This is a genomic window from Polyangium jinanense (genome assembly GCF_028435365.1).
In genome coordinates this window covers 1-57671 of record NZ_JAGTJJ010000033.1, presented here as the reverse complement: position 1 = coordinate 57671, position 57671 = coordinate 1, and the positions used below count along the sequence as shown (strand labels likewise).

Here is a 57671-nt window from a genome sequence, read left to right as displayed (position 1 = left end):
CGTCCCGGCGTGGTGTTCGTGTTCTCGCCGCTCGGCGCGCAGTGGGCGGGCATGGGCCGGCAGCTGTTCGCGAGCGAGCCGGTGTTCCGCGCGTCGGTGCTGCGGAGCGATCGCGCGCTCGGTCCGCTGCTCGGCCGGTCGATCGTCGAGGATCTCGTGCAGCCGGCGGCGTCGTCGCGGTTCGACGACACGGTGTTCGTGCAGCCGCTGCTCTTCGCGGTGCAGGTGGCCTTGGCCGAGACCCTGCGCGCGTACGGCGTCGAGCCGGACGCGATCGTCGGCCACAGCGCTGGCGAGGTGGCCGCGGCCTACGTCGCGGGGGCGCTCGATCTGGCGGACGCCGCGCGGGTCATCCATCACTACAGCCGCGTGCAGGCCGGGGCGGCGGGGCCGGGCGCGATGGCGGTGGTCGAGCTGCCGGCGGCCGAGGTGGCGGCGATGCTCGCGCCGTACGCCGGCCAGGTCGAGCTCGCGGCGGTGAACAGCCGGCGCCAGGCGGTGATCTCCGGCGCAGCGGAGCCCGTGCACGCGCTCGTGGAGGCGTGGCGTGCGCGCGGCACCGCGAGCCACGTGATCCGCGTCGACGTGGCGGGCCACAGCCCGCGGATGACCGCGCCGCTCCTCGAGGAGCTCGAGGCGTCGCTGCAGGATCTAAAGCCGCGGCGGCCGCGGATCCCGATGTGGTCCACGGTCACGGGCGGCCGGGTCGACGGCGCCGATCTGGGCGGGGGGTACTGGTCCGGTAACCTGCGCCGTCCGGTGCAGCTCGGCGCGGTCATCGAGCTGCTCGCGGAGGATCACGGTGTGTTCGTCGAGCTCGGGCCGCACCCGGTGCTCGCGTTCGCGCTCGCCGAGAGCGTCGCGGCACGTGGTGCGCCGGCGGAGGTGCTGGCGGCGCTCCGCCGCCCGATGGACGCCACCCGCGGGGGGGACGACGAGCGGCGGTCGCTCGCCGAGGCCCGCGCGAGGTTGTTCGTGCTCGGGGCGACGCGGGCCTCCGGCGAGGAGGCGCCGGCCGAGCCAGTGCCGGTGGTGCTGTCGGCCCGGAGCGCGACCGCGCTGCGCGGTCAGGCCGAGCGGCTGCGCGAGCACCTGGTTGGTCGCCCCGAGCTTGCGCTGGTCGACGTTGCCTTCTCGCTCGCCACCACCCGCTCGTGCCTCGAGCACCGCGCCGCGATCGTGGCGCATGATCGGCGGGAGCTGCTCGATGCGCTCGATGCGCTCGCCGCGGGACGGCCCGCGCCACACGCGGTCGTCGGCCGGCGCACCGGCGGCGGCAAGGTGGTGTTCGTCTTTCCCGGCCAGGGCTCGCAGTGGCAGGGCATGGGGCGGGCGCTCCTCGACAGCGCGCCGGTGTTTCGCGAGCAGCTCCTCGCCTGCGAGCGCGCGTTGGCGCGCCATGTCGACTGGTCGCTGCTCGACGTGTTGCGTGGCGACGGCGCTTTCGCGGCCGCGCCCGCGCTCGACCGCGTCGATGTCGTGCAGCCGGCGTTGTTCGCCGTCATGGTCTCGCTCGCCGCGCTGTGGCGCTCGATGGGCATCGAGCCCGACGCGGTCGTCGGCCATAGCCAGGGCGAGATTGCCGCGGCCTGCGTCGCGGGTGCGCTGTCGCTCGAAGATGCCGCCGCGGTGATCGCCCTGCGCAGCCGCGCGCTCACCCGGCTTGCCGGCCACGGCGCGATGGCCGCCGTCGAGCTCGGCGCTGACGCCCTCGCGCCTCACGCGGCGCCGTTCGGCGATCGCCTGGCCATCGCCGCGATCAACAGTCCGCGCGCCACGGTGGTCTCGGGGGACGCGAACGCCGTGGACACGTTGCTCGGCGCGCTGTCGGCGGCGGGGGTGTTCGCGCGGAAGGTCCGCGTCGACTACGCCTCGCACGGCGCGCAGGTCGAGGCCGTCCGGGCGGAGCTCGTGGCGGGACTCGCCGGCATCGTGCCGCGCGCCGCCCGGATCCCGCTCTACTCCACCGTCACCGGCACACCGCTTGCGGGCGACGAGCTCGACGCCGGGTACTGGTATTCCAACCTCCGGCAGACCGTCCGGTTTGCGGACGCGATCGAGCGCCTCGCCGCTGACGGACATCGCTCGTTCGTCGAGGTGAGCCCGCACCCGGTGCTCGGGCTCGCGCTCGGCGAGACGCTCGAGCACGCCGGCGTGCCGGCTGCTGTCGTCGGCTCGCTCCGGCGCGACGACGGCGATCTTTCGCGCTTCCTCTGCTCGCTTGGCGAGCTGCACTGTCTCGGGCAGCCGGTCGACTGGAGCGCGTACTACCAGCCGCGGCGGCCGCGGCGGGTCGAGCTGCCGACGTACGCGTTTCAGCGACAGCGGTTCTGGCGCGCGGCGCCGGGGAGGCCTCGCGCCGAGGCCGCGCCCACCGAGCCCGCGCCGGTGCCCTCGTCGTGGTCGGAGGCCGGGGACCCGGCGCTGCTCGGCCGGCTGCGCGCACTGTCCGATCCGGATCGACTGCGCCACCTGCTTGCGATCGTGCGCGCCGAGACCGCCGCCGTGCTCGGCCACTCCGACACGTCGTCGATCGATTCGCACACGGGGTTCTTCGATCAGGGCCTCGATTCGTGGACGGTGACCCAGCTCCGGCTCCGGCTGGAGCACGCCACGGGCGTCGCGCTCTCCTCCAGCGTCGCGTTCGATCATCCGACGCCCCACCACCTCGCGGCGTTCCTCCGCGCGGCGCTCGCATCGGCGCTCGGGGCGTCCGGGGACCCGACGGACGAAGCGCGCGTGATCCCGCGGGCGCTTGCGTCGAGCGACGAGCCGATCGCGATCGTCGGCCTCGCGCTCCGGCTGCCGGGCGGCGCCGACGACGCCGACGGCCTGTGGCGCCTGCTCGAGGGCGAGATCGACGCGGTCGGTCCGATCCCGGCGAGCCGCTGGGACGCCGGCGCGGTCTACGATCCCGATCCGGCGGCGCCCGGGAAGAGCTACGTCCGCGAGGCCGCGCTGCTCGATCGGATCGACCTGTTCGACGCGGCGTTCTTCGGGATCAGCCCGTTCGAGGCCAACCACATCGATCCGCAGCATCGGCTGCTGCTCGAGACGGCCTGGCAGGCGCTCGAGCAGGCGGGCATCGTGCCGGCGACGCTGCGGGACTCGCAGACGGGGATCTACGTCGGGGTCGGGCCGGGGGATTACCTGTCGCTGCACGGTGCGCCGTCCACCGAGGCGCACGCGATGCTGGGGACGAGCCCGTCGCTGGCGGCGGGGCGGCTTTCGTTCACGCTCGGGGTGCAAGGCCCGGCGCTGTCGGTCGACACGGCGTGTTCGTCGTCGCTGGTGGCGCTCCACCTGGCATGTCAGGCGCTGCGCCACGGCGAGTGCAGGCTCGCGCTGGCGGCGGGCGTGAACGTGCTGGCCTCGGCCGACGGCTTCGTGCGGATGTGTCGCGCGCGGGCGCTTTCGCCGGACGGCCGGTCCAAGACGTTCTCGGCGCAGGCCGACGGCTACGGGCGCGGCGAGGGCGTGGTCGTGCTCGCGCTCGAGCGGCTGTCGGATGCGCGCGCGGCGGGGCGCGAGGTCCTGGCGCTGATCCGCGGCAGCGCGATCAACCACGACGGCGCGTCGAGCGGGCTCACGGTGCCCAACGGGACGTCGCAGCAGAAGGTCGTGCGCGCGGCGCTCGACGACGCGGGGCTCGCGCCGGCCGACGTCGACTTCGTCGAGTGCCACGGCACGGGGACGGCGCTCGGCGATCCGATCGAGGTCCACGCGCTCGGCGCGGTGTACGGGCGGGAGCGCCCGGCGGACCGGCCGCTGCTGCTCGGGGCGGTGAAGACCAACGTCGGCCACCTCGAGTGGGCGGCCGGGCTTGTGGGCGTGGCGAAGGTGATCGCCTCGCTGCGCCACGAGGCGCTGCCGGCGACGCTGCACACTTCGCCGCGCAATCCGCGCATCGACTGGGACGCGCTGCCGGTGGCGGTCGTCGATCAGCGGCGACCGTGGCCCCGGGATGCCGCGGGGCGGGCGCGCCGCGCGGGCGTGTCGTCGTTCGGCATCTCGGGGACCAACGCGCACGTGATTTTGGAGGAGGCGCCGCGGGACGCCTCGGTCGAGGTCGAACGAGCCGCGCCGGCCGTGGTGCCGCCGGTGCCGGTGGTGCTGTCGGCCAAGAGCGAGGCCGCGGTGCGCGCCCAGGCCGCGCGGCTGCGTGAGCACCTCGTCGCGCGTCCCGAGCTCGCGCTGGTGGATGTCGCGTACTCGCTGGTCACCACGCGCTCGCAGCTCGCGCATCACGTGGCGCTCGTCGCCCGCGAGCGCGCCGAGCTGCTCGGTGCCCTCGCGTCCTTTGCGCAGGGGTTGCCCACGCCACGCGCGGTGGTGGGTTCGCGGACCGGCGATGGCAAGCTGGCGGTGCTGTTCACCGGACAGGGCAGCCAGCGGCCGGGGATGGGCCGCGGGCTGTACGACGCGTACCCGGTGTTCCGGGAGACCCTCGACGCGGCGTGCGCGTACCTCGACGCCGCGGTTGCCGAGGGAGGGCGGCCGCTGCGCGAGGTGATGTTCGCCGCCGAGGGGAGCGAGGCCGCGGCGCTGCTCGACGAGACCTTGTACGCGCAGCGGGCGCTGTTCGCGCTGGAGGTCGCGCTGTTCCGGCTGCTCGCGTCGTGGGGCGGTAAGGTCGACCTCTTGCTCGGGCACTCGATCGGGGAGCTCGTGGCGGCGCACGTCGCCGGGGTGCTGTCGCTGCCGGACGCGTGCGCGCTGGTGGGCGCGCGCGCGCGGCTCATGCAGGGGCTGCCGGGTGGCGGGGCGATGGTGACCGTGCAGGCGTCCGAGCAAGAGGTGCGGGCGCTGCTGGCGGCGCGGCGGGCGGCGGGCGCGGAGATCGCGGCGATCAACGGGCCGACGTCGACGGTGGTGAGCGGGGACGCGGCGGCGGTGGGGGAGGTGGCCGCGCGGTTCGAGGCGCAGGGGCGGAAGACGACGCGGCTGCGGGTGAGCCACGCGTTCCACTCGCACCACATGGACGGGATGCTGGAGGCCTTCCGGCGGGTCGCGGAGGGGCTCACGTACCGGCCTGCGCAGATCCCGATCGCGTCGAACGTGACGGGGCGGATGGCGACGGACGCGGAGCTGAGCTCGCCGGGGTACTGGGTCGACCACGTCCGGCAGGCGGTGCGGTTCGCCGACGGGATCCGCGCGCTGCACGGCGAGGGCGTCCACACCTTCCTCGAGCTCGGGCCGCACGCCGTGCTGTCCGCGCTGGCGCAGGACGCGGTGGAGCCTGTGACGCACGAGGGCGAGCGGGCGGGCGTCGTGGCGATCCTGCGCAAGGATCAGCCGGAGGACGTGACCGTCGCGGCGGCGGTCGGCGCGCTGCACACGCGCGGCCACCGCGTCGACTGGAGCGCGTACTTCGATCGACGCGAAGTTGCGATCCGCCCGCGGCGGGTCGAGCTGCCGACGTACGCGTTCCAGCGCCAGCGGCACTGGCTCGATGCGCCGAGAGCCAGCCGCGCGGAGGACGCGCTGCTGCGGCTCGAGTGGACCGAGCTGTCGATCGCTCCCGCGCCGCAGCGATCCGAGCGCTGGACGCTCGTCGGTGCACCCGAGGGGCTCGAGCTAGGGCCCGCCGGTGTTGCGCTCGAGCGCCACCCCGATCTCGCCGCGCTGATCGCCGCGCTCGATCGCGGCGCCTCGGCTCCTGATGCGGTCGTGGTGCCGTGGTGCTCGCGCGGCGCCGCCGCGGCGCCAGCCGACGTGATCGCCGGGGCTCACGAGGCCACCGCGCGGCTGCTCGCGCAGCTCCAGGCGTGGCTCGCCGACGAGCGGTTGGCCTCGTCGCGCCTCGTCGTGCTGACCCGCGGGGCGGTTGCCGCGCGCTCCGGCGAGGACGTGCCCGACCTCGTCCACGCACCGCTGTGGGGACTGGTCCGGTCCGCGCAGAGCGAGCACCTCGATCGATCCATCTTGCTGGTCGACAGCGACGACACCGAGGCCTCGCGCGAGGTGCGGTTCACCGGAGGAGACGCGGCGGAGACCCAGCTCGCGCTGCGCCGGGGGACATGTCTGGTCCCTCGGCTCGCGCCGGCGCGGGTCGAGCGAGCGCTCACCGTGCCGCGGCCGCTCGCGCCGGGGGGCACGGTGCTGATCACCGGCGGCACCGGGGCCCTCGGCGGGTTGCTCGCCCGCCACCTCGTCCGCGCCCACGGCGTGGCGCACCTCGTGCTCGTGTCGCGGCAGGGCCCCGCGGCTCCCGGCGCCGACGCGCTCGGCCGCGAGCTCGAGGCCGCCGGGGCACGCGTCACCATCGCCGCGTGTGATGCCGCCGACCGGGCCGCGCTCGAGGCGCTGCTGGCCGGGATCCCGCGCGAGCATCCGCTGACCGCGGTCATTCATGCCGCGGGCGTGATCGACAGCAACGACCTCGGTGCGCTCACGCCGGAGCGGCTGCGCGCCGTCCTCGGCGCCAAGCTCGACGCCGCCGTGCACCTGCACGAGTTGACGCGGGCGCTGGAGCTGTCCGCGTTCGTCCTGTTCTCCTCCGTCTCGGGGGTGGTCGGCGGCGCCGGCCAGGCCAGCTACGCCGCGGCCAACGCGTTTCTCGACGCGCTGGCCCACCATCGCCGCACCCAGGGGCTCCCCGCGCTCGCGCTCGCCTGGGGGCTCTGGCAGACCGGCGCCGGGATGGACGCGCGCCTCACCGATGTCGATCTCGAGCGGATCGAGCGCGGCGGCCTGCGCCCGCTGTCGCCGGACGACGGACTCGCGTTGTTCGACGCCGCCCTCGCGCGACCCGACGCTGCGCTCGTCCCGGCGCGGTTCGATGCCGCCGCGCTGCGCTCGTACGCCCACGCCAGGTCCCCGGTGCTCCGTGGCCTGGCCGGGGGCCCTGCCGCGCGTCCGGTGGTCGCGCACGCCGCGGCGGCCCCCTCGCTCCAGCACCGTCTCGGCGCGCTGTCGGCCGAGGACCGCGAGCGCGCCCTGCTCGAGCGGGTACGCGTGGAGGTCGCAGGCGTGCTCGGCCTGGGAGATCCCAGCACCGTGCCGGCCGAGCGGCCGTTGCGAGAGCTGGGGCTCGACTCGTTGATGGCGGTCGAGCTCCGCGGCCGCCTGGCTGACGCGACGGCCGCCCGGCTGCACACCACCCTGCTGTTCGATCACCCGACGCCCGGAGCGCTCGCGCGCTTCCTCGCCCACCAGTTGTTCGGGGGACAGCCCGAGGCCGCGCCCGCGCCTGCGCCTGATCCGAGGGCCGGCGCCGACGAGCCGATCGCGATTGTGGCGATGGGCTGTCGGTTCTCCGGCGGCGTGCGCATGCCCGAGGACCTGTGGCAGCTCCTGGCCGAGGGGCGCGACACCATCTCCGGTTTTCCGGACAACCGCGGCTGGGACGTGGCGACGCTCTACGATCCCGATCCGGAGGCCGTGGGCAAGACCTACACGCGCGAGGGAGGCTTCCTCCACGATGCCGATCAGTTCGATGCCGAGCTCTTCGGGATCAGCCCGCGCGAGGCGCTGGCGGTCGATCCGCAGCACCGGCTGCTGCTCGAGACGACGTGGGAGGCCGTGGAGCGCGCGGGCCTTGCCCCGACGACGCTGCACGGCTCCCAGACCGGCGTGTTCGTGGGGGTGGTCTACAGCGACTACGCGACGCTGCTGCGCGAGGCCCCGGGCGATCTCGAGGCCTACGCCGGCCTTGGCAGCCTGCCGAGCGTGGCGTCGGGGCGGATCGCGTACGCGCTGGGGCTGCACGGTCCCAGCCTCACCGTGGACACGGCGTGTAGCTCGTCGCTGGTGGCGATCCACCTCGCTGTTCAGTCGCTGCGCCGGGGCGAGTGCACGCTCGCGCTGGCGGGTGGGGTCACGGTGATGGCGACCCCGGGCATGTTCATCACGTTCAGCCGCCAGCGCGGGCTTTCGCCGGATGGCCGGTGCAAGGCGTTCTCGGCGGCGGCGGATGGGACGGGCTGGGGCGAGGGCGCCGGCATGCTGGTGCTCGAGCGGCTGTCGGACGCGCGGCGCCACGGCCATCCGGTGCTCGCGGTGCTGCGCGGCTCGGCGGTCAACCAGGACGGCAGGAGCCAGGGGCTGACGGCGCCGAGCGGGCCGGCCCAGGAGCGGTTGATCCGCGAGGCGCTCGCGGACGCGCGGCTCCGCCCCGACGACGTCGACGTCGTGGAGGCGCACGGCACGGGCACGAGGCTGGGCGATCCGATCGAGGCGCACGCGCTGCTTTCGACCTACGGGCGAGATCGATCCGAAGATCGTCCGCTGTGGCTCGGGAGCCTGAAGTCCAACCTGGGCCATACCCAGGCGGCGGCGGGCGTGGGCGGGGTCATCAAGATGGTGCTGGCGATGCAGCACGGGGTGATGCCGCGGACGCTGCACGCGGCGGAGCCATCGCCGCACGTCGACTGGTCAATGGGGGCGGTGCGGCTCTTGAACGAGCCGGTGCCCTGGGTCGTGGAAGGGCGACCGCGGCGGGCCGGCGTGTCGGCGTTCGGGGTCAGCGGCACCAACGCGCACGTGATCCTGGAGCAGGCGCCGCCTTTCGAGGAGCCGCCGGAGGGGGCGGGCGGAGCTTCGCCCGCGGTGCCGGCGCTGCTGTCGGCCCGGAGCGAGGCCGCGCTGGCTGCCCAGGCCGCGCGATTGCGCGAGCACCTCGAGGCGCATCCCGGGCTCCCGCTGCTCGATGTCGCGTACTCGCTGGCCACCACCCGCGCGCAGCTCGAGCATCGTGCGGCGCTGGTCGCCCGCGATCGGGCCGGGCTGCTCGACGCGCTGACGTCCGTCGCGCGGGGAGAGCCGACGCCGCACGCGGTGGTGGGCTCGTCCACCGGTGGCGGCAAGGTCGTGTTCGTGTTCCCGGGGCAGGGCTCGCAGTGGCCGGGCATGGCGCGCGCGCTGCTCGACACGGTGCCGGTGTTCCGCGATCAGATCGCGGCGTGCGAGCGCGCGCTTTCGCCGCACGTGGATTGGTCCTTGCTGGCGGTGCTCCGCGGCGAGCCGGGCGCGCCGAGCCTCGAGCGGGTCGATGTGGTGCAGCCCGCGCTGTTCGCGGTGATGATCGGGCTCGCGGCGCTGTGGCGCGCGATGGGCGTCGCGCCGGATGCGGTGATCGGGCACAGCCAGGGCGAGATCGCCGCGGCGTACGTGGCCGGTGCGCTGTCGCTCGAGGACGCTGCCGCGGTGGTCGCCCTGCGCAGCCGCGCGCTGACCCGGCTCGCCGGCCGGGGCGCGATGGCGGCGGTGGAGCTCAGCGCCGCCGCGCTCGCCCCGTACCTCGCCCCGTTCGGCGCGCGAGTGGCGATCGCAGCGGTGAGCAGCCCGCGCGCGGTGGTGGTCGCGGGCGAGCCCGAGGCGATTGAGACCCTGCTCGACCGGCTCGCGGGCGCGCAGATCTACGCGCGCAAGGTGCGCGTGGACTACGCGTCGCACAGCGCGCAGGTGGAGGCGGTGGAGGAGGAGCTCGTCACTGCGCTTTCGGGCATCACGCCGCGCGCGGCGGCGATCCCGCTCTACTCGACGGTGACGGGCGGGCCGGTGGCGGGCGGCGAGCTGGATTCCGCGTACTGGTACCAGAACCTCCGCCAGACCGTCCGGTTTGCGGACGCCGTGCAGCGAGCGATCGCGGACGAGCACCGCTGTTTCGTCGAGGTCAGCCCGCACCCGGTGCTCGCGCCCGCGCTGACCGAGACGCTCGAGGGAGGAGCCGCCGCGGCGGGCGCGGTCGTCGGCTCGCTGCGGCGCGACGACGGCGATCTCGCACGCATGCTGATGTCGCTCGGCGCGCTGCACGCCCACGGTCAGCGCGTCGACCTCCGCGCGTGCTTCGAGCTGCTCGGCGACATGGCGAGCGGCGAGCCCGGGAGGCAACCGCGCCTCCGGCGGGTCGACCTGCCGACGTACGCGTTCCAGCGCCAGCGATACTGGCCGGAGGTCCGGCCGCTCCGGGCGGCGCCGCGGAGCTCCCGCGCTGCCGGGGAGCACCCGCTCCTGGGCGTACCGTTCGCATCCTCGCTGCACCCCGAGGAGCGGCTCTGGGAGCAGCCGGCGATCCTCGACGCTGCGCCGTGGCTCGTCGAGCACCGGCTCGGCGGCGAGGCGATCTTGCCGGGCGGGGTGTACCTCGAGATGGCGCTCGCAGCGGGCGCCGCGCTGTACGGTGTGGACGGATTCGAGCTCGTCGGCGTGCGCTTCGAGCGGATGCTGGCGCTGCCCTGCGGCGCGCTCCAGGTGGCGATCGCGCGGGAGGCGGGACGCGCCACGGTGGCGATCGCGTGTCGCGCGGAGGGAGCGGAGGCGTGGACGCGCCACGCGGTCGCGGAGCTCCACGTCGCGCCGCGGACGCGGCAGCCGTGCGAGACGACGCCGACGGAGATCCAGGCGCGCTGCGCGGGCGTAGTGGACGCGGCCGAGCACTATGCGCGTTTCGAGCAGCTTGGCGTGGCGTACGGACCCCGGCTTCGCAGTGTGGAGCGGATCTGGGTGGGAGACGGCGAGGCGATTGGCCTCGTGCGCATGCCGCCGGAGCTCTTGGGCGAGGCGGCCGACTATCAGGCTCATCCGGCGCTGCTCGATGGTTGCTTCCAGGTGATGATGGCGCTGGTGTGCGCGCGTTCGGCGGAGCGCACGCTCGTGCCGATCGGGTTTGGCCGCGTGCGGATGCACGCGCGCCCGCCGACGCAGGTCTGGGTGCACGTCCGCGGCGACGCGCGAGACCTGAAGCTCGCGGTCCTCGACGACGACGGCGGCGTTCTCCTCGAGCTCAGCGACGCGCAGCTCGCGCCGCGTACGACCGCGACCGATCCGTTCGACGACTTCGTCCACGGCGTGGCCTGGCGTCACCGCGAGCTGCCGGCCCGGGCTCCTGCGCAGGCGCGGCCTCGTGAGCAAACGCCGTGGATCATCCTCCGCGACGCGCACGACACCGGCGCGGAGCTGGCGAAGGCGCTGCGCGCACGGGGCGAGGCGTGCATCGAGATCGACGCGGCCGAGCCGGTGGAGCTCTCCCGGCTGCTCGCGGGCGCCTGTCGCGGCGTGGTCCACTGCGGGAGCCTCGATTCCGCGCCCCGGGCAGAGACGACGCCCGCGACGCTCGAGGCGGATCTTCGCCGCGGAACGCACGCAGCGGTGGTGCTGGCGCAGGCGATCGTGCGGCGCGCGTTCCGGAACCCGCCGCGGCTCGTCCTGGTGACGCGCGCGGCGCAGGCGGTGGGGACCGGTCCGGTCTCGGCGGCCCAGGCGCCGCTGTGGGGGCTTTCGCGCGCGGCGGCGATGGAGCACCCGGAGCTCGAGTGGACGTGCATCGATCTGCCGGCGGTGCCGCTGTCCGGCGAGGCAGAACTCCTTGCGCGCGAGCTCCTCGCGGGCGACGGTGAGGAGCAGATCGCGCTGCGCGCGGAGGGCCGGTTCGTAGCGCGTCTCGTGCGGACGAGCCTGGGCACGCCGGCGCGAGCGGGCGTGCTGCCGGCGAAGATCGCGGCGGATCGGACGTACCTCATCGCGGGCGGGCTGGGTGGGCTCGGCCTCGTGCTGGCGCGCTGGATGGTCGAGCAGGGCGCGCGTTCCCTGGTGCTTTTGGGCCGGAGCGCGCCGGGGGAGGCCGCGCGTGCGTCGATCGGCGCGATGGAGGAGCTCGGCGCGAAGGTGCTCGCGGTCCAGGGTGACATCTCGCGCCGGGCCGACGTCGATCGGATCGTCGGTGAGATCTCGCGTGATCTACCGCCGCTGCGCGGCGTGGTGCACGCCGCGGCGGTGGTGGCAGACCGCACGGTGCTGGAGCTTGCGGACGTGGAGCTCCTGGCCACCGCGAGGCCGAAGATCCTCGGCGCGTGGAACCTGCACGAAGCGACGCGGGAGATGCCGCTCGACTTCTTCGTGATGTACTCGTCCATGGCGTCGGTCCTGGGCGTGCCGGGGTTGGCGGCCTATGCGGCGTGTAATGCCTTCCTCGACGCGCTGGCTCATGCACGCGCCGCAGAGGGGTTGCCGGCGACGAGCATCCAGTGGGGCCTGTTCGCGGAGCTGGGCGTGGCGGTCGAGGACGGCCGCGGGCTCCGGCTCTCGGCTCGGGGCATCGGGGCCCTCACGGCGGCGGAGGGCACCGAGCTGTTCGGCCGCGTGCTCGCGCACCCGCGCGCCGAGGTGGCGCTGTTCCGGCTCTCGCTGCGCCGGTGGCTCGAGGCGACGCCGCAGGCAGCGGGTACGCGTTACCTCTCCGAGCTGCCGCTCGAGCTGGCTCGCCCCGCGGGGCCCGCGCCCTCCGGGCTCCGCGAGGTGCTGGCGAAGGCGCCGCCGGCGGACCGCGTGGAGCGGATCGCGGCCCACGTGACCGAGCAGCTCGGTCAGGTCCTGCGCGTTCCGCCGGCGCGCATCGATCGCGGCACGCCGTTCCAGAGCCTGGGCCTGGACTCGCTGATGAGCCTCGAGATGCGCAACCGTCTCGAGAAGAGCCTGGGGCTCCGGCTCCAGCCGACGCTGTTCTTCACGTTTCCGGCGGTGGCGCCGCTGGCCCAGCACCTGCTCTCGTGTCTGGACCTCCCGGCGGCCGAGGCACCCTCGGTCGCCCCGCTCCCCGCACCGGACGGTGATGTGGTGGAGCGCGGCCAGCACGAGCCGCTGGCGATCGTGGGGATGGCCTGCCGGTTTCCGGGGGGCGGTGACAGTCCGGACGCCTACTGGGATCTGCTGGTGCGTGGCGTCGACGCGATTCGCGAGATCCCGGCCGATCGGTGGCCGGCCGAGGCGCTCCCCGGCGACAAACCCGCGGCGCGATCCGCGGCGCTGCTCGATCGGGTCGATGGCTTCGACGCGGCGTTCTTCGGCATCTCGCCGCGCGAGGCCGAGAGCCTCGATCCGCAGCAGCGTCTCTTGCTCGAGATCGCGTGGGAAGCGCTGGAGGACGCCGGACAGCGGCCGGAGGCGCTCTCGGGCACCGCGACGGGCGTCTACGTCGGCTTCAACTCGCTCGACTACCAGCACCGGTTGATCCTGCGGGGCACCTCCGACGTCGACGCGTACACCGCCCTCGGCAACCAGCTGAGCACCGCGAGCGGCCGGATCTCGTACACGCTCGGGTTGCAGGGGCCGAGCATCTCCGTGGACACGGCGTGCTCCTCGTCGCTGGTCTCGATCGCGCTGGCGTGCCAGGGGCTGCGCGCGGGGGACTGCGATGTGGCGATCGCGGGTGGGGTCACGCTCCTGCTGTCGCCCTACACGATGGCGTTGGTGGCGGGGACCCAGGCCCTGTCCCCGGATGGTCGCTGCAAGACGCTGGACTCGCGGGCGAACGGCTTCGTCCGTGGCGAGGGCTGCGGGCTTTTGGTGCTCAAGCGGCTGTCGGACGCACGGCGCGACGGCGACCCCATCCGCGCCGTGATCGAGGGCTGGGCAGTGAACCAGGACGGGCGATCGGCCGGCCTGACTGCCCCCAACGTGCTCTCGCAGCAGGCGCTGCTCCGCACGGCGCTTTCGCGCGCGCGTGTGTCGTCCGACGAGGTGGGCTACGTGGAGATGCACGGCACGGGGACGCCGCTGGGCGATCCGATCGAGGCGGCCGCGCTCCGCGAGGTGATCGGCGGGCCGCGGGCCGATGGCTCGCCGTGCGTGCTCGGCGCGGTGAAGACGAACCTCGGGCACCTCGAGGCCGCCGCGGGAGTCGCCGGGCTGATGAAGGTGGTGCTCTCGCTCGAGCACGAGGTGATCCCGAAGAACCTGCACTTCCGGACGCTGAACCCGAGCATCTCGTTCGAGGGCACGCCCTTCGCGATCCCGACCGAGGCGGTGCCCTTTCGGCGCAGCGACCGGCGCCGTGTGGCCGGCGTGAGCTCGTTCGGGATCAGCGGGACCAACGCGCACGTGGTGCTCGCGGAGGTGCCGGCCGTGACGGCGGCGCCGACGAAAGCGAAGGCTCAGCCGGAGCTTTTGGTGCTGTCGGCCCGGAGCATGGCGGCGCTGGAAGCACAGGCGGGACGGCTTTCGGCACACCTCGGGGCGCATCCCGAGCTACAGCTCGGCGACGTGGCGTTCAGCCTGGCGACCACGCGCAGCGAGCTGCCGCATCGGCTCGCGGTGGTGGCGACCGCGCGCGAGGCGCTCGCGGAGTCGTTGTCCGCGGTGGCGCGAGGCGCGTCGCCGGCGGGCGTCTCGCGCGGGCGCCTCGGCGCCGGCGGGCCGGGCCGCGTGGTGTTCGTGTTCCCGGGTCAGGGCGCGCAGTGGATCGGCATGGGCCGGATGCTCCTGACCGAGGAGCCGGTCTTCCGCGACGCGCTAATGGCGTGCGATCGGGCGATCCGGGCCGAGGCGGGGTGGTCGGTGCTTGCGGAGCTCGGCGCCGACGAGGCGGGCTCGAAGCTGAGCCAGATCGACGTGGTGCAGCCGCTCCTGTTCGCGATCCAGGTGGGGCTCGCCGCGTTGTGGCGGTCGCGCGGCATCGAACCGGCGGTGGTGATCGGCCACAGCATGGGCGAGGTCGCGGCCGCGCACGTGGCGGGCGCGCTGTCGCTCGAGGACGCCGCGGCGGTCATCTGCCGGCGCAGCCGGCTGCTCCGGCGGATCAGCGGGCGGGGAGAGATGGCGGTCGTGGAGCTGCCCGCGGCCGAGGCCGAGGCGGCGCTTTCGGGATACCAGGATCGGCTGAGCGTGGCGGCGAGCAACGGCCCACGCTCGACGGTGGTGGCAGGCGATCCGGGTGCGCTGGGCGAGGTGATGGCGGCGCTGGAGGCACGGGGCGTGTTCTGCCGGCGCGTGAAGGTGGACGTGGCCAGCCACAGCCCGCAGGTGGACGGGCTGCGCGAGGAGTTGGTCGCGGACCTGTCCGGTCTCACGCCGCGCCGTTCGACGGTGCCGATGCGTTCGACGGTGACCGGGGCGGCGGTGGAGGGACAGGAGCTCCTGGCCTCCTACTGGGCCGACAACTTGCGGCTGCCGGTGCGGTTCATCGAGGTCGTGCAGGCCCTGCTCGCGGACGGCCACGGGCTGTTCGTGGAGGTGAGCCCGCATCCCATTCTGGTGCCGGCGATCGAGGAGCTGCTCCACGCGACGGCGCGGCAGGGCCTGGCGGTGGGCTCGTTGCGCCGCGGCCAGGACGAGCGCGCGGCGATGCTCGAGGCGCTGGGCGCGCTGTGGGCGCGAGGTCACGTCGTGGCCTGGGATCGGCTGTTCGACGCCGGTCACCGGCGCGTGCCGTTGCCGACCTACGCGTGGCAACGAGAGCGGCACTGGATCGAGGCGGAAGCCGGCTCCGAGGCGAGCCGCGGCGGTCGTGGCCACGCGGGCGGCCACCCGCTCCTGGGCGAGCGTCAGACGCTCTCGATCCAGCCAGGGACCAGCCTCTGGGAGACGACCCTGAGCGCCCGGCGTTTGCCGTGGCTCCACGATCACCGGATCCATGGCGTGGCCGTGTTCCCGGGCGCGGCGTTCCTGGAGATGGCGCTCTGCGCGGAGGTCGTCGGCCAAGGTCCCTGCGAGCTCGCCGGCGTGGCGCTGTCGCACGCCCTGGCGTTCTCGGACGACGCGGCGGTGACGGTGCAGATGGTGACGACCGGCGAGCCCGCCGGCCTGCGGTTCCAGATCGCGAGCCAAGTGCCGGGCGCGGAGCGCGGCTCGTGGCAGGTGCACTGCCGAGGCGCGCTCAACCGGACCCCGCGCGCCGAGGCGCCGGCGAGGCTCGACCTGGAGGCGCTGCGCGCTCGACTTGAGGTCGACGCACCGATCGCGACCTTCTACGCGGAGCTCGCCGCGCGGGGGGTGCAGTACGGTCCGGCGTTCCAGGGGCTCGTGGAGCTCTGGCGTGGGGAGGACGAAGCGCTCGGGCGCGTCCTGCTCCCCGAGGCAGCCGGGTCGCCGGCGGCCTACCGGCTGCACCCGGCGCTGCTGGATGCCTGTCTGCAGGTGGGCAGCCCGCGGGACGGCGAGCGGGCGCCGTGGGTGCCGGTCGAGGTGGGCGCGCTGCGGCTGTGGCGCCGGCCGACGGGGGAGCTGTGGTGTCATGCGAGGAGTCGCGTGGTGTCCGAAGGCCGGCGGAGCCTCGACCTCCGGATCGCGGATAGCGCGGGGGTCGTGGTCGCGGAGATCTCTGGCCTCATCAGTCAGCGGCTCGCCGAGGAGCGCCGCCCGCGCGAGGCCGAGGACGAAGGGTTCCTCGAGCTCGACTGGGAGCGCGCCGCGGTGCCCGCGCCCGCACGCGCGGCGGGCCGGTGGCTCCTGCTCGGCGGAGGCGAGCTCGGCGAAAGGGCGCGCGCGGCGCTCGAGGCCGCGGGACACCTGGCCGTGCACGCGGCGATCCCCGAGGACGCCGCGGGTGCGCGCGCGCTTTTCGGGGCGGCGTTCGGCGGGCAGCTCCCCACGGGGGTGGTGCACCTGGGCAACCTCGAGGCGGGCGGCGAGCTCGACACCGACGCGATCGAGACGGCGCTTGCGTGCGGCTGCGATAGCGTGCTCGCCACGGTGAAGGCGCTGGCCGCGGCTGCCGATCGAGACCTGCCGCGCCTGTGGCTCGTGACCCGAGGTGCGCAGCCGCTCGGCGGCGGCTCCCGGCATCGGGTGGCAGCCGCGCAGGCGATGGCGCTGGGGCTGGGCCGCGTCATCGCGGCGGAGCACACGCGCTTGCGTTGTGCCCGGGTCGACCTCGATCCGGACCGCCCCGCGGGGGAGATCGACGCCGTGCTAGCGGAGCTCCTGGCCGACGACGCCGAGGACGAGGTGGCGTGGCGCGGCGGCGAGCGCCACGTGGCGCGGCTTTCGCGCCGATCGCTCGAGCGACGGCGCGTGCAGGACCTGCCGGCAGGCGCGCGCGTCCGCCGAGACGGTAGCTACCTGGTGACCGGCGGCCTGGGCGGGCTGGGGCTCTCCGTCGCCGGATGGCTGGCGGAGCAGGGCGCCGGCCACCTGGTGCTGGTGGGGCGATCCGGGGCGACGACCCCGGCGCAGCAGGCCGCCGTGGCGGCGCTCGAGGCGAAGGGCGCGCGCGTGACGGTGGCCCGCGCGGACGTCGCCGATCGGGCGGCGCTCGAGCGGGTGCTGCGCGAGATCGACGCGTCCGGACTGCCGCTCCGCGGCGTCGTCCACGCCGCGGGCGTCCTCGACGACGGGCTGCTCCTGCAGCAGACGCCCGCGCGGTTTCGCACGGTGATGGCGTCCAAGGTCCGGGGCGCCTTGCACCTGCACGCGCTGACGCGCGAGCTTTCGCTGTCCTTCTTCGTGATGTACGCATCGGCCGCCGGGCTCCTGGGCACGCCGGGGCAGGGCAACTACGCCGCGGCCAACACGTTCCTCGACGCGCTTTCGCACCACCGGCGGGCGCTCGGGCTCCCGGCGCTCAGCATCGACTGGGGCGCGTTCTCCGAGGCGGGCCTGGCGGCGGCGCAGGCGAACCGCGGCGAGCGGCTGGCCGCCGGCGGGGTCCGGAACCTGACCCTCGACGAGGGCCTCGCGGTGCTGGCCCGCCTGCTCGAGAGCGACCATGCGCAGATCGGCGTCGTCCCGCTCGACGTGTCGCGGTGGGCAGACCTCCACCCGGCGGTGGCCTCATCGCGGCTCTGGTCGCGGCTCCGGTCCACCGGCCGGGAGGGCGCCGAGGCGCACGCGGAGGAGCGCGCGCTGCTCGATCGACTGACGATGGCCGGACCCGCCGAGCGGACCGCGCTGGTGCAGGCGGTGCTCCGCGCGCAGGTCTCGCAGGTGCTGCGCATCCCGGAGGAACGGCTCGACCTGGACGAGCCGCTCACCAGCCTCGGGATGGACTCGTTGATGGGCCTCGAGCTGCGCCATCGCCTGGAGGCGCGGTTCGGCATCCAGCTCTCCGCCACCTTGCTGTGGCGATATCCCACGGCCTCGGCGATCGGGGAGCACCTCCTCGAAGAGCGCCTCCGGGTCGCGGTGCAGTTGCAGTCGCCCGCATCACCTCCGGGCACGCCGAGCTCGGCGGCAGACGACGACGAACAAGAAGAGGGAATACTGTGAACGTCAAGGAGATCCTGCTCACCGCCGAAGCCCGTGGCGTGGCGCTGCGTGTCGACGGCGAGAACCTGGTGTTCAAGGCGCCCAAGGGGGCGCTGACGCCGGAGCTCCGGCAGGCGATCGCCGATCGCAAGATGGAGATCATCTCCTTCCTGCGAGGCGGCGACGTCCCCGCCAGAGCGCCGATCCCTCGCGCATCGGCGCCGGAGACGGAGCCGGCCCCCGTCTCGGCCGGTCAGGCGCGGCTCTGGTTCCTCGATCGGCTGGTGCCCGGGAGCGCGCTCTACAACGTTCACGTCGAGCTGCGCATGAAGGGCGCGCTCGCTCGCGTCGCGCTCAAGGCGAGCCTTTCCGCGGTCGCGGAGCGACACGCGATGCTGAGGGCCACGTTCCCCGAGCTGGACGGGCGGCCGAGCCTCGTCAGCGGCCCGCACGCCGGCCCTCGCGCCTGGGAGCTGCCGGTCATCGATCTGCGCGCCGTCCCCGCGGGCGATCGAGAGGCGGAGCTCTCGCGGTGCGCGGCCGAGCGCGCCGCGATTCCGTTCGATCTCGCCCGCGGGCCGCTCGTGCGAACGACCCTGGTCGCGCTCGGCGACGAGGACCACGTCCTCTTCCTCGATCTGCACCACATCATCACCGATGGGTGGTCGGTCGGCGTCCTGCTCCGCGATCTGGCCGAGCTCTACGCGAGCATTCGCGCGGAGCGGCCCGCCCGCCTCCCCGCGCTGCCGGTTCGCTACACGGACTTCTGCCGGTGGCAAGAGGAGGCGCTCCAGGGCGAGGCCCTCCAGCGGTCCACGGCGTGGTGGAAGCAGACCCTCGCGGGGCTGCCGCGGCTCGAGCTCCCGACGTCGCGGACGGCGGCGCGAGGCCCGAGCCACGCCGGCGACGCGTACACGTTCACGCTCCCGGCGGAGCTGATCGCGGCCCTCAAGGAGCTGGCCCGCCGCGAGTCCTGCACGCTGTACGCGGTGCTGCTCGCGGCGTGGGCGTCGCTGCTGCACCGCTACTCGCAGCAGGTGGACTTCGGGATCGGCACGGTCGCGGCGGCGCGCGAGCGGCCGGAGCTGCGCGAGCTCTTCGGCTTCTTCGCGAACACGCTCGTGCTGCGGTGCGATCTGTCGGGCGATCCGGATGGCGTGACCTTGCTGCGCCGGCTGCGCGGCATCGTCGGGGCCGCGCTCGAGCACCAGGCCGTGCCCTTCGACCGGATCGTGAACGCTGTCGGCGCCGAGCGCGGCCGCGATCTCACGCCGCTGTTCCGGGCCAGCTTCGTGTTCGAGAACACGCCGCTGCCGGAGCTCGCCGTCCCGGGGATGTCGTGGACCGTGGAGCTGCAGCGGCCCGACGGCGGCATCGAGGGCACGGCCAAGTTCGAGCTCGGCCTCACGATGCGGGAGGAGAGCGAGCAGATCGCCGCGACGATCGAGTACGCGACCGATCTCTTCGACGCCTGGGCGATCGAGCGCATGGCCGGGCACCTCTGCGTGCTGGCCGAGGGCCTCGCGGCCGACCCCGGCCGGCGGATCTCGGAGCTGCCGCTGCTCACCGCCGCGGAGCGGCGCGAGCTTTCGACGTGGAACGAGACGGCGATGGAGGTCCCGCGCGATCGCTGCGTCCACGAGCTGTTCGAGGCCCAGGTCGCGCGGACGCCCGACGCCGTGGCGGTGGTCTTCGAGGACCGAGCGCTCACCTATCGAGCGCTGGACGAGCGCGCGAACCAACTGGCGCACCACCTCCGGTCGCTGGGGGTCGGGCCGGAGGTCCTGGTCGGGCTGTGCGTGGAGCGATCCGCGGAGATGGTGGTGGGCGTGCTCGGGATCCTCAAGGCGGGCGGCGCTTACGTGCCGCTCGACCCCAGGTACCCGGCCGATCGCCTGGCGTTCATGATCGACGACGCCCGGGTTTCGGTGTTGCTCACCGAGGCGCGAAGCTCCCGCCCCGCGCCGGCGTGCGCGGCGCGCGTGGTGCGGATCGACGTCGACGCGGCCGCGATCGCGGCGTGGCCGGTGACGGCGCCGTCACCGCTGGCGACCGCGGATCACCTCTCCAACGTCATCTACACCTCGGGCTCGACCGGCAGGCCCAAGGGCGTCGCGCTGCTCCACCGGGCCATGGTCAACGTGCTCCACGCCACGGCCGCGCGGCACGGGATCGCGGCGTCCGATCACCTGCTCGCCGTGAACAACATCTCGTTCGACTTCGCAGGGCTGGACATCTTCCTGCCGCTCATGGCGGGCGCGCGGCTGGAGATCGCGCCTCGCGAGCTCGCGCTCGACGGCGCCGCGCTCGCCCGCCGGCTCGACGAATCGTCGACGATCACGCTCATGCAGGCCACGCCCGCGACCTGGCAGATGCTGGTCGACGCGGGCTGGAAAGGCCGTCCCTCCTTCCGGCTCGTGGCCGGTGGAGAGGCCGTGTCGCGGGAGCTCTGCGATCGCCTCGTCGCGCGTGCCGGGGCGGTGTGGAACATCTACGGGCCCACCGAGACGACGATCTTCTCGTGCACGCAGAAGCTCGACGCGACGGACGGACCGGTGCTGATCGGCCCGGCGATCGCCAACACGCGGCTCCACGTGCTCGATCCTCGCGGCGCGCCCGTGCCGGTGGGGGTGACGGGGGAGCTGTTCATCGGCGGCGCCGGGCTCGCGCGCGGGTACCTCGGGCGCCCGGGGCTGACGGCGGAACGGTTTGTCCCCGATCCGTTCTCGCCTGGCGAGCGGCTCTACCGCACCGGCGATCTCGTCCGCTTCCGGCCTGACGGCGCCCTCGAGTTCCTCGGGCGCGCCGATCACCAGGTGAAGATCCGGGGCCACCGGATCGAGCTCGGCGAGATCGAGGCCGCGCTCTCGGCCCACCCGGACGTGCGCTCGTGCGTGGTGGTGCCGCAGGACATCGCGGGCGACCGGCGCCTCGTGGCGTACGTGGTGCTCGGCGAGCCCAACCCTTCGCAGCGCGCGCTGCGGGACCACCTGAAGGCCACGCTGCCGGACTTCATGGTGCCGTCGGCGTTCGTCGTCCTTCCCGCGCTGCCGATGTCGCCCAACGGCAAGGTGGACCGGCTCCGCCTGCCGGCCCCGACCGTGGATCGTGACGAGGCGGCGGAGCCGCCGGCCGCGGAGGAGTCCGAGCTGGAGCGGACGATCCGCGAGATCTGGCAGGACGTCCTCGGGGTCCCGTCGGTGGGCCTCACCGACAACTTCTTCGACGCAGGCGGACACTCGCTGCTCCTGACCCGGGTCCGCGCGCGGTTGCAGCAGGCGCTCGGGCGCGAGCTCACGATCGTCGAGCTGTTCGAGCACCCGACGATCGCCGCGCTCGCCAGCCACCTCGCACCACTCCCGGCCGCCACCGGCGAGATCGCGGGGTTGCCGCCGCTCGAGCTCGATCCTGACGCCCGCTATCAGCCGTTCGAGCTCACGCCGCTCCAGCTCGCGTACTGGGTAGGCCGCGGTTCGTTCTACGAGCTCGGCGGGGTCGCGGCTCACGCGTACGCCGAGCTCGATCTGCGCGGGCTCGACGTGGCGCGCCTCGAGCGCGCGCTCGACAAGGTGATCTCGCGCCACGACATGCTGCGCGCGGTGATCGACGCCGATGGCCGGCAGGTTGTGCTCGCCGAGGTGCCGCGGTTCACGATCGAGCTCGTCGAGCCGCCGAGCGAGGCGCGGCTCCTCGAGCTGCGCGAGGCGATGTCGCACCGCGTGATGCCGGCGGATCGCTGGCCGCTGTTCGAGCTCTGCGCGGCGCGCCTCGGCGAGGGGGTGGTCCGGCTGTTCATCGGCCTGGATGCGTTGATCGCCGACATGCACAGCATCCAGGTGATCTTGCAGGAGGTGGTGCGCTGTTACAGCGACGAGGCCACCGAGCTCGCACCCCTCGCGCTCACGTTCCGGGACTGTGTCCGGTGGTCTGCGGAGGCCCGGAGCAGCGAGCGCGGCGAGCGCGACTGGGCGTACTGGCGCGACCGGGCGGGCACGCTGCCGCCCGGGCCGGAGCTGCCGCTCGCGGTGCCCCCCGAGGCGATCGGCGTGCCGCGCTTCGAGCACCACGCGCGAAGGCTCGATGCCGCGACGTGGAGCGCGCTCGAGGCACGCACGACGCGGCACGGGCTGACCCCGTCGAACGTCCTGCTCGCCGCGTTCAGTGAGGTGCTCGGGGCGTACAGCCGGTCGCCGCACTTCACGGTCAACCTCACGTACTTCAACCGGCCGCCGGTGCACGCCGAGATCGGCCAAATTGTGGGCGACTTCACGTCGGTGCTGCTCGTCGAGGTCGACCTCACCGGCGGCACGAGCTTCCTCGAGCGGGCGCGCCGGCAGCAGCACCGGTTGCTCGAGAGCATGGACCACGCGCTGGTCAGCGGCGTGGACGTGATGCGCGAGCTCGCGCGCCAGCGGGGTGCGAAGGCCGCGCGGTTTCCAGTCGTGTTCACCAGCGGCCTGGGGGTCGGCGAGCTGCTCGGCGATGAGGTCATGTCGGGCGTCGAGCTCGCCTCCGAGCCGTACGGGATCGCCCAGACGCCGCAGGTCTGGTTCGATCATCAGGTGTTCGAGCTGCGCGGCGAGCTGCAGATCAACTGGGACGTCGTCGCCGGCCTGTTCCCCGCCGGGATGATCGACGTGATGATCGACGCGTACCTCGATCTGATCCGCGCGCTGGCCGAGCGCGACGAGGCGTGGACGGCGCCGGACCTTTTGGCGACCCCGCGGCGCGAGCGCGAGCGCTTCGCCGCGATCAACGCGACGGCCGGCGCGACCGGGGACGGGCTGCTCCACGACTTGATCGAGGCGCAGGCCGGGCGCTGTCCGGACGCACTCGCGGTGGTCGACGCCGAGCGCCGGCTCACGTATCGCGAGCTTGTGAGCCTCGGGCGGCGGCTCGGCCGGGAGCTTCGCGCGCACGAGGTGGCGCGCGACGAGCTGGTCGCGATCGTGATGGACAAGGGCTGGGAGCAGGTCGTGGGCGCGCTCGGCGTGCTGCACGGCGGCGGTGCGTACCTGCCGATCGCGGCGGAGCTGCCGGAGGCGCGGCGGGACGAGCTGCTTGCGCAGGGCGGGGTGCGCATCGTGCTGACGCAGCGGCGGCACGCCGGTGCGGTGTGGCCGGCGGGGATCACGGTGATCACGATCGGCGAGGAGGAGCCGTGGATGGCGCACGACGCCGGCCCGCTTTCGCCGCTGCGCGCGCCGTCCGATCTGGCGTACGTGATCTTCACGTCCGGATCGACCGGGCGGCCGAAGGGGGTCGCGATCGAGCACCGGAGCGCGCTCAACACGATCCTGGACGTCAACGAGCAGTACGCCGTGGGGCCCGCGGATCGGGTGTTCGGGCTGTCGTCGATGTCGTTCGATCTGTCGGTGTGGGACGTGTTCGGGGTGCTCGGGGCGGGGGGCACGCTGGTGTTGCCCGAGCCCGGGACGCTGCGCGATCCCGAGCGGTGGCTCTCGTGGCTGCGGGACGAGGGCGTGACGATCTGGAACTCGGTGCCCGCGCTCCTCGAGATGCTGGTGGAGCACGCCGAGGCGCTGCCGGGGACGCTGCGGCTCGCGCTGCTCTCGGGGGACTGGATTCCGGTGACGCTGCCCGATCGCGTGCGCGCGCGCGCGCCCGGCTGCCGGGTGGTGAGCCTGGGCGGCGCGACCGAGGCGTCGATCTGGTCGATCTGGTATCCGATCGATCAGGTCGATCCGAGCTGGGTGAGCATCCCGTACGGCCGGCCGATGCGGAACCAGACGTTCCACGTGCTGGACGAGCGGCTGCATCCGCGGCCGGTCGGGGTGGCCGGTGAGCTCTACATCGGCGGCATTGGGCTGGCGCGTGGCTACTACGGGGATCCGGTGCAGACGGCGGAGCGGTTCGTGACGCACCCGATGACGGGCGAGCGGCTGTACCGGACGGGGGATCTGGGGCGCTGGCAGCCGGAGGGCACGATCGAGTTCCTCGGCCGGCAGGACCACCAGGTGAAGATCGGCGGCTACCGGATCGAGCTCGGCGAGATCGAGCATCACCTGCTGCAGCATCCGCAGATTCGGCGCGCGCTCGTGGATGCGCGGGGAGATCGCCACGCGCGGCGGCTGGTCGCGTACGTGGAGCCGGGCGACGAGCAGCGGCTGGTCCCCGAGGCGGTGCAGCGTTGGCTCGCCGAGCGGCTGCCGGGCTACATGGTGCCCGCGCAGTTGCAGGTCCTGTCCGCGCTGCCGCTGACGTCGAACGGCAAGGTGGATCGCGCGGCGCTGGCCGCGCTCGACCTCGGCGAGGCGAAGGTCGAGCCCGGCACCAAGGCGCAGGCTCCTGGCCAGGGGCACGCCCGGCACAAGCTCGAGGCAGGATTCGCGTTCGACGCGGCGAGCGGGGTGCTCGACCTCCCGCCCGCGACGCTGGCGTCGCCGTGGCCGCGCAAGAGCTACCGCACGTTCGAGGGCGAGGCGCCGCGCGCCGACGCCCTCCACCAGATCGCGACGACGGCGCCCCAGCGCTCCGGCGCCGCGGGCGCGCTCGATCGCGAGCTCGTCGGTGGGCTCCTCGCGGTGCTCGCGCCGGTGGCGTCCGACCGCGATCCGTTTCCGAAGTATCGCTACGCCTCGGCGGGCAGCCTCTACGCCGTCCACGCGATCGTCGACGTCCCTGACGGGATCGCGGGGCTCGCGCGCGGGCGCTACGGCTACGATCGGGCGCGGCATTGCCTCGTGGCGCTCGGATCACTCGCCGCGGAGGCGCCGTTCGCCGTGCACCTCGCGGTCGAGCGAGGGCGCATCGAGGCGCGGTACGGCGAACTCGCGGAGGCGCTCGCGTGCCTCGACGGCGGGTACCTGGCCGAGCTGTTGATCGAGCGCGCCGCGGCGCTCGGGGTCGCGCTCGCGGACACGCTCGCCGCGACCGTCGCGCCGCCGGGGCTGACCCCGCTGTGCCGGCTCGGGCTCGCCGAGCCGTGTCGGCCGAGCGAGGCGCCCCCGCTCGGCACCTGGCTGGTCGTCCGTCACGACCTCGCCGAGCTGCCGCGCGGCATCTACCGGCCGGGCGCGGCGCCGGCGACCTGGGAGCGGCTCGGCACGCAGGCGCTGGCCGACGAGGACTTCCCTCTCAACGAGGCGATCGCGGCGGGGGCGCCGGCGGCGCTGCTCCTGATCGGAGCGCCCGGCCCGGAGACGCGGCATCAGGCGGGTCGCCTCGGCCAGCGCTGGATGGAGCGCGCGGCCGGGCTCGGCGTCGGGATGTGTCCTGTCGGCCGCGTGTCGCGCGGGCCGCTCGGATCCCTGCTCGAGCCCGGTCAGGAGATCGTCCATGCGCTCCTGGTCGGCGGGATCACCGCGGAGCAGGCGCGCGCCGAGCAGTCGAGCGAGATCGCGTTGACCGGCGAGGCGCCGCGCGCCGCGGCACCGCCCCGCAATCGCGACGAGCTCGCCGCGCGGATCGCCGCGATCGTCGCCGAGCGGTTGGGGGTGGCCACGGTCGAGCTCGATCGATCGCTCTTCGATCTGGGCGTAAGCTCGATCGGCATGGTCCAGATCCATCGCCGGCTGCGCGACGAGCTCGGCCTCAAGTTCCCGCTCGTCGAGCTCTTCAACCGCTCGACGATCGCGGCGCTGGTGCAGTACCTGGACCCGACGAGCCTGCACGACGACGGCGCCGCGCCGGCGTCCCCGGCCGGCGACCCCTGGGCGGACCGGCTGTCCGCCGAGCAAGAGGGGCTCTGGTTCATCCAGCACAGCGCGCCCGACCACGCCGGCTACAACGTGGCCGTCGCCCTGCGCATCGAGTCGGAGTCCGAGCATGCCCCGGTGCTCCGCCGAGCGCTGCAGGCGCTCGTCGACCGGCACGCCCCGCTGCGCACCTCGTATCCGGAGGTGGACGGCGTCCCGCGCGCGCGCGTCCACGCGGATCGCGCCGTCCCGCTCGTCGAGATCGACGCGGAGGGGCAGGGCGTGGCCGAGGTGCTGCGCGCCGCCGCCGCGGTGCAGCAGCGCCCGTTCGACCTCGCCGTGGAAGGTGCGTTCCGGGCGTGTCTCTACCGGATGGGGCCGCGCGAGTCCGTGCTGCTGCTGTGCATGCACCACATCGCCATCGACGCGTGGTCCGTGGCCGTGATGCTGCGCGAGCTGGTCCAGCTGTACGCCGCGGACGGCGGGCCGGACCCGCTGCCGAAGGTCGAGCACACCTACGAGCAGTTCGTGAGGTGGCAGCGCGATCTGCTCGCGCAGCGCGCCGACGAGCTGCGCCACGTCTGGCTCGACGAGCTCGCGGGCGCGCCGCTGGTCCTCGATCTCCCGACCGATCGTGCGCGCACCGCGGGTCGGCCGTTCCTCGTCGAGACCCGGCGGCACGTCCTGGGGGCGGCGCTGACCGACGAGCTGCGCAGGCTCGCGCAGAGCCAGCGCACGATCCTCGCCACGATCCTGCTCGCGGCCTACGAGGTCTTGCTCCACCGCTACACCGGCCAGGAGGACCTCTGCGTGGGCTTCGGCGTGACCCGGCGCGACCGGGCCGAGCTCACCGGCACCTTCGGGTACATGGTCAACCAGCTCGTCATCCGCTCGCGGCTCGACGCGAGCGATCCGCCGGACTTCCTGTCCCTGGCGCACGCGACCCGCGATCGAGTGCTGGCCGCGATGGACCGGCAGGACTACCCGTTCCCCTGGCTGGTGAAGGATCTGCTCACGAGCCGTGATCCCAGCCACGCCCCCGTGTTCCAGGCAGCGTTCGTGTTCCAGGGACAGGCGCTTCCCGCCGAGGGCGGCGACCTCATGACAGGTGCGCCCGTCCTGGCCGGCGGGGCGCGATTCTCGGTCGTCCACGCGCGCCAGGCGTCGAGCGAGCTCGATCTGCTCCTCGAGGTGATCGAGGGCAAAGGCGAGCTCACGCTCGATCTCCACTACAGCGCCGACCTGTTCGACGCCGGTACCATCGACCGACTGGCCCGGCACCTGGAGCGCCTGCTCGAGGCCGCCGTCGCCGACCCCGGCTGCTCGGTCGCTGAGCTTCCGATGCTCACCGACGACGAGCGCCAAAAGCTGCTGGTCGAGTGGAACCGGACCGATGCCCCGTTCTCGAGCGAGGCGTGTATTCACGAGCTGTTCGAGGCGCACGTCGACCGCACCCCCGATGCGCCTGCCCTCGTCGATCTGTGCGACCCGGCCGCGGGGCCCCACGGCGCTGCCGTCAGCTACCGGGAACTCGATCTGCGCGCCAACCGGATTGCCCACCGCCTGATCAAAGCCGGCGTCGGGCCCGAGGTGCGGGTGGGCGTGTACCTGCGGCGCGGGGCCGATCTGATCGCCTGCCTGCTCGGCGTCCTCAAGGCCGGCGCGGCCTTCGTGGTCCTCGACCCCGAGCACCCGCGATCACACCTCGCGTTCCTGCTCGAGGACGCCGGCGCGCCCGTGGTGCTCACCGATGCGTCCCTGCGCGCCGCGCTGCCCGAGACGCCCGCCCAATTGATCGAGATCGATCGCGAGCTCGCCGGCGAGCCCGGCTACCGGCCGCGGCGTCGCGCGACGCCGACGAGCCTCGCCTACCTCTTGTACACGTCAGGCTCGACCGGGCGGCCCAACGGCGTCCTGATCGAGCACCGCGGGCTCGTCAACGCCATCGAGGCGTTCATCCGGATCATGGAGACCGGGCCCGGCGCGCGTCACGCGCACGCGCTCTCGCTCAACTTCGACGGTGCGCTCGGTCACCTATTTACGGCGCTCTGCTCCGGCAGCGCGGTCTACCTCGCGCCCCGCGAGGGCGATCATCTGGGCGGCCTCGTCGAGCTGATGGCGCGCGAGGCCATCACGCATATCGTGCTGGTCCCCTCGGTGCTCGCGGCGCTGCCGGACGCCGAGCTGCCCGCGCTGCAGACGCTCCTCGTCGGAGGCGAGCGCTGTACGGCCGAGCTCGTCGCGCGCTGGGGGCGCCGGCGCCGGTTCATCAACGTGTACGGTCCCACCGAGGCGACGATCCTGGCCACCGCCACGCGCTGCGTGGCCGACGGGGCCACGCCGTCGATCGGCAGGCCGCTCCCCAACCTGACGACGTACGTCGTGGATCGCTTCGGCCAGCTCGCGCCGCCCGGCGTGGTCGGCGAGCTGTGGCTGGGCGGCGTGGGCGTGGCGCGTGGCTACTTCAAGCGGCCCGAGTTGACGGCGCGCAAGTTCATCGAGAGCCCGTTCGGCACCGGGCGGCTCTACCGCACCGGGGACCTCGTGCGCCTGCGCGGGGGCGATGACCGGCCGCCGGTGCTCGAGTTCGTCGGCCGCGTGGACCATCAGGTGAAGATCCGCGGCCACCGGATCGAGCTCGGGGCGGTGGAGAGCGCGCTGCGCGCGTCCTCGCAGGTGCGCGACGCCGTCGTGATCGTGCGCGAGGCCGAGGGCGCCTCGCCTCGCCTCGTGGCCTACGTGACCCCGGTCCACCCGACGCCGCCGGACGATCCTGCGCTGGGCCACCGGCATCGAGAGCTGGCCGCGGAGCTCCTCCGAGAGCTGCGCGAGGTGCTGCCGCCGTACATGGTGCCCGCGGCGCTCGTCGTGCTGCCGGCGCTACCGCTCACCCTCAACGGCAAGGTGGACGTGCGGGCGCTGCCGCCGCCGGAGCGCTCGCCGGGCGCGCAGGAGGAGCCGGCCGAGCCGCGGACCGAGGCGGAGCGGAAGCTCGCCCAGGTCTGGTGCAAGGTCCTCGGGCTCGAGCGGATCGGGATCCACGACAACTTCTTCGAGCTGGGCGGGGACTCGATCCGCAGCATCCAGGTCATCTCGCAAGCGCAGGAGCTCGGGATCGCGCTCCGCGCCGCCCAGGTCTTCGAGCACCAGACCATCGCGCAGCTCGCCGCGGCGGTGGGGACACAGGCCGCCTCGGCGGACCAGGGCGCGGTCTCCGGCCCGGTGCCGCTGACCGCGATCCAGCGCTGGTTCTTCGCGCAGGATCGCTCGGCGCCGAACCACTTCAACCAGGCATTCCTCCTCGAGACGCCTGCCGACGTGGACTCCGACCTCTTGCGGCAGGCCCTCGAGCACGTGCAATCGCACCACGACGCGCTGCGCATGCGGTTCGTGCGCAGCGGATCGTCCTGGCTCCAGGAGGGGCTTGCCTCGCAGGGCGAGGTCGCACTCGAGGTGGTGGATCTCTCGTCGCTTGCGGCCGGCGCGCAGCGCGCGGCGCTGGACCAGGTCGCGGCGCGCCTGCAAGGCAGCCTCGACCTCTCGGCCGGCCCCGTGATGCGGGCCGCGCTATTCACGTTGGGCTCGTCGGGGACCGGGACGGATCGGTCGGGCCGGCTGCTCTGGGTCATTCATCACCTGGTCGTCGACGCCGTCTCGTGGCGGGTGTTGATCCCGGATCTGTCCACGGCCTATCAGCAGCTCGCCGCGGGACAGGCCGTGCGGCTGCCGGCCAAGACGACGTCGTTCAAGCGCTGGGCGGAGCGCGTGACCGCGTACGCCCGCACCGCGGCTTTCGAGGAGGAGCGCGCGATCTTGGCGCTCGCGCCGCCGACCGCGCTCCCCGTCGATCGGCCGACCGGCCAGAACCGCAGGGAGTCGGCCGCGGAGATCGTCGTGTCCCTCTCGCCGGAGGAGACCCGCACCCTGATCGCGGACGCGCTGAGGCCGTACAACCTCGGCGTGCAGGACGTCCTCTTGACGGCCCTCGCGCGGACCGTGGCGCGCTGGACCGGCTCGCTCGACGTCTGGGTCGATCTCGAGGGGCACGGGCGCGAGGAGCTGTTCGACGACGTGGATCTGTCCCGTACCGTCGGCTGGTTCACGTCGCTGTTCCCGGTGCGCCTCCGCCTACCCGACGGCGATGACCTGGCCGCCGCGCTCGTGGCGGTCAAGGAGCAGCTCCGGGCGGTGCCGCGGCGAGGCATCGGTTATGGCCTCCTGCGCCACCTGAACGACGAGGGAGCGGCGCTGCCTTGGCCGGCGCCGCAGATCAACTTCAACTACCTGGGACACCTCGGTGGCGAGCGCGACGCCGCCGGCGGGCTTCGCCTCACGTGGGAGAGCGCGGGCCCGCGGGAGGCCGGGGGTGGGACGCGAAGCCACGTCCTCGAGGTGAACGCCGTGGTGGCCGGGGATCGCCTCGCGGTCGTCTTCGGCTACAGCCGCGATCTTCACGAGACCGCGACCGTGGAGCGGCTCGCGAGCGAGCTCGTCGAGGAGCTCGGGCGCCTGATCCGCCACGGCGCGGCGCTCGGCGCCGGCGGCTTCACGCCCAGCGACTTCCCGTTCGCCGGGCTTCTGCCCCAGGAGCTGCGCGTGGTGCTTGACCGACTCGGCGAGACCGGGCGCTCGAAGCTCGAGGCGATCTATCCGCTCACGTCGCTGCAGCGGGAGATCCTGTTCGAGACGCTGAACGCCGGATGGTCGAGGATGTACATGACGCAGGCGGCGCTCACGTTCGAGGGAGCGCTGGACGTCGCCGCGCTCCGGTCGGCCTGGGAGCAGGTCGTCCGGCGGCACCCCTTGCTGCGCAGCTGTTTCTTGTGGGACGGCCTGGCGGCGCCGGTCCAGGTGGTGCTGCGAGACGTGCCGGTGCCCTGGGACGAGCGCGACTGGCGCGGGGTGCCGGATCGAGAGGCGAGGCTCGCCGCACTCGGCGACGAGCTCGTCGCCCGCGGGCTGCCGCTCGACGCCGCTCCGATCATGCGGCTGACGCTGATCCGGACCGCCGACGAGCGCTACGAGCTGATTTACGACTCCCACCACGTGTTGACGGACGGGTGGAGCCTCGGCGTAATCCTGCGTGACCTGTTCGAGGCCTACCAGGACGCGCGGGGAGGCCGGCCCCCGGGAGTCGCCGGAGCCGGGACACGCGTGGCGGGATCGTACGACAGCTATCTCCGGTTCCTCGAGCGACAGGACCTGGAGCGCTCGAGGACGTTCTGGCACCGAGCGTTGCACGGTGTGGAGGCGCCGACCCCGCTGGTCATGGAGCGGAGCCAGCCGGCCGGTGCACGCGGCGTTTGCGTGCACCAGATCCAGCTGGATGAAGGCACGACGGCCCGGCTGCGAGCCGCGGCGGATGCCGAGCGCATCACGCTGCACACCATGCTCGATGGGGCGTGGGCGTTGCTGCTAGGCCGGAGCTCCGGTCGAAAGGACGTGCTGTTTGGCACGACGAGCTCGGGGCGTGAGGTCGGTGTTCCCGGGATCGAGGACATGGTCGGGCTCTTCATCAACGTCTTGCCGACGCGCGCCCGTATCGACGAGCGCCAGGACGTCTGGACGTGGCTGCGCCGGTTGCAGGCGGAGCAGGTGGAGGCGCGCGAGCACCAGCACCTCTCCCTGGCCGAGCTCCAGCGAGCCGCCGCGGTCCCTGCCGAGAGCCCGCTCTTTCGCACCATGGTGGTGTTCGAGAATTACCCTCTCGATCTCCGCATCCCCGGCAGTGGCGGGCTCACGGTGAAGTTGGGATTTGCAGGCGGCGGGCCTACCCACTATGCGCTGGCGGTGGTTGGCATGCCGGGCCCGGGGCTCGACATCTACATCCAGTACGACCTCGCCCGCTTTGACTCCGAGAGCATCGGCCGGCTGGCCGCGGGCCTCGAGCAGCTGCTCCGCGGAATGATCAGCACACCTGCGCCAACGCTCCGCGCATTGCTCGCGCTGCTGGGCGACGATGCTTGGCCGAGCTCGGCCTCGTCGCCGTCGTAACGCGGCTTTGCGCTCGATCACGAGATCGCGTCCTTTCCTGCACCGTTCCCGGTGCAGTGGGACGCGATCCGCGACGACCAGACCGTCGAGATCGACGGCGACAGGGGTCTCCTGGAGCTTTGCAAAGTTTACGCCGCCATACGCAAAACGCGCAGTTGGCATGGGTCCGACGCTGCCCGTGAGAGCGGTGGGCAGCAAATGAACGCGCCGGCCGCGCCCAGGGCGATGACGCCATTGCAGGACTCGATCGCCTTGGCGTGCAGAACCCCGAAGCGGTCGTGGGGCATCGGCACGACCTCGCTGAATACGACGATGACGCGGAAGAATGCCGGGCGAAGGCGTCGCCGGGCGGAGGCTCACGCCGTCCACCTCGACAGCACGAGCGACAGGATCAATCCACGACGCGAATCACGGCCTTGCCGCGCGTGTGCCCGGTCTTGATCTGCTCGAGGGCGCGGCGCGTGTCCTGCAATGGGAAGATCTCGCTGACCACGGGGCGGATGCGGCCTTCGTCCACGAGGCGCGCGACCTCCGCGAGCTGCGCGGCGTTTGTCCCGGCGCTGACCCGAACCGCGCGCACGCCGAACTCCTGGGCCTTCTCCGGCGAGGGCTTGCCGACGATCACGACGAGGAGCCCGCCCTTCTTCAGCACCTTGTAGGAGCGCTCCTGGGTGTCTTTCCCGACGGTGTCGAGCACCACGTCCACGTCTTTCACCACGTCCTCGAACTTCGTCGCCTGATAATCGATCACCTGGTCGGCGCCGATCGATCGGAGATGTTCGAGGTTCTTCGCGGAGGCCGTCGCGATGACGCGCGCGCCCCTCGCCTTGGCGATCTGGACGGCCATCGTGCCCACGCCGCCGGAGCCGCCGTGAATGAGCACCGTTTGTCCTGCGCTCAGGTTCGCCGTGTCGACGAGCGACTTCCATGCCGTCACGCCGGTCAGCGGAATTGCGGCGGCGTGGACGTGATCCAACGTCTTGGGCTTGGGCAAGACGTCTGCCTCGCGCGCGGCGACGTACTCCGCGAAGGCGCCGTCACGGCCCCCGGGGAGGTACGCGAAGACGGCGTCGCCGCGCTTGAAGCGCGTGGCTCCCTCGCCGATTTCCTCGACGACGCCGGACACGTCCCAGCCGAGGATCAGGGGCAACGTGGAGGGAACCCGCTCCTGCATGCGTCCAGCGGCGAAGGCGATGTCGACCGGATTCACGGCGGCGGCGTGGACGCGGATCAAGATCTCGCCGGGCCCGGGTCGGGGGCGCGGGGCATCCTCGTAGCGCAGATCGTCGAGGCCCGTGAATGCGTGGAGCCGCACGGCCTTCATTGTCTGCGGAGGTGGCGTGCTCGGGGGCTGCGCGCTCGGCGACGAGGCCTCGCTTGGCGCCTTCGATTGACAGGCCGTACACATCATGACCAGCGCGGCGAACAGGGTGAGGAACGCTCGCTTTCGAGGAGACGCAGGAGACGCGTGGACCTCCTTCGAACGCGAGAGGATCGTGGTTCGTGTCGTCATGGCGCTCGGTTACGCCACCCCGGCCTGTGTGTCCACCCCCCCGATAACACCCAAGGTCCCTCGCACACGAAAAACGAATTTTTGTGACGCAAAGTACGCATCAAGTTTCCGTTGTGAGTGAACTACAGTGTTTCACAGCACGTATACCTGGGATGTGTAAGTTGAAAATCATCACGTTGGATGCCTGACCTGATGGTGGATGTTTGATCTGATGAAGTGTGATTACAAATCATGGCGTATGGCCCGTTGAAGGCCGCGTGGCTCGAGCGCAATGATGCGCGGTTTCCTGGGTTCAATCACACCGGGGCGATGCGAGCACGCGCGTGAGTGCACGTCTCGGTAATTCTTGCAGGCGCGTGGTCGATGCATACATGCAATCGTCGGCGTAACAGGTCGACTCGTTGAGGGTCAAAGCTGTCGCACGCAATCGCAAACGTGGATGGCCCAGCCTGGACTGTGTACACGTTTTCCCTTGACCACGACGAAGGAATCATGCTAACCGACCTCACTATGCATGAAGCTTATGAGCACTCCCGCGCTCTATAAGTGCAACAGGGGGCGGGGTGTAGGGGGTATGGATGCACGCCCATGCTGGTGAAGCGTACGCCGCACCGGCGAGGCGTGGGCGGCGCGGCCGGTGGGGATGGTGAGCTTTCGACGCTGCATTTCACGAGGTCAGGCGTTCGTCACCGCTTCGAGGGGAGTCTCGTCATTGAAGCATCGGATCCGGCTTGATCCGTGCCTCCATGGATAATTCGTATGCATCCGTGCCCTTGGACGCTCGCACTGCTTTCAGCCGGGAGCGCTTCTGCGCTCGACGTTTCCATCCGCGCATTTCGCAGCTATCTCGCGTCCACGTCGCCCGACGACGTGCGCGCGGGGGTCGGCCTCCATCCGGTCGATCCGGAGTTCGGGCCGCACAGGTTCGCGCTCCTCTTCCAGGGAGCCGAGGACGGCTTGGCCGCGCTCGGCGCCGATCGCGCCTTGCGCGGCTCCCCGGCGAGCGAGCGGACGGCCGTGCTGATGTTTCCAGGGCTCGGCGACCATTACGTGAACATGGGCCTCGGGCTCTATCAATCGGAGCCCGCGTTCCGCGAGGTCGTCGATCACGCCGCGGACATCCTCCAGCCCGAGCTCGGGCTCGATCTACGCACCGTGCTCTATCCCGAGGGCGTCACCCCGGCCGCCGCGAGCCCGCCCGAGGGGACGGGTAAGGCGCCGAAGGGGGGCATCGATCTGCGGAGCATGCTCGGGCGAAGCAAGCAGAAGCGCACCCCGGCCGATGAGCGGCTCTCCGAGACGCGCCTCGCGCAGCCCGCGCTTTTCGTGATCGAATACGCGCTCGCGCGGGCGTGGCAGAGCCTCGGACTCCGCGTCGGCGCGATGATCGGCTACAGCGTCGGCGAGTACGTCGCGGCGTGCCTCGCGGGCGTCCTCTCCTTCGAGGATTCGCTCACCCTCGTCGCGCGCAGGGCCGCGCTCATCGACGGGTTGCCCCGCGGCGCCATGCTCGCCGTGGCGCTCCCGCACGAGGCCGTCGTCCCCATGCTCGGGGAACACCTGTCCCTGTCCGCGATCAACGGCCCCGAGCTCACCGTCGTCGCGGGCCCTCCCGAGGCGATCGACGCGCTCGAAAAGCGGATCGCCGCGGAGGAGACGCCTGTGCGGCGCGTGCAGACGACGCACGCGTTTCATTCGACGATGATGACGCCGATGATCGAGCCGATGACGAAGCTCCTCGCGCATTACACGCTCGCGCCGCCGAGGATCCCGTACATCTCGAACGTCACCGGCGCGCCCATCACCGCGGCAGAGGCGACGGATCCCGGCTATTTCGCCGCGCACATGTGCCGGCCCGTGCGGTTCGCGGAAGGCCTCGCCGCGCTCATGCAGGACCCGCAGAACCTGTACGTGGAGGCAGGACCCGGGCAAACCCTGAGCAGCCTCGCCCTTGCCTACCCGAGGAGCGGCGCCGCGCCGGAGCGGGTCGTGCTGCAATCGATGCGGCACGTGTATGACGCGCAGGCCGATAGGGCTGTCCTCTTTCGGGCCCTCGGCCGGCTCTGGGTCGCGGGCGTGGTCCTCGATCGCGAGCGCCTCCCGCCGCTGCCGCTCCGCCTGGAGCCCGAGGCGGCGCCGGCGCCGGCGGCGAGCGCGCGTCCCGCGGAGAGCGGCGCCGATCGCGCGGCCCAGACCGAGCGGGAGCTCGCGGCGTTATGGGCGAAGCTCCTCTCGGCGGACGAGATCGGGCCGAACGACCATTTCTTCGAGCTCGGAGGAAACTCCCTCGTGGCGACGCGGCTGCGCACCCGCATCGTCAAGACGTTTCGCGTCGATCTCCCGCTCACGGCCGTCTACCAGGCGCCCACGTTGCGCGAGATGGCGCTGACCATCGACGCCCTGATCGAGCGTGGGGGGAGCGAGGAGCCCTGAATCCCGCGCGGTGAAACCCCACGAACGCTGATGGGTAGGCCATTCATGCAGAGCGACGCCCTCTCTCCCCTCGATTCGTACACGACCGTCATCGATATCCTCCGCGCGCGGGCCTTCACGCGCGCGGAGGATGTCCTCTACCACTTCCTCGCCACAGGCGACGTCGACGGACCCGTGGAGACGTGGTCGTACGGCCGGCTCGACCACGCCGCCCGCGCCGTCGCCGCCGCGCTCCAGGGAGCTGGGATCCAGGGCGGAAGAGCGCTCCTCCTGTTCCCTCCCTCGCTCGATTTCGTCGCCGCGTTGATGGGATGCCTCTACGCGGGCACCGCGGCCGTGCCGACGTACCCGCCCGATCCGGGCCGCCTCGATCGCACCCTGCCGCGCCTCCGCGCCATCGCCAGGGACAGCAGGGCGCAGGTCGTCCTGACAACCGCCCCGATCAAGGCGATGGCGGAGATGCTGCTCCCGCAGGTACCGGAGCTCGCGGAGCTCGTATGGATCGCGGTCGACGCGCTGCCGCCGAACAGCGCGGACGCCTTCCACCCGGTCGCGATCTGCGCCGAGACGATCGCGATTCTCCAGTACACGTCGGGCTCCACCGGCGCGCCGAAGGGCGTCGTGCTGACGCACGCGAACGTGCTGCACAACGAGCGGCTCATCCAGCGCGGCTTCGGTCACGACGCGCAGAGCACGGCGGTCGTCGGGTGGCTCCCGCTCTTCCACGACATGGGCCTCATCGGCAACGTGCTCCAGCCCCTGTTCCACGGGATTCCGTGCATCCTGATGTCGCCGATCGCGTTCCTACAGCGGCCCCAGCGGTGGCTCGAGGCCATCTCGCGGTACGGGGCCAGCACGAGCGGCGGCCCGAACTTCGCCTACGAGCTCTGCGCGCGCAAAGTCCCGGACGAGGTGCTGAAGCGTCTCGATCTGCGCTCGTGGAAGGTCGCGTTCAACGGTGCCGAGCCCCTGCAAGCCGACACGCTGCGGCGCTTCGTCGAGCGCTTCGCGCCCTGCGGTTTCCGGCCGGAGGCTTTTTACCCTTGTTATGGCCTGGCCGAGGCGACGCTCTTCGTCGCGGGCGCGCGCCCCAGCGAGGGCGCCCGCACACGGACGCTCGACGCCGCGGCGCTCGCCCAGGGCCGCGTGGTCGAGGTCGCGTCGGCGCACCCGGAGGCGCGCGCGCTGGTCTCCTCCGGATGGCTCGGCGAGGGCATGCGTGCCGTCATCGTCGATCCGCACACGCGCGAGCCTCGCGCGGATGGCGGCGTCGGGGAGATTTGGCTCGAGGGCCCGAGCGTCGCGCGCGGGTACTGGGGGCGCGACGAGGAGACGGCGGCCACGTTCGACGCGCGCCTCGCGTCCGGCGAAGGCCCGTTCCTGCGCACGGGCGACCTCGGCTTCCTCGCGGAGGACGAGCTGTTCGTGACCGGGCGTCAGAAGGACCTGATCATCCTGCGCGGCCGGAACGTGTATCCGCAGGACGTGGAGCTCACGGCCGAGCAAACGCACGCGGCCGTGCGCCCCGGCTGCGTCGCCGCGTTCGGCCTGGAGGTCGGCGGGGAGGAGCGGCTCGCGCTCGTCGTCGAGGTCGAGCCGGCGCGCGTCGGGGGGTCGATGGAGAGCGTGATGGAGGCGATCCGGCGCGCCGTGGCGGACGAGCACGCCGCGCACCTGCACCTCATCGCCTTGCTCGCGCCGCGCAGCATCCTCAAGACGTCGAGCGGCAAGATCCAGCGCCGCGCGTGCAAGCAAGCGTTGCTCGCCGGGGCGCTGGAGGTCCTCGGGCGCTCGGACGCGCCCGAGGCGCCCGAGGACGCTCCCGCGATGGAGGACGTGCGAGAGGCGCTCGCGCGCGCGCCCGAGGACACGCGCGGCGCCCTCCTCGAGCGCGCGCTCCGCGCCGCCGTCGCCCGTCGCACCGGGAGCGACGCCGGGGCGCTCGACGTGGCCGTGCCGCTCGCGTCGCTCGGCCTCGACTCGCTCGCCGGTCTGGAGCTCCAGGAGGAGCTCGAGGTCGCGCTCGGCGTTCGGCTGCCCGCGACGTTCCTGTGGCAGAGCGCGACGATCCACGACGCGGCGAGCGAGCTGCTCGGCGCGTGGCGAAACGGGTCGACGCTGGCGGCGCCGACGGACGACGACATTCCCGCGCAGGGCCCCTCTTCGCCGGAGGAGCCTTCGCCGCTCTCGCCTGGCCAGTTCCGGCTCTGGTTCCTCGAACGGCTGATGCCTGGGGTGCCGCTCTACAACGTGCAGTTCGGGCTGCGCATGCGCGGGCCGCTCGTGGCGACGGCGCTCGAAGGCGCGCTCGACGCGCTCGTGGAGCGCCACGCGATCCTGCGCACCGTGATCCGCGAGGTGGAGGGGCAGCCGTGCCAGGTGGTGCTGCCCGCGGCAAAGCTCACGCTCGCCCATGTGGATCTCGCGGGCGAGCCGGCCGCGACGCGCGACGCGGCGCGTGACCAGCACGCGCTCGCGGAGGGACGGACCCTCTTCGACTTGCAGCAGGGGCCGCTCTTGCGCGCCTCGCTCGTGCGGGTCGCCGAGGACGAGCACGAGCTGCTCCTGACGCAGCACCACATCATCACGGACGGCTGGTCCATCAGCATCCTCGCGCGTGAGCTCTCGGCGCTCTACCAGGCGCGGCTCACCGGGGCGGACGCGTCGCTGCCGCCCGTGCGCGTGCAGTATGCCGACTACGCGCGATGGCAGATCGCGCGTCGGAGCACGCTGGCCGCGCAGCGGGAGTTCTGGGCCGAGCGGCTCCGGGCGTTGCCCAGGCTGGAGCTGCCCACCGACCAGCCGCGCCCGCGCGAGCCCAAGCTCGCAGGCGCGACGACGCATTTCACGCTGCCACGTCCCCTCGTCGAGGGGCTGCGCGCGCTCGGGCGAAGGCATGGATGCACGCTCTACGTCACGCTCCTCGCCGCCTACGCCGCGTTGCTCCATCGGTACACCGGGCAGACGGATTTCGGGGTGGGCACGGTGTCCGCGCAGCGCGAGCGCGCCGCGACGCGGAGCCTCGTGGGGTTTTTGGCCAACACGCTGACCATCCGCTGCGACCTCGACGATGAGCCCACGTTCGAGGCGCTGATGCAGCGTACGCGCGCGCGGGTCGAGGAGGCGCTGCGGCACGCGGAGCTGCCCTTCGAGGACGTCGTCGCCGCCACGCAGGCCGCGCGCGGCGCCGATCAGAACCCGCTCTTCCAGGTGAACTTCATGCTCGAGCAGCTTCCCGCGGTGGATGCGCGCGTGCCCGGGATGTCGTGGGAGCCGGCGCTCCGAACGCCGGACGGCGCCGTCGCGGGGACGGCGAAGTTCGACCTCTCGCTCGCGATGGTGGAGACGCCGAACGGGCTCGACGGCGCGCTCGAGTACCGCAGCGACCTGTTCCGCGAGGACACGATCCAACGCTTCGCCGGGCACCTCGAGGTGCTCTTGCGCGCGGCGGTTGCGTCGCCGGAGCGGCGCGTGCGCGACCTGCCGATCCTGACCGAGGCCGAGCGAGAGTGGGTGCTCAAGGGGACCCGCGCGGGCGCCTGGCGAGGAGAGGCGGGCCTCGTGCACGCGCAGTTCCAGGCGCAGGCGGCGCGCACGCCTGGCGCGACGGCCGTGGTCTTCGAGGGCGCGTCGCTCACGTACGCGGAGCTCGATCGGCGCGCGCGCTCTCTCTCCGCTCGCCTGCGCGAGCTCGGGGTGGCGCCCGACGTGCGCGTGGGCGTGCTCGTGGAGCGCTCGCTCGACGTCGTCGTGGCGATGCTCGGGATCCTCGGCGCGGGCGGGGCCTATGTGCCGCTCGATCCGTCGTACCCGCTCGAGCGGCTGCGCCACATGGTGCACGACGCTTTCGTGGGCGTGCTCGTCACGCAGGCGCACCTCACGGGCATGCTCGCGGCCGCCGGCTGCGTCGAGCTTTGCGTCGAGGATCTGGAGCACGACGCCGCGCCGCCCGAGGCGTCGCCGCCTGCGCACGACCCGGCGCAGCTTGCGTACGTGATCTACACGTCCGGCTCCACGGGCAAACCCAAGGGCGTGATGCTCCCGCACGCGACGGTCACGCGGTTCTTCGCGGCCATGGACGAGCGGCTGGGCGCGGAGCCCCCGGGCACCTGGCTGGCGGTGACGAGCGTGAGCTTCGACATCTCGGTCCTGGAGCTGCTCTGGACGTTGTGCCGGGGCTTCACGGTGGTGATCCAGGCCGACGAGGCGTCGACGCTGCGCGCGGAGCGCCGCCGCGGACGCGCGAACCCCATCGATTTCAGCCTGTTCTACTTCGCCGACGACGCCGACGGGCCGGGCCGCGATCGGTACCGCCTGCTGCTCGACGGGGCCCGATTCGCCGACAGGAACGGCTTCTCCGCGGTCTGGACGCCGGAGCGGCACTTCCACGCGTTCGGCGGCATGTACCCGAACCCCTCGGTCACGAGCGCGGCGCTCTCGACGATCACCGAGCGGGTCGGCCTGCGCGCCGGCAGCGTCGTGATCCCCTTGCACCATCCGGTGCGCGTGGCCGAGGAGTGGGCCGTCGTCGACAACCTCTCGCGTGGTCGCGTGGGCGTCTCGGTCGCGTCGGGCTGGCACGCCGACGATTTCGTCTTCGCGCCGGAGCGGTATGCGGCGCGCAAGGAGGCGATGCTGGAGGGCCTCGACGTCATCCGTCGCCTCTGGCGCGGCGAGGTGGTGCGGCTGCCCGGCGGCGACGGCAAGCTCGTCGACGTGCGCATCCGGCCCCGGCCGGTGCAGGCGGAGCTGCCCATCTGGATGACGGCGGCGGGCAACCCCGAGACGTTCCGCGCCGCAGGGGCGCTCGGCGCGAGCGTGCTCACGCACCTGCTCGGGCAGAGCATCGAGGAGCTCACGGAGAAGATCGCTCTCTATCGCGAGGCGTACCGCGGGTCGGGCGCGTCTGGGCGCGGCCACGTCACGTTGATGCTCCACACGTACGTCGATCCGGACCTGTCACGCGTCCGCGCGCGTGTGGAGGCGCCCTTCAAGAACTACCTCCGCAGCTCGCTCGATCTCATGAAGGGAATCGGGCGCTCCCTAGGCATGAGCGTGGACACGGGGCCCCTCGGCAAGGACGACGTCGATCGGATCGTCGAGCATGCCTTCGGTCGGTACTTCGAGACGAGCGGCCTCTTCGGCACGCCGCGTGGGAGCCTCGAGCTCGTCGAGCAGCTCCGCGCGATGGGCGTCGACGAGATCGCGTGCCTCGTCGATTTCGGCATCGACACCGACGCGGTGCTCGAGAGCCTGCCTCACCTCGACCAGCTCCGCCGCCTGAGCGAGCGCGAGGCGCGGCGCGGAGGGGGCGAGCCGGTCACGGTTCCGCAGCAGATCAGGCGGTACGGCGTGACGCACTTGCAATGCACGCCCTCGATGGCGCGCGCGCTCCTGCTCGACGCCGAGGCGCGCGAGGCGCTCGGGGGGCTCCAGAAGCTGCTCGTCGGCGGAGAGGCTTTCCCGGGTCCGCTCGCCGAGGAGCTCGGCGCGATCGTCCCCGCGGGGCGGATGAACATGTACGGGCCGACCGAGACCACCATCTGGTCGGCGACGCACGACGTGAAGGACGAGCGCGGCGGTGTGGTTCCGCTGGGCACGCCCCTCGCGCACAACCGCGTCTACGTGCTCGATCGGGCCCTTCAGCCCGTGCCCTTCGGCGTACCGGGCGAGATCTACATCGGCGGCGACTGCGTGGCGCGCGGCTACCACGGCCGGCCTGCGCTCACCGCGGAGCGCTTCCTGCCGGATCCCTTCCGCGACGAACCGGGCGCGCGGATCTACCGGACCGGAGACATCGGGCGCTTGCGTGCCGACGGCACGCTCGAGTTCCTCGGGCGGGCCGATCAGCAGGTGAAGCTGCGGGGATATCGCATCGAGCTCGGCGAGGTGGAGGCGTCGCTCGCGACTTGTCCGGGCGTACGCGAGGCGGTGGCGGCGGTGCGCGAGGACGTCCCGCTCGACGTGCGGCTCGTGGCGTACGTCGTGCCGGCGGAGGGCAGGATCGACCCGACGTCGTTGCGCGCGTCGCTGCAACGACGCTTGCCGGACTACATGGTGCCCTCGGTCTTCGTCGAGCTGCCCGCGATTCCGCGCACGCCGAACGGCAAGGTGGATCGGAAGGCGCTGCCGGCGCCCTCCGAGGAGCGGCGCGCGAGCGCGGCGTTCGTGGCGCCGAGGAGCGACGTCGAGCAGCAGATCGCGGACGTCTGGCGACGCGTGCTCCGGGTGGATCAGGTCGGCGTCCACGACAACTTCTTCGACCTCGGCGGGCACTCGCTGCTCATGGTGCAAGTGCACAACGAGCTACAGCCGCTGCGGCCTGGCATGCCGCTCGTCAAGCTCCTGGAGCACCCCACGGTCAGCGCGCTCGCGGCGTACCTGAGCGAGGGGGCAGGGGAGAGCGCGGCCGTGGTCGACGCGGCGCAGGATCGCGCGCGCCGGCAGCTCGAGGTGCTCAAGCGGCAGCGCAAGCGCGCGCGCGGGTGACGGATCTTCATGCGACGACGACGAGAGGAAAGGTGGAAGCATGAGTGAGGAAGCGGCGCGGTCCGCCGACGACGAGCTGGCCGTCGCCATCATCGGCATGGCGTGCCGTTTCCCGGGGGCGAAAGACGCGGAGACGTTCTGGAGCAACCTGGTCGGCGGGGTCGAGTCCATCACGATGTTCTCGCGCGAGGAGCTTCGCGCGCGGGGCGTGCGGGCGGAGCTCCTCGCGAACCCGGACTTCGTCCCGGCGGCTCCGGTGCTCGAGGGCATCGAGCATTTCGACGCGTCGTTCTTCGGCTACGCGCCGCGCGACGCCGAGCTACTCGATCCGCAGCAGCGCGTCTTCCTCGAGTGCGCGTGGTCCGCGCTGGAGAACGCCGGCTACGGGGGCGCGAACCTCGGCTCCGTGGGCGTCTTCGCGGGCACCAGCGTGAGCACGTACCTGATCTTCAACCTGATGACCCACCCCGAGATCGCCCTCGCCGAGGACACGTTCCCGGCCATGGTGGCGAACGATCGGGACTTCCTCGCGACGCGCGTCGCCTACCACCTCGATCTGCGCGGGCCGAGCATGGACGTGCAGAGCGGCTGCTCGACGTCGCTCGTGGCGACGCACCTCGCCTGCCAGGCGCTGCTCGGCTTCCAGTGCGACATGGCGATCGCGGGAGGCGTCTCCATCCACATGCCGCAGCGCGCGGGGTACGTCTTCCAGCCCGGCGGCATCGCCTCGCCCGACGGGCATTGCCGCGCCTTCGACGAGGGCGCGAATGGCACGTTGTTCGGCAGCGGCGTGGGCGTGGTGGTCTTGAAGCGCCTCGACGACGCGATCCGGGACGGGGACACGATCACCGCCATCATCCGCGGCTCGGCGATCAACAACGACGGCGCCGCGAAGGTCGGCTTCACCGCGCCGAGCGTCGAGGGGCAGGCCGAGGTCATCGCGCGCGCGCATGCCATCGCAGGCGTCTCCCCCGAGGACATCGGGTACGTCGAGGCCCACGGCACGGCGACGCCGCTCGGGGACTCGGTCGAGGTCGCGGCGCTGACGAAGGCGTTTCAGGCGACGAGCGACCGTACGCAGTTCTGCGCCCTCGGCTCCGTGAAGACGAACGTCGGGCACCTGGACGCGGCGGCGGGCGTCGCGGGGCTCATCAAGACCACGCTCGCGGTCCGCCATGGCGAGATCCCGCCGACGCTCCACTTCTCCCGCCCGAACCCGCGCCTCGAGCTCGACAAAAGCCCCTTCTTCGTCAACGCGCGGCCGGCGCCGTGGCCCGTTTCGCGCTCGCCCCGCCGGGCGGGGGTCAGCTCGATCGGCATCGGTGGGACCAACGCGCACGTGATCCTGGAGGAGCCCCCGCCGGCCCCGTCCTCGGGCCCTTCGCGCCCGTGGCACGCACTCGTGCTTTCGGCGAAGACCCCGGAGGCGCTCGATCGCGCCACGCAGGCGCTCGCCCAGCACCTCGAGAGCCACCCCGACGTCCCGCTCGCCGACGTGGCGTACACGCTCCAGGTGGGGCGGCGGTCGTTCGCCCATCGCCGGGCGATCGTCTGCGACCTCGAACGCGGCGGCGAGGGCGCGCGCGCGCTCTTCGAGCCGCGGCGCATCCTGTCCGGGACCGTCGAGGGAACGCCGCGCGTGGTGGCGTTCATGTTTCCCGGGAGCGGCACGCAGCACGTCGGCATGGGCGCGGAGCTCTACCGCAACGAGCCGGTCTTCCGCGCGGCGTTCGATCGCTGCGCCGCGATCCTCGCGCCGCGGCTCGGCGCCGATCTGCGCGATGTCGTGCACGCTCGCGAGGGCAGGGGAGGCGGGGCGCTCACGCAGCCCTCGCTCGCGCTCCCGGCGCTCTTCGCGATCGAATACAGCTTGGCCGAGCTCTGGAAGTCGCTCGGCGTCGAGCCCGCCGCGATGATCGGCCACAGCATGGGCGAGTACGTCGCGGCGTGCCTCGCGGGCGTCTTCTCGCTGGAGGACGCGCTCGCGCTCGTCGCGGAGCGCGGGCGCCTGCTCGGCGCCGTGCGGCCCGGCGCCATGGTGAGCGTCGATCTGCCCGAGGCGTCGCTGACGCCGCTGCTCGATCCGCGCCTGTCGGTGGCCGCGAAGAACGGCCCCGAGAGCTTCGTCATCGCCGGAGAAGAGGACGCGATCGACGCCTTCGTCCGCACCTTGGACGAGCGCGACATCGAGTACGTTCGCCTGCCGATCCAGGTCGCCGCGCACTCCCACCTCGTCGAGCCCATTCTGCCGGCGTTCGCCGCGTTCGTGCGGGGGCTCCGGCGGAGCCGTCCGCGCCTGCCCTTCATCTCGTGCGTGACGGGGACGTGGATCCGCGACGAGGAGGCCGAGAGTGTCGAGTACTGGGTGCGCCAGCTCCGACAAACCGTGCGCTTCGCCGACAGCATCCGCACGCTGCTCGACGACCCGCGCTGGGTGCTGCTCGAGGTCGGCCCCGGGCGTGCGCTGAGCTCGGCCGCGCGGCAGCAGGTGGGAACCGGTTCGTCGGGCAAAGTGGCGGTGCTGTCCTCGATGTGCCTGCCGCAGGAGGAGCGCTCCGAGGTCGAGTTCGCCATGACCACGCTCGCGCGGCTGTGGCTCGCGGGCGTCGCCGTCCCCTGGGAGCGCCTCCACGCGAGCGGCGCGCGGCGGCGCGTCCCGCTGCCCACGTATTCCTTCGAGCGCCGGCGCTTCTGGGTGGATCCCCGCCCCGCCGACGCGCGCCTCGCCGCGCCGTGCTCCGCGGAGGTCGGCGCGGCGCCCGCCCCGCAGGCGAGCGGCAAGAAGCCGGACGTCGCCGACTGGTTCTACCTGCCCTCGTGGAGACGGACGTTGTGGCCCGCGCCCGCGCCCGGGGCGGGCGAGGCTTGCTGGCTCGTCTTCGTGCCGCCCGAGGGGCCCCTCGAAGGGCTCTCGGAGCGGCTCGCGGCCACCGGCGCCACGGTCGTCACCGTGCGCCCCGGCGGGGCGTACCGGCGGGTTCGCGAGGGGCTCTACGAGATCGATCCGCGGAGCCGAGGCGCGTACACGACGCTGCTCGAGGATCTCGCGCGCGAGCTCGACCGCGCCCCGACGCACGTCCTGCACGCCCTGAGCCTGCTCGAGCCGCGCCGGACCCACGACGCGACGGCCCACGCGAACGACGTCGGGTTCCAGAGCTTGCTCTTCCTCGCGCAATCGCTCGGCGAGCTGCCGGCGCGCAACGCGGTCCATCTCCTCGTCGTGTCGAGCGATGTCCAGGCCGTCACCGGGAGCGAGCGCCTGCGGCCCGAGCACGCGACGCTCCTCGGGATCTGCCGCGTCTTGCCGCGGGAGCACCTCAACATCACGTGCAAGAGCGTCGACCTCGGCGGTTATCCCGACGCGCTTGGGCCCGGCGCGCTGGCGCAGCTCGTCGCCGAGGCCGAGAGCGAGGGCCAGAGCGGCGTCGTCGCGCACCGCGGCGCCCACCGCTGGGAGCAGACGTTCGAGCCCGTGCGCCTCGAGCGCCCGGCGAGCGCGACGCCGCGCCTGCGCAGCCGCGGCGTGTACCTCGTCACCGGCGGCCTCGGCGGCATCGGCCTGGCCCTCGCGGAGCACCTTGCGCGCACCGTCGCGGCGCGGCTCGTCCTCGTCGGGCGCTCGGCGCTGCCCGCGCGGGACACCTGGGCCGCGTGGTGCGCGTCGCATGGGGAGGACGATCCGGCGCGCAGGGCCATCACGCAGATCCAGGCCATCGAGGCGCTCGGCGGCGAGGTGCTCGCGCTCCAGGGCGACGTGGCCGACGCTGCCCGGATGGCCGAGGTGCTCGCGGAGGCGCGCGCCCGGTTCGGGGCGCTGAACGGCGTCATCCACGCGGCGGGCTTGCCGCCCGGCGGCCTGCTCCGCACGAAGAGCCTGGAGACGGTCGAGAGCATCTTCCGGCCCAAGGTCGGGGGGACCGTCGTGCTCCACGGCCTCGTCCGTGAGCCGCTCGACTTCTTCCTCGTGTGCTCGACGCGGACCGCGATCGTCGGCGATTTCGGTCAGGTCGACCATTGCGCGGCGAACGCGTTCCTCGACGCCTTCGCGCAGCGATGCGCCGCCGAGGGCCAGACGCACGTCGTCTCCATCAACTGGGACGCCTGGCGCGACATCGGCCAGGCCGCGACGGCGGCGCGCGCCGAGGATTTCGCTGCCTACCGGGAGATGCTTCAGGCGAGCGGCATCGGCACCGAGGAGGGCATCGACATCTTCGACCGCGTCCTCTCGCGTGCGACGCCGCAGATCGTCGTCTCGACGCGGGATCTCTCGGCGGTGCTGGAGGAGGCGGGGCGCTTGGTCCAGGCGCTGACCGGGACTGAGGCCGGCGAGGCGGGCAAGGCGCGCATCGAGGCGCCGATCGAGGAGATCGAGCGCATGATCGCGGACATCTGGAAGCGCGTCCTCGGCGTCGAGCGCGTCGACAGCCACGACAGCTTCTTCGACATCGGCGGCAACTCGCTCATCGGGCTCAAGGTCATCGCCGAGCTCAAGCGTGCGCTCGGCGTCGTCCTGCCCGTCGTGACGCTTTTCGAGCGCCCGACGGTCGCGGCGCTCGCGCAGCTCCTGCATCAGGACGAGGGGGGCGAGGCCACGTACACGGACCGCCGAACCCGGGGGGCGCGGCGCCGGGAACGATTGCAGCGCAGGCGCGAGGACCGATAGGAGAACGCCATGGATGTCGCTGGGACGGGTATGGAAATCGCGATTGTTGGCCTCGCGGGACGCTTCCCGGGCGCCCGGGACGTGCCGACGTTCTGGCGAAACCTCTGCAATGGCGTGGAGTCCTTCAGGACGTTCACCGAGGAGGAGCTCCTCGCGCGGGGCGTCTCTCCGGAGCTCGTGCGGGATCCGAGCTACGTCCGGGCGACGGCGATGGTGGAGGACGTCTCGCATTTCGACGCCGCCTTCTTCGGGTATCCGCCGCGCCAGGCGGAGCTGCTCGATCCGCAGCAGCGCATCTTCCTCGAATGCGCGTGGGAGGCGCTGGAGGACGCGGGGTACATCGTGCCCCGCAAGGATCTCCTGGTCGGCGTTTTCGGCGGCGCGGCGCTGAGCACCTATCTGCTGCTCCACATCTGGTCGAACCCCGCCGTCCTGGCCTCGCTCGATCCGCTCCAGGTCAGCCTGAGCAATGGCAACAGCTTCCTCACGACGCGCGTCTCCTACAAGCTTGATCTCAAGGGACCGAGCTTCCTCGTCGAGAGCGCCTGCTCGACGTCGCTCGTGGCGGTGCACATCGCCTGCCAGAGCCTCCTCAACGAGGAGTGTGACGTCGCGCTCGCGGGAGGCGTGTCCATCAACCTGAGCCAGCAGCACGGCTATCGGTTCGTCCCGGGGAGCATCCTCTCGCCCGACGGGCATTGCCGCCCCTTCGATTCGAAGGCGCAGGGCATCGTGTTCGGGAGCGGGGCGGGTGTCGTCGCGCTCCGGAGGCTCGAGGACGCGATTGCCGCGGGCGACCACATCTACGCGGTGATCAAGGGATCGGCGGTCAACAACGACGGCGGGCTGCGGGCCGGCTACACCGCCCCTGGGGTCGAGGGGCAGGCGCAGGTGATCGCCGAGGCGCACGCGAATGCGGACGTCTCGGCCGACACGATCTCGTATGTCGAGACGCACGGCACGGGGACGCCGATCGGGGATCCCATCGAGGTGCAAGCGTTGACGAAGGCGTTCCGCGAGAGCACCGACGAGCGCCGGTTCTGCGCGATCGGCTCGGTCAAGGCCAATGTGGGGCACCTCGACGCCGCCGCCGGCGTGGCGAGCTTGATCAAGACGGCGTGCGCGCTCCGGTACAAGAAGATCCCGGCCAGCCTGCATTGCGCGACGCCGAATCCTGCCATCGATTGGGACGGTAGCCCCTTCTTCGTCAATACCACCCTCTCGCCCTGGAGCGGCCCCACGCCCCTACGCGCCGGGGTGAGCTCCTTCGGAATGGGCGGGACCAACGCGCACGCGGTGCTCGAAGAGCCTCCTTCGCGGCTCGCCGGTTCGCCCGGCCGCCCGGCCGAGCTCCTCGTCCTCTCGGCCAAAACGGAGACGGCGCTTCGAGCCGCGAGGGAGCGGCTCGCCCAGCACCTCGAGGACAACCCCGATCTCGTCCTCGCCGACGTGGCGCACACGCTCCAGGTCGGACGCAGGGTGTTTCCCCATCGCAGCTTCGTCGTCGCCGGCAGCGCGGCGGAGGCCACGCGGCGCTTGCGAGACATCCACGTCGCGCTGGAGGAACAACCCTCGGAGCGGCCCGTCGCGTTCCTCTTCCCCGGGCAGGGCGCGCAGGCCGTCCAGATGTTCGCGCAGGTCTACCGTCACGAATTGGTCTTCCGGCGCGAGCTCGACCGCTGTGCCGAGATCCTTCGCCCCTTGCTCGAGGCCGATCTGCGCGCGATCCTCTATCCGCCGGAGGGCGAGGAGGCGCGCGCCGCCGACCGCCTGAACGAGACCGCGTGGACCCAGCCCGCGATGTTCTCGGTCATGTACGCGCTCGCCCAGCTCTGGGGATCCTGGGGGATCACGCCGCAATGCATGATCGGGCACAGCGTCGGCGAGTACGTCGCGGCCTGCCTCGCGGGCGTCTTTGATCTGCGCGACGCGCTGCGGCTGGTCGCCCAGCGCGGCAAGCTCGTCCAGCGTTTGCCGCCGGGCGCGATGCTGGCCGTGCCGCTCGCGGAGGACGCGATTGCGCCCTTCCTTGGCGGCGACGTCGCGCTGGCCGCCGTCAATGCCCCGAATCAATGCGTGCTCTCGGGCCCGATCCCCGCGATCACCGAAATCGAGCAGCGCCTCGCGTCCACCGGCGTGGAGGCCCGCCGCCTCGCCACCTCGCACGCCTTCCATTCGCCCATGATGCGGCCCATCGTCGGCGAGCTGTCCGCGCTCGTCCGCGCGGCGCGGCCTCGACCAGGCAAGACGCCCTTCATTTCGTGCGTGACGGGCACCTGGATCACGCCCGAGCAGGCGCAGGACCCGGTGTACTGGACAGAGCACCTGCTCCGCACCGTGCGCTTCGCCGAGGGCCTCGCGACGCTCCTCGAGGACGGGCGCCGTGTGCTGCTCGAAGTGGGCCCCGGGCGCACCCTGAGCCGCCTTGCGCGGCGTATCCCGGCGGGGCAGGGGCGCGTGATCGAGCCCTCCCTCGCGCAGGAGGAGCAGAGGTCCGAGGAAGAGGCGTTGCACGTGACGCTCGGGAGGTTGTGGCAAGCCGGCGTCGTGGTCGATTGGGCCGGCTACCGCGGGCAGGAGCGCCGGCTGCGCGTCCCTCTGCCGACCTATCCGTTCGAGCGCAAGCGCTTCTGGATCGAGCCCGCCGTCGCGACGGCCATGGCGGCGCCCGTGGACGCCCCGCAGCGCCCCGCCCCTGGCGCCGAAGAGCTCGCGGACCGAGGGCGCGACGAGGCGCCCGGCCCGCCGATGGAGACGCGCGTCGGGTTCCGGAACGCGTACGTCGCGCCGGAAAGCGAGATCGAGAGCAAGCTCGTCCAGATCTGGGAGCAGATCCTCGGCACCACGAACATCGGCCTGGACGACGATTTCCTCGACCTCGGCGGCGACTCGCTCCTCGCGACGCAGGTCACCTCTCGGATCCGCGCGACGTTCGGCGTCGACATCCCCGTGCGTGTGCTCTTCGAGGCGCCCACCGTGGGCAGCTTCGCCGCCCGCCTCGCCGAGGCCCGGAGCGAGGCGCACCGCCCCGTGTTGCCCGCGGCGTCCACGGCCACGCGTCCGTATTCCTTCGCGCAACAGCGGATCTGGTTCATCGATCAGCTCGAGCCCGACAGCCCTGCCTACAACATGCCGTATGCGCTGGAGCTGTCCGGGCGGCTTTCCGTCGAGGCCATGCGTGGCGCCTTCGAATCGCTCGTGCGTCGCCACGACGTTCTGCGCACCACCTTCGACAGCCACGAGGGCCTCCCGGTCTTGCGCCTGCACCCGCCTGGGCCGCTCGCGCTGCCCGTCGTGGACCTTTCGAGCTGGCCCGTGGCGACGCGACAAACCGAGGCCAACCGGCTGATGAGCGAGGAGGCGCAGCGGGCGTTCAACCTGCACACCGGCCCGCTTTTGCGCATGTTCTTGATCAAGCTCGAGGACGAGCTGCACGTCCTCGTCTTCAACATGCACCACATCGTCTCCGACGAGTGGACGCTCCTCCTCGTCGTGCGAGAGGTCGCCGCCCATTACAACGCGATCGTCAACGCGGGCGCGCCGGAGCTGCCTCCCTTGCCCATCCAGTACGCCGATTACGCGGCGTGGCATCGCGACTACATGCAGAGCGAGGCCATGGAGCGGGCGCTGCGGTATTGGAAAAAGCAGCTCCACGGCCTCACGCCCCTGGATTTGCCGACCGATCGACCGAGGCCGCCGAGGTCGAGCCTCCGCGGCGATTGGGTCGAGATCGAGCTCCCCGCGCCGGTGACCGCGGGGCTCCAGGCCCTCGCGCGGGAAGCGGGCGTGACGCTCTTCATGGTGCTGGTCGCGGGCTTCTTTTCGCTCCTGCACCGGCTCAGCGGGCAGACCGACGTCGCCCTCGGAACGCCGGTCGCGTGCCGCAACCGCGAGGACTTCGAGCACCTCGTCGGCGTATTCTACAACATGCTCGTCCTGCGCGCCGATTTCCGGGACGACCTGACGTTCCTGTCGCTGCTCTCGCAGATCAAGGAGACCACGCTCGGAGCGATCACCCACCAGGAGATTCCCTTCGAAAAGCTCGTGGACGAGCTGAAGCCGGCGCGGGATTTTTCGCGGCCACCGCTGTTCGAGGTCTTCTTCGCCCTGCAAAATAAGCCCTTCGAGAATGTCACCATCGAGGGGCTCTCCGTCTCGGCGCGGCCCATCACGAGCGGCACGTCCAAGCTCGACCTCTCGCTCTACCTCGGCGAAAGCAATGGCGTGCTCCGGGGCCGCATCGAATACGCGGTCGACCTCTTCGATCGGCCCACCGTCGAGCGCCTCGCCGCGCGGCTCTGCTCGATGTACGAGGCCATCGTCCGGGATCCGCGGGTGCGCGTCGCCGACCTGCCCCTGCTGACGGACGCGGAGCGCGAGGAGCTGCGCCAGTGCAGCACGACGACCGCCCCGCCGCTCCTCGCGCGCTCGCTGCCCGAAGCTTTCGCGGCCCAGGTCGAGCGCATGCCCGACGCCGTCGCCCTCGTCGCGGACGACCACCGTATCACGTACCGGGACCTCGCCGCGCGCGCCCGTACGCTTGCCCAGCGCCTCCAGCGCTCCGGCGTCGGCCCGGACGTCCTCGTCGCCCTCTTCGTCGAGCGCTCCGTCGAGATGATGATCGCCATCCTCGCCGTGCTTCAAGCCGGCGGGGCGTACGTCCCCATCGACCCCATATCGCCCCGCGAGCGTACGGCGTTCATCCTGGAGGACGTGCGCGCGCGTGTCCTGCTCACGACGGCGAGCTTGCGCGCAGAGCTGCCGGACGTGCGCGCCGAGGTCCTCTGCCTCGACATGGAAGGGGACGCGATCGCCGGAGAGGACACCGCACCTTTGCGGGAGGGCGTGGGCCCGGACAACCTCGCGTACGTCATCTACACCTCCGGCTCCACGGGAAAACCCAAGGGCGTCGGCGTCACGCACCGCAACGTGCTGAGCCTCTTCGCGGCCGCCGGCGAGCTCTTCCGGTTTGGCGCGGACGACGTCTGGACCCTGTTCCATTCCTACGCCTTCGATTTTTCGGTCTGGGAGATATGGGGGCCGCTCTTGCATGGCGGTCGCCTCGTCATCGTCCCGCACCTCGAGGCGCGCTCGCCCGAAGACTTTCACGCGCTGCTCCAGCGCGAGCGCGTGACGGTGCTCAACCAGACACCGTCGGCGTTCCGCCAGTTCGTCGCCTGGGAGAGCGAGAACGCCGCGGCGCCCCTCGCGCTGCGGTACGTGGTCTTTGGCGGCGAGGCGCTGGATTTCGCGCACCTCGCGCCCTGGTTCGCGCGGCACGGCGACGAGGCGCCGATGCTCGTCAACATGTACGGCATCACCGAGACCACGGTGCACGTGACCTTCCAGCGCGTGCGCGCGCGGGACGCGACCTTCGGGCGCTCGCTCGTCGGCAGGCCGATCCCGGGCTGGCAGGTGCACGTCCTCGATCGCTACCGGCAGCTCGTGCCGCCGGGCGTGGCCGGCGAGATCTACGTCGGCGGCGCCGGCCTCGCGCGCACCTACATGGGGCGCCCTGCGCTCACGGCAACACGCTTCGTGCCCGACCCCTTCTCGAGCGAGCCCGGTCTTCGCCTCTATCGCAGCGGCGACCTCGCCCGGTGGGCGCCGGGCGGCGTCCTCGAATACCTCGGGCGTATCGACGAGCAGGTCAAGGTGCGCGGGTATCGAATCGAGCTCGGCGAGATCGCGAATACGCTCGAGACGCACCCGGGCGTGCGCGACGCGGTCGTCGTGGTGCGGGAGGACATCCCCGGCGACAAGCGGCTCGTGGCCTACTGGATTCCCGCCGCGGAGCCACCTTCGCCCGCGGAGATCCGCGAGCACCTGCTCCGCACGCTGCCGGAGTACATGATCCCCGCCGCGTTTGTCGCGCTCGAAGCGATCCCGCTCACGCCGAATGGAAAGCTCGATCGAAAAGCGCTGCCCGCGCCGCACGCGCAAGGGACGGCCCACGCCGACGCGACGGGCAAGGCCGAGGTGCGCGTCGAGCGCGCCGTCGCTGCCATCTTCGCCGAGGTGCTCGGGGTCTCCAGCGTGGGCCTCGACGACGATTTCTTTTCGCTCGGCGGCCAGCCGCCGCTCGTGACGCGCGTCCTCTCGCGCATCCGCGATACGCTCGGCGTCTCGCTTCCGCTGCGGGACGCGCTCCAATCGATGACGGTGTCCGCCCTCGCGCGGAGCGTCGAGCGGCTCTCGCCGGCGGGCGGCGCGACGAACGCGGACGCGGCACCCGAAGCGCTCGACCTCGAGGAGGGGGAGCTGTGACCGACGCCGAACTCTTGCAGCACGTGCGCTCCCTCGGCGTCAAGCTCTGGCTCGAAGGGGACGCTCTGCGTTACAGCGCGCCGCGTGGCGCATTGACGCCCGAGCTCCTCGCCGAGCTCAAGCGTCACAAGGAGACCTTGCGGGCGATCTTGCGCGCCGAGGAGGATCCTTCGAAGCTGCCGCCCATCACGCCCGCGCCGCGGGACAGCCGTCTCCCGCTGTCGTTCGCGCAATTGCGCTTCTGGCTCGTCGATCAGATCGAATCGAATGCCGCCGCGTTCAGCATTCCCTTCGCGCTGCGTCTCTCGGGCGACCTCGACACCGACGCGCTCCGGCGGACCTTCGAGGAGATCGTGCGGCGGCACGAGTCGCTGCGCACCACCTTCGAGATGCGCGACGGGACGCCCTGCCAGATCGTCCACCCGCCCCCGCACTGGCTCTTGCCCATCAGGGATCTGTCCGATCTTCCGACCGAGCAGCGCGAAGACGAGATGAGGCGCCTCGTGCTGGCGAGCGCGCACGAGCCCTTCGACATTTCCCGCGGTCCGCTCCTGCGCACGACCCTCATCCGCCTGCATGGATTCGAGCACGTCTTCGTGGTGAACGTGCACCCGATCGCCTCCGATGGCTGGTCGTTCCGCATTCTGACGCGTGAGCTCGTCACCCTGTATCAAGCGCTGCGCGAGGGGCGGCCCTCCCCGCTCTCCGCGTTGACGATCCAGTACGCGGATTTCGCGGTGTGGCAGCGCCGGTTTTTGGTGAGCGTCTTCGATCGCCAGCTCGCGTACTGGAAGGAACAACTCGCCAACGTCGAGCCCCTCGATCTGCCCCTCGATAGGCCGAGGCCCGCCGTCCCGGCGCGGCGCGGCGCGATGCTCCGGTTCCGGTATCCCGCGAAGCTCGCCGAGACGTTGAGCGGCGTCGTACGGCGCCGCGAGGGGGCCACGCTCTTCATGGTGCTCTTCGCGGGCTTGCATGCCTTGCTCCACCGCTGGACGGGGCAAAACGAGATTGTCGTCAGCACGCAGAGCGCCGGGCGCACGCGCCCCGAGCTGGAGGACATCGTCGGGCTTTTCCCGAACACGCTCCTCATTCGCGCCGATTTCTCCTCCAGGCATCTGCGCTTCCGGGATCTGGTCGAGCAGGTCCGTGAGCGAACGCTGGGCGCGCAAGCGAACCAGGACGTGCCGTTCGAGCGGGTGCTCGAGGCGGTCGAGAAGGGTCGGAACGCCGGGCATACGCCGCTGCTGCAGGTGATGCTCATCAACCAGAACCTGCCCATTTCCTCGATGAAGATGCCCGGCCTCGTGATGGCGCCCGAATACGTCGAGCGCGGCACGAGCCAGATGGATCTCGTGATCAGCGCCCGGTGGTCGTCCGAGGGCATCGACATCTCGGCGGAATACGACACCGATCTCTTCGACGCGTCGACGATCCGCAAATTCTTCGGGCAATACGAGCGAGTCCTCGAAGCCTTCACCGTCGATCCGGGAATCACGATCGCCGCCTTGCCGCTCCTCTCCGCGGACGAGCGCGCGCGGATCCTCCACGAGCACGGTCGGTCCGCCGAGCGCAAGCTGGAGGTGCGCTCGGTGAAAGACCTCCTCGAGGCGCAGGTGGATCGGACCCCGGAGGCGATCGCCATTGAGGACGGGGCGCAGCGGCTGACCTACCGCGAGGTCGAGCTTCGCGCCAACCGATTGGCCTTCCGGCTTCGGCAACGCGGCGTCGGCCCCGAGGTGCGCGTGGCCCTTCGCCTGGACAGGGCCGCCGACCTCGTCGTCGCGATCTGGGCGGTCCTCGCGGCGGGCGGGGCGTACGTGCTCCTCGCGCCGGACGCGCCGCTCGACGAGGCCCGCGCGATCGTGCGCCGATGCGGCGCTTCGCTCCTGCTCACCCGGCACGCGCTGGTCGAGCCCCGCGCGGCGATCGACCTGCCGTGCGAGTTCGTCGATAGGGCGACCGAGGAGGACGCGCCGAGCGATCGTCTGGCCCGCCAAACGTCTCCGGCAAGCCTGGCTTGCGTGCGTCTCGATCGTGGTGCGACGGACGAGCTCCAGGGGGTCGCGGTGTCCCACGGCGCCCTCGCGAGCGTGGCCCTCGCGCTCCGCGACAGGCTGAGCCTCGGCGACGACGAGCGTATGCTCCAGCTCGCCTCGTTTGCTTCGGGCGGGTTCGGCGACGAGATGGTTTTGTGTATGCTCGCGGGCGGGTGCCTCGTCGCGCGGGACGCGGCGACGCACGATCCGGCGGGCTTCCTCGAAGCCTGTGAACGGTCGCGCATCACCTCGGTCGCTTTGCCGACGGCGTTCTGGCACGATGTGGTGGCGCACCTCGTCGAGTCGCGGCGCCCCGTTCCCCCCTCGTTGCGTCGGGTGCTCCTCGGCGGCGAGGCGGCGCGCGTCGATCGCGTCAACCAGTGGCGGTCGCTCGCGGGCTCCCAGGTGCGGCTCTGGAACACGTTTGGCCTGGCACAAGTGGCCGGCGTGAACATGGCCGGAGAGCTATCGGAGATCTTCGCGTCGGGCCAGCGTGTGCCCACGGGCCGGCCCGTCGCTGGGGCCAGGGTCTACATCCTTGATTCGTATGGCCAGCCGGCCCCGGTGGGGACGCGTGGTGACCTTCATATCGGCGGCCTGGGCGTCTCGCGCGGGTACCTTTCGAACCCCGCTCTCACGGCTGCGTGCTTCGTCCCCGACCCCTTCAGCGAGGAGGCGGGCGCGCGGATGTTCCATACGGGGGTGCTGGCGCGCTGGCTTTCGGACGGTCGCATCGTATTGCTGGGACGCTCCGACGATCGGGGCCAGGGGTGCGGCGCGCGCATCGAGCTGCCGGCCATCGAGCGGGCCCTCTCCGAGCACCCTGGCGTGCGCGACGCCGTCGTCGTGGCCCAGGACGGACCCGGGAAAGGCGCCCAGCTCGTGGCGTATGTGGTGCCCTCCGCGGCACCGCCTCCCTCGTCCGGGGATTTGCGAGCATTCCTCGCATCGCGCCTGCCGGACGCCACGCTCCCGACGGCGTACGTCTTGCTGGATCCCGAAACCCCGCAGGGCGGGGTCGATCGGGCTGCGCTGCCGGCCCTCCGCCCGGAAGACGCCCCGCAGCGTACGCCTGTCGAGCAGATGGTCGCGCGCGCGTTCGCCGAGGTCCTTCAGGTCCCGCACGTCGAATTGCACGACAGCTTCTTTTCGCTCGGCGGCCATTCGCTCCTCGCCACGCAGCTCGTCTCGCGCATTCGGGCGGCGGTCGGCGTGAACCTGCCGCTCCGGTCCTTCTTCGAATCGCCCACCGTGGGGGGATTGGCGAAGGTGGTCGAGGTGGAGCTCCGCCGCGGCAAGCTCGTGGCGCCCGCGCTCCAGCGCGCCCAGCACGACGGGGACGTCCCGCTCTCGTTCGCGCAGCAGAGGCTCTGGTTTCTGTATCAGCTCGATCCGGAGGGCACGGCGTATCACATGCCCCTGGCGCTGCGGCTCACGGGCACGATCAGCATCGACGCCATTCAGCGCGCCATGGACGAGGTCTCGCGCCGGCACGAGGCGCTGCGCACCACGTTCGATTTCGTCGACGGGCGCGCCGTCCAGCGCATTCATCCCGTCGGGCCATTCCCGCTCGTGGTCGAGGACCTATCGCGCGCCGAGGATCCCGAGGCGGAGGCTCGGCGCATTGCCGTGCAGGCCCATTTCCACCCCTTCGATCTGCGCAGGGGCCCCCTCATTCGCGCGCTCTTGCTGCGGCTCGGGCCGGAGGAGCACATCCTCGTCGCGAACATGCACCACATCATCTTCGATGGTTGGTCCATGGGCGTGCTCGTCCGAGAAATCGTCCAGCTGTACGAGGCATTTCGTCGCGGGCAGCCCATTGCGCTGCCCCCGCTCCCGATCCGTTACGTCGATTATGCCCTGTGGCAGCGGAGCTGGCTCTCGGGTGACGTGCTCGATCAGCAGGTCGCCTTCTGGAGGGAGCGCCTCGCCGGCGTCGCGCCGCTCGAATTGCCGACGGACAGGCCGAGGCCCGCTGTCGCCTCTCAGCGCGGCGCCACCCTCCCCGTGTCGATCCCGGCGCGGATCTCGGATGGGCTCCGCGCGCTCGCGCAGAGGACGGGCACCACCTTGTTCATGGTGCTGCTCGCCGGTTTCCAGGCGCTCTTGCACCGGCTGAGCGGGCAAGAGGATTTTGCGGTCGGCTCCCCGATTGCGGGGCGCACGCGTAGAGAGCTCGAAGGGATCGTCGGCTTTTTCGTCAACACCCTCGTCCTTCGCGCGGATTTTTCGCGCGGGCCGACCTTCCTCGAATTCCTCGCGCAGGTCAAAGAGGCTACGCTCGACGCCTACGCGCACCAGGATCTGCCCTTCGAGAAGCTCGTGGAGGAGCTCGCGCCGGCGCGTGATCTCTCGCGGCAGCCGCTCTTCCAGGTGATGTTCGTCCTGCAAAACGCGCCCTTCGACGCGGTGCACCTCGACGGATTCTCGATCACCCCCGTATCCGTTGACATTCCCACGGCGCATTTTGATCTGACCCTCTCCATGTTCGAGCAGGACGGGCAGATCCTCGGCCTTCTCGAATACGCCACCGACCTGTTCGACGCGAGGACGGCGGAGGGGTTTTTGGAGCGGCTGCGGCTGGTGTTGGAGCATGCGGCCAGGGCGCCCGAGGGTCGTATTTCGGACTGGGACATCCTGACGGAGCGAGAGGAGCGGCTGCTTTCGCATTGGAACGAGACCACGGTGCCCTACCCGCGCGAGGCTTGTATCCA

At 72.2% G+C, this 57671-nt stretch carries 8 protein-coding genes (1 of these 8 running past the window's edge); 7 read left to right on the top strand and 1 reads right to left on the bottom strand.

Annotated features, from left to right (window positions below; all coding sequences use genetic code 11):
• Both KEG57_RS35935 and KEG57_RS35930 read left to right on the top strand, forming a co-directional pair.
• On the top strand, positions 1-17922 hold the 3' portion of the coding sequence (locus KEG57_RS35935) for a type I polyketide synthase (protein WP_272459279.1). The gene continues 1959 nt to the left of window position 1, outside the view; the window shows 17922 of its 19881 coding nt (coding positions 1960-19881); the start codon falls outside the window, past its left edge; the stop codon is at positions 17920-17922.
• The gene (locus KEG57_RS35930; RefSeq protein ID WP_272427523.1) at positions 17919-31553 is read left to right on the top strand and encodes a non-ribosomal peptide synthetase; all 13635 of its coding nucleotides are present in this window, start codon (positions 17919-17921) and stop codon (positions 31551-31553) included. Before KEG57_RS35935 ends, KEG57_RS35930 begins: the two co-directional genes overlap by 4 nt.
• A gap of 391 nt (positions 31554-31944) precedes the next feature.
• Here KEG57_RS35930 and KEG57_RS35925 read toward each other — a convergent pair whose 3' ends face one another.
• The gene (locus KEG57_RS35925; protein ID WP_272459277.1) at positions 31945-33066 is read right to left on the bottom strand and encodes an NADP-dependent oxidoreductase; all 1122 of its coding nucleotides are present in this window, start codon (positions 33064-33066) and stop codon (positions 31945-31947) included.
• 759 nt (positions 33067-33825) lie between these two features.
• Here KEG57_RS35925 and KEG57_RS35920 point away from each other — a divergent pair.
• The 5 genes from KEG57_RS35920 to KEG57_RS35900 all read left to right on the top strand — a co-directional run.
• Positions 33826-35499, top strand: a complete 1674-nt coding sequence (locus KEG57_RS35920) for an acyltransferase domain-containing protein (protein WP_272427521.1) — start codon at positions 33826-33828, stop codon at positions 35497-35499.
• 45 nt (positions 35500-35544) lie between these two features.
• Positions 35545-41988 carry a MupA/Atu3671 family FMN-dependent luciferase-like monooxygenase gene (locus KEG57_RS35915; protein WP_272427519.1) on the top strand — a complete coding sequence of 2148 codons (6444 nt, stop codon included), beginning with the start codon at positions 35545-35547 and terminating at the stop codon, positions 41986-41988.
• Positions 41989-42028: 40 nt separating this feature from the next.
• Entirely contained in the window at positions 42029-46651 is a 4623-nt protein-coding gene (locus tag KEG57_RS35910) for a type I polyketide synthase (RefSeq protein ID WP_272427518.1), read from the top strand.
• Between the two features lie 9 nt (positions 46652-46660).
• Positions 46661-52918: a non-ribosomal peptide synthetase/type I polyketide synthase gene (locus KEG57_RS35905; RefSeq protein ID WP_272459276.1), complete on the top strand. Its 6258-nt coding sequence runs from the start codon at positions 46661-46663 to the stop codon at positions 52916-52918.
• A partial coding sequence (locus tag KEG57_RS35900) for a condensation domain-containing protein (RefSeq protein ID WP_272459275.1) occupies positions 52915-57671 on the top strand: 4757 nt, incomplete at its 3' end. The genes KEG57_RS35905 and KEG57_RS35900, both read left to right, overlap by 4 nt.

Bases quoted from the DNA above. Each gene is read 5' to 3' on its own strand.
- KEG57_RS35910 (WP_272427518.1), top strand. From the start codon at position 42,029: ATGAGTGAGGAAGCGGCGCGGTCCGCCGACGACGAGCTGGCCGTCGCC.
- KEG57_RS35920 (WP_272427521.1), top strand. From the start codon at position 33,826: ATGCATCCGTGCCCTTGGACGCTCGCACTGCTTTCAGCCGGGAGCGCT.
- KEG57_RS35915 (WP_272427519.1), top strand. From the start codon at position 35,545: ATGCAGAGCGACGCCCTCTCTCCCCTCGATTCGTACACGACCGTCATC.
- KEG57_RS35905 (WP_272459276.1), top strand. From the start codon at position 46,661: ATGGATGTCGCTGGGACGGGTATGGAAATCGCGATTGTTGGCCTCGCG.
- KEG57_RS35925 (WP_272459277.1), bottom strand. From the start codon at position 33,066: ATGACGACACGAACCACGATCCTCTCGCGTTCGAAGGAGGTCCACGCG.